Source organism: Pseudomonas kurunegalensis, from assembly GCF_030291635.1.
Taxonomy (GTDB): domain Bacteria; phylum Pseudomonadota; class Gammaproteobacteria; order Pseudomonadales; family Pseudomonadaceae; genus Aquipseudomonas; species Aquipseudomonas monteilii.
Map to the genome: position 1 here is coordinate 2,128,092 of NZ_CP127871.1, position 57,671 is coordinate 2,185,762.

The following is a 57,671-nucleotide window of genomic DNA, read 5'->3' on the forward strand; positions in this document are numbered from 1 at the left end:
GCATCGTCAGCCTCAGCGACCTGGTTGGCCCGGCCATGCAGCGCGGCCGTTTCAGCTGGCGCGGGCTGTTTGGCCGCAAGGCGGTGCGCATGGAGCAGGTGATGAGCCGGCGGGTGGTGAGTGTCAGCAGCCAGCACCCGTTGGAGCGCCTGCTGCCGCTGTTGTGCGAACAAGGCTTGCACTGCCTGCCGGTGCTCGACGCCGACCAGCTGGTGGGGGTGATTACCCAGACTGACCTTATTGCCGGCCTCAAGCGCCAGTTGCTCAGCAACGCCGAGGCTTCAGATAACCGGGTCCCAGCGCTGTGACCAGTCGCTGGCGCCGGCAGCCACCAGTCGGCGCAAGATGGCGAAGGCCTGTTGAAGGGCTTCGCTGTCGCGTTCGCGTGGATACACCAGGAAGGTTGGGTAAGTGAACTCCGGCGCCTGTGGTACCCGCTCGAACACACCGCTGTCCAGGTACGCCTGCACCACCCGCGTGCGAAAGTAACCGCTGCCACCTTGGTCGAGAATGAACTGCAACGCCAACGGGCCGAGGTTGAAGCTTAACGCCGGGCGCGCGCAATCGGGCAGGGCGGCATCGTGCCGGCGGCGGAAGGCCTCGCCCCAGTCGATGTAGATATACGGTTCGGGTTGGTCGACGCGGCGCACGCGGATCAGTTTCTCTTCCATCAACTGTTCCACCTGCAAGCCCGGCCCGTAGGTCGGCTGGTACACCAGTGCAGCGTCCAGCAGGCCCATCTCGACCTTGCGCAGCAGCGACTCGCCGTCGCTCACTTCGCTGCGTATGGCGTGGCTGGGCAGTTCACGGTGCAGGGCAGTGACCCAGTCGAGCAACATCGGGTTACCCAGGCTGACTTCTGCCCCCACATGCAGCACTTGCTGGCAGCCTTCAGGCAGCGGCAGGTCGCGCCGCGCTGCTTCCCAGGTTTGCACCAGCTGGTTGGCATAACTGACAAAGGCCTCGCCGTCGCTGGTCAGGCTGGCACCGTTGCGGCTGCGCACGAACAGCTGGCAGCCCAATTGCTGCTCCAGGCGCTGCACCCGGGCGGTAATGGCTGTCTGTGACACGAACAGGCGTTCGGCGGCGGCGACCAGGCTGCCGCAACGCACGATTTCCAGAAAGGTTCGGGCCTGTTCGATATCCATGGGCTGCTCGGTGGCTGAAGGGTGGCCTATTCTAGAGGCTTTGCACCGTTATGGGGCGCTTTTGCGTTGTCTGCAAATTTGCAGGTCGGTTGTGACTTTAGTCCCATGGCGGCGCTGTTGTAGCGGTCCATACTCAAGGTTCGCCCTTCAATAACAACAAGTACCGGGTTCCTTTCGCTATGAGCTATCAGCACAGCTACGCCCATTCCATTTCCGACCCTGCCGCATTCTGGGCGGAACAGGCCGCGCACCTGGCCTGGCACCGCAAGCCTGCCCTTACCCTGCAAGGCAACGCCGACGGTACCCACCGCTGGTTCGCCGATGGCCGCCTGAACAGTTGCTACCTGGCCCTCGATCACCAGATCGACCTGGGCCGTGGCGAGCAGCTGGCACTGATTTACGACTCGCCGGTGACGGGCGTGCAGCAGGCCTACACCTACAACCAGTTGCGCGACGAAGTGGCGCGCCTGGCCGGCTTGCTGCGCCAGTTGGGGGTAAACAAGGGCGATGGTGTGATCATCTACATGCCCATGGTGCCGCAGGCGGCCATGGCCATGCTGGCCTGCGCGCGCATTGGTGCGGTGCACTCGGTGGTGTTCGGTGGCTTTGCCGCCAACGAGCTGGCGCTGCGCATCGATGACGCCCGGCCGACGCTGTTGCTCACGGCATCCTGCGGGCTGGAGTTCGACCGGGTGATTGCCTACAAGCCGCTGGTCGACCGTGCCCTGCAACTGGCCCGGCACCAGCCGCGCAATGTGCTGGTGCTGCAACGGCCGCAGGCGCAAGCTGAACTGCAACCAGGCCGCGACCTGGACTGGCAGGCGGCCTTGGCCGGCGCCACGCCGGTCGCCCCGGTCGAACTGGATGCCGGTGACCCGCTGTACATCATGTACACCTCGGGCACCACCGGCAAACCTAAGGGTATCGTCCGGGAAAACGGCGGTAATGCTGTGGCGCTGTGTTATGCCATGCGCCATATCTATGGCATGCAGGCCGGCGATGTGTGGTGGGGCATTTCCGACGTGGGCTGGGTGGTCGGCCACTCGCTGATCGTCTACGGGCCGTTGATGAGCGGCTGCACCACGGTGTTCTATGAAGGCAAGCCAATTCGCACCCCGGACGCCTCGGCCTACTGGCGGGTGGTGGAGCAATACAAAGTCAATGCGCTGTTCTGTGCGCCCACCGCCATGCGTGCCATCCGCAAGGAAGACCCGGAGGGCGAGCTGATCCGCAAACATGACCTCAGCTCGCTGCGCCAGCTGTTCCTGGCGGGTGAGAAGCTCGACTCAAGCACCCATGAATGGCTGGAGCGGGTCAGTGGCAAACCGGTGCACGACCATTGGTGGCAGACCGAAACCGGCTGGCCGGTCACTGCGCCCTGCGTCGGGCTGGAAGGCAGCGCGGCCAAGCCGGGCTCAAGCAACCGGGCGGTACCGGGCTACCATGTGCGTGTCGTGGATGACGAAGGCCACTTGCTGGGGCCTAATCACCAAGGCTCGATTGTCATTGCGCTGCCGTTGCCGCCCGGATGCAGCCAGACGCTATGGGGCGACCACGAGCGTTACGTGCAGGCCTACCTGCGCACCTATCCGGGTTACTACCACACAGGCGATGGCGGCTACCTGGACGATGATGGCTTTGTCTACATCATGGGGCGCACGGATGACGTGATCAACGTGTCCGGGCACCGCCTGTCCACCGGCGAAATGGAAGACCTGGTGGCCTGTCACCCGGCGGTGGCCGAGTGCGCGGTGATTGGTGTGCACGACGAGATCAAGGGGCAGGTGCCGCTGGCGCTCGTTGTGCTCAAGGACGGCGAGGGCATCAGCGAGGCGCAGTTGCTGGTGGACCTGGTGGGCAGCGTACGCGAGGCAATCGGCCCGCTGGCCTGTTTCAACCGGGTTCGGCTGGTGAAGCGTTTGCCTAAAACGCGGTCGGGGAAGATCTTGCGGGCGGTGCTGCGCAAGATTGCCGACGGGCAGGACTATGTGCCGCCGTCGACCCTGGATGACCCGGCGGTGCTGGGGGAGATCGAGGGGGTGCTGGCGGATTTGCCCAGGGCGGGTTGATGCGCTGACTCTTCTGGCCTCTTCGCGGGGTTACCCGCGAAAAGGCCGTTTCAGGCAATGTAGACCTAAAGGGCTACCTGATGCAGTTGCCCCAACCGGCTGCGGGTACGCATCAGGTCGGCAAGCGGCCCGCCGAGGCTCTCTTCCAGCGGTCGCTTGCCAATCACCGTCACTTGGCGGTCCTGGTCATACAGCACATCCACCAGGTTGACGAAGCGCTGCTGGGCTGCCAGCGAACACTCCGCCAGGTCATCCAGCCCATCAATGATCCACTCATCGTACTGCTGCGCCAGCACCAGGTAGTCGATCACCGCCGTGGCCTTTTCGCACAAGTCGTCAAACCCGAGCACCACCCGCCGGCCGTCGATGGCCAGTGCGCGTAGTGGGCGCTTGTTCACTTCCAGTATCACTGGCTGTTCTTCCGGCACATTCAGCGCCTGGCGCTGCGCGGCATCGCCTGGCCATACATAATGGCCCTGGGTGAAACGCTGGTGCTCGCGGTTGGCCGGCAGGCTGCGAAAATCCGTATCGCCGCCTACCTCCAGCACTTCCATGGCGCTGTTGATCAGGCGGATCACGGGCAGGAAACGCTCGTGGTACAGCGGGTTGGGCAGCAAGCCTTCAGGGGCGTAGTTGGAGGTCACCAGCAGGAACATGCCACGGGCGAACAAGGCGTTAAACAACCGGGTGAGCAGCATGGCATCGCCAATGTCATGCACATGGAACTCATCGAAGCACAGCACCCGGCAATCGCCCACCAGCTCATCGAGTGTGGCACCCAGTGCATCGTCCAATGCCCGGTGGCGGTGCATGCCCTGGTGCAGGCGGGCAAAGAAGTCATGAAAGTGCAGGCGCAGTTTGGCTTCTACCGGCACCGCCTGAAAAAAGCCATCGAGCAGCCAGCTTTTGCCGCGTCCCACCGAGCCGTACAGGTAAAGGCTGCGTGGCTGCCCTTGTTCGAGCTGTGCCAGTTGTGTGGCCATGCACTGGATCACCCGTCGCTGGCCATCACTCAGCTGGTAACCCCGGCTGCGGGCTTTGTCCTCGAACCAGTCGAGCAGTTCACTGTGGTTGGCTTCGGCGCCACGCAGGCGTTGGCCAAGCTGGCGAAGTGGGGCGGGGATCCAGGCAGACAAATGCACAGCTCCTTGGGCGATGGCGGGGCAGCGTGCAGCTTGCCCGAGGGCGGCCATTTTGACTAATACAGAAAGTGGCCGGCAATGATCGCTTCATGCGATAGGTCTGGCATCAGCGCGGGTGAAAATGACTAACCCGCTGTTTTCTGGCAATTTTTTTTCATCAGGGGCTTCACAGATCAAAACTTTGTTGTTAAAGTGCCGCGCATTCCAAGACAACAACCCAGTTGTCACTCAGTTGGAATTGTCAGAGCAGCAAACGCTGCATCCGATACAGGGGCGTCGCCAAGCGGTAAGGCAGCAGGTTTTGATCCTGCCATGCGTTGGTTCGAATCCAGCCGCCCCTGCCATTTTTCAGATTCAAACGTATATCACCCGGTGCTTCGAAAGATGAGCGCTGGGTTTTGTCGTTTTTGTCGTTTTTGTCGTTTTGCGCGCTGTCTGTAGAGCGGCCTTGTGCCGCTCTCAACTAACCTGCAATCCCCAGCATTTCATTCAGCACCCTGGCCAGCTCATCCGCCTGCACGGGCTTCTGGATCACCACGCTGCCCGGTAACTCCAGGCCCTGCAACTCCGCATAACCGGTAAGAAACACCACCGGCAGGTGCGGGTAGCGGTCACGGGCCGCCAGCGCCAACTGCGCGCCGTTGAACTCGGGCATGGCGAAATCGGTAAGCAGCAGGTCGATTTCCCCATCCAGCAGGGCCAGGGCCTGTTCGCCGCTGTGCGCCTGGCGCACCTGGTAGCCGTACTGGCGCAACACGTCGCCCAGCATGTCGCGCACCAGGTGGTCATCATCCACCAGCAGCACCGTACGGTTGCGGCCACTGTCGCTGACCGACTGCCTGAGCAGCGGTACGGCCGGTTCGCTCATGGCCTGCTCCTTGACCGCCGGCAGATACACCGCCACCTGCGTGCCACGGCCAGGTACGGTGTCGATGCGCACACCGCCCCCGGACTGTTTGGCAAAGCCGAACACCTGGGCCAGGCCAAGGCCGGAGCCCTTGCCGATGTCCTTGGTGGTAAAGAACGGCTCGAACACCTTGGCCAGCACGTCTTCGCTCATGCCACAGCCGGTATCGCGGATGCTCAGCATCACATATTCCCCAGGCTCCGGGTCTTCGGGGCGCTGCGGGCGGGTATCGATGCGGGTGTTGTGCGTTGTCAGGGTCAGCTGGCCGCCATCGGGCATGGCATCGCGGGCATTGATCGCCAGGTTGAGGATGATCATTTCGGTCTGGGTAGGGTCGGTCAGGGCCTGCCACAGGGCCGGGTCCAGGTCCAGGCGTACCGAGACGTTACCGCCCAAGGTGCGGCTTAACAGTTCTTCCAGGCCGGCCAGGGTGCGATTGAGGTTCAGCGGCACGGGTTCCAGGCGCTGACGGCGGGAAAACGCCAGCAGCTGTGAAGTCAGCTTGGCGCCACGCTCGCCGGCTTCGCGGATGTGCGTGAGGCGCGTGCGGGCTTTGTCCAGGTTGGCCTTGGCCAGGTCGCGCTCGAGAAAGCTGGCGCCGGTGAGGATGACCGTCAGCAGGTTGTTGAAGTCGTGGGCCACGCCTGCGGTCAGCTGGCCGACCGCTTCCAGCCGTTGCATCTGTTGCAGCGCCGCCTCGATGCGTTCGCGCTCGTTGATTTGCTCGCGCAGGCGCGTGTTGGCTTCTGCCAGGCCAAGGGCGGCTTCGCGCTCGCTGGTAATGTCGCGCGCCACCACGTACAGCAAGGTGTCTTCGGGCACCACCACCCACGACAGCCAGCGCTGCTGCCCACCGGCATGCAGGATGCGCCCGACGAAGCGGGCACTGGTGCGGCCGTGGGCGAGGGCGGCCAGTTCGGTAAGCAACAGTTCCTGATCGTGCTCGGGCAGCAGGTGCAGCAAGGAGGACTGGCTCAGGCGCTCGCGGGAGAAGCCCAGGCTGGCTTCCCAGGCGGGGTTGAGTGCGACTGGGGTCAGGTCCTTGTTGAGCACGGCCAGCAGGTCCTGCGACAGCTCCCAGGCGCGGTCGCGTTCACGGGTGCGGCGTTCCACCCGCTCGCCCAGCATCTCGTTGAGCTGGCGCAGCGCCTGGGTGGCCAGGCGCTGGGTGTGGATGTCCTGCAGTACGCCGGAAAAACGCACGCATTGGTCGTTGACGAACTGGCACTGGCCGCTGCTAAGCAACCAGCGTGGCTCCAGCCCGTTGGGTTGGGCAATACGGAACTCGACCCGGTAGTGGCCGCCGCTTTCCGGGCGCATGGCGTGCTCCACCGCCTCGCGCACCAGTGGCAGGTCGTCGGGGTAGATGCCGGCGTAGAACACGTCAAGGCTCATTTCGGTGCTGGTGGGCAGGCCGAACAACGTCTTGCAGCGGTCGTCCCACAGCAGCAGGCCTTCTTGCGGGCGCAGGTCCCAGGTGCCCATGCCGGCAGCGTCGATGGCGATGCGGGCACGGGCTTCGACATCTGCCAGTGCCTCTTCGGCGCGGCGCCGGCGCTGGCGTTCCTGCACCTCGGTCAGCGCCCGGCGCACGGCCTTGGGCAGCAGCGGCAAGTTCTTTTTCAGCACGTAGTCGGTGGCGCCGAGGCGGATCATTTCCACCGCGTGCTCTTCGCCATAGATGCCGGACAGGAAAATGAACGGTATGTCTGGCGCCAGGCGTTGGGCGATGGCCAGCACCTCGGTGCCGGACGAGCCTGGCAGCACGCAGTCGCACAGGATCAGGTCATAGCGGGCCTCACGCAGGGCGTGTTCGACACCCGCATGGTCGAACACCAGCCGGTGCTGCACATTCAGCCCGCTGCGCTCCAGGCGCATCAGGGTCAGCTCGGCGTCCATCGAGCTGTCTTCGACCATCAGTATTTTCAACGGCGTTTGCTGCATCGTTGCGGCGGCCTCAGTTGCTACCGCGACGGTTCAGCCGCAGTGAGCCGGGTGGCGGTTCGTTGAGCACTGCCCAGAATACCCCGAGGTCGGAGATGGCGGCGACGAATTCCTTGAACTCCACCGGTTTGACCACATACGCGTTCACCCCCAACTCGTAGGCGCGTAGCAGGTCGGGCTCCTCCCGCGAGGAGGTCAGCATGACGGTGGGGATGCTGCGCAGTTCGGGTGTGGCACGTACTGCCTTGAGCACTTCCAGGCCATCGACCTTGGGCAGTTTCAGGTCCAGTAACAGCACGGCAGGGTTGCCGTCGTCGCGATCGGCATAGGCATTGCGGCGCAGCAGGTAGTCCAGGGCATCGGCGCCGTCGCGCAGCACGATGACTTCGTTGGCCAACTGGCTGCGCTCCAGGGCCAGCAGCGTCAGCTCCAGGTCCCTTGGGTTGTCTTCGACCAGCAGGATGGGTTTGAGCATGGTGATAGTGGTGCCTCAGGTGGATGCGGGGTGGTGCGGCAGGGTGAAGTGGAAGCTGGCCCCCTGGTCGATCTGGCCAGTGGCCCAGACCCGGCCGTCATGGCGCTCGATGATACGGCGTACGCTGGCCAGGCCAATCCCGGTGCCTTCGAAGTCCTCCATGCGGTGCAGGCGCTGGAACACACCGAACAGCTTGTTGGCGTAGGCCATGTCGAAGCCTACGCCATTATCGACGATGCAGATTTCGGTTTCGTCAGGGTGCTGTACCGCGTGGATGCCTATGTGCGCGGGGTTACGGCCACGCGTGTACTTGATGGCATTGGCGATCAGGTTGTGCAAGGCCATGTTGATGAATGCCGGGTCGCCGATCACCTTGGGCAGTGCAGCGATGTCCCAAACGATTGCGCGGCCTTCGTAATCCGGCGCCAGCTCGCTGCGAATCGCATCGACCAGTGTGTTGAGGTCGACGTCGGACAGGCGCAAGGCCGAGCGGCCCATTTGCGAGAAGTTGAGCAGGTTGTCCACCAGGCTGCCGGCGAAGTGCGCCGCTTCTCCGATATGCTGAAGGTAGCGCTTGCCGCGTTCGCTCAGGCCCTGGCCTTCGATTTCGCCGAGAAGCTCCGTGTAGCCGGCGATGTGCCGCAAGGGGGCGCGCAGGTCGTGGGACACACTGTATGAAAATGCTTCAAGCTCCTTGTTCGAACGGCGCAACTCGCCTGCCAGTTGCGCCAGCTCTTCGGCCTTGCGCAACACAATGCCCAGCACGGCGCTGCGCAACTCCATCACGCCCTCGATCACCAGCGGGTCCCAGGGCTCGCAGTAGCCGCGCAGTTCTTCCTGCCAGCGTTCAAAACTGTGTCGCGGGTCGAGGTTGCCCTGCGGCCCGGCCTGCTTGGTCGGCTGGCCAGCCCAGTTCACCGTGCGCACCTGCTCGGGGCGGAACCAAAGCAGGTAGTGCGAGTGAATCTGCGAGATGGCCACCGCCAGCACACCGCCCGCATGGGCGGCCAGTTCGGGCAGGTCGGTGATGTCACGGCGCAGGTTGTCACTGTGGAACACCGTGTCTGCACCGCGCTGACCAAGCCAGTGCACCAGCGCGGTCACCTGGGCTTCGGGCGGGGTCTTGCCGATCAGGTCGCAGCGTTCGGCCGAGATCACGGCGGCACCCTGGGCACCGGCAAAGGCCAGCAGCACATGGGGCAGGTCGCGCAGGCCGTCGCTGACGCTGTCATGGTCGGCCATGGACGAGATCATGCGCACAATGTGTTGGCGCAGCGCCAGCAGCTTGCGTGTGCTGGCATGCGCCTCGCGGGACTCGATCTGCAGCGACAGCACGCTGGCCAGCAGCTCGCTGGCCGTGCGGGTACGCAGGTCTACTGCACGCGGCTGCTGATGGTGGCAGGACACCAGCCCCCACAGCTCACCGTCAACCACGATCGACAACGACATCGAGGCCAGCGTGCCCATGTTGCGCATGTATTGCAGGTGTACCGGTGACACGCTGCGCAGCGCGGCGAAGCTCATGTCCAGTGCCTTGCCGGTACGCGGGTTGGTGGCCGGCTGCAGGGGCGAGGGTTGGTAGTTGGCGTCTTCGATCACGCGGATGCGGTTCACCCGGTACAGCTCGCGCGCCTGGCGCGGGATGTCGGCAGCCGGGAAGCATAGGCCCAGGTAACGGGGGTAGCCCGGGTCGGCCACCTCGGCCAGCACCTGGCCGTTGCCATCGGCATCGAAACGGTACGCCTTGACCCGGCCAAAACCGGTGATGCGCTTGAGTTGCAGCACTGTTTGCTGCAGCAGGTCTTCAAGGCTGCTGGCCAGCTGAAGGCTGCCAACGAAGCTGCGCACCAGTGGGTAGTAGTCGCCTTGCCCGGCCAGGTCCGGCGGCAGGCGTGGGGGTTCGAGCTCGGCCACCAGCACGTCGTCGTGACAGTGCACCAGCAGGTGCAACGGGGTGCTGAACGGCGCGCCCTGGCGCAAGCGCACGTCGCCAATGTGAAAAGGGAAGACTTCATCGTCGGGTAACCGCGCGAGCTGCGCGCGCAGGTCAAAACCGTCGCTGACCAGGTGGGTGAAGTGGCAACCGATCAGCTCCCGGGCCGGCAAGCCCAGCCAGTGCTCGACATTTTCACTGGCCTGTAGCACGCACAGGTCGGTGGCATCCAGCACCAGCAAGAAACCGTGGGGCTGGATGCTGCTCGGCACGTGGATCGGTTCCCGGGCACAGCGTTCCATGGCTTCTGCCAGCGTGTTGTCTGCAGTCATCAATGAAAACGCTCCTGTCTTGTCCGTCCATGTATGGCACAGGATGAGGTTGTTTCACCCTATCAGAATATAGGCAGTTTTACCGGCCTCTGGCCATTGGAGGCACTGGGTAGCGAGGGGTTCTACGCGGGGCCGGTTTTTTTTGACGGGGCGGTATCGCTTTATCGCTAATACAAAAAAATGGCTTGATGCCACCACGGTCGCGCTGCCTCGCTGCTACGCTCAGATCAGGCAGTTTCAATAAGGATAATAAGGTGACGGAGCGCTTGGTGGCCGCGCTGTTGGGCCTGTTGTTCAGTGGCAGTACCGTGGCTGCGGACTTTCTCGTGGAAGTGCGGGTGCTGGTGCAGCGCGGCTGCATGCTGGTGACCCAGGCACGCGATGCGGGAGCTCAGGCGCTGGGGCGGATCGACCTGGGTGCGACGGCGCGCCTGGACGGCCCAGGCGCGCCTTTGAGCGGGGTTCTGCTGAGCCAGCGCCCGCCGCGCCTGGAGTGCAACCCGGGCACCCCTTATCAAGTGCGCGTCGACGGCGGCCAGCATGGCGGCGTTGGCGAGCTGCGTTACCTGGCCAGCGACGACCGAACGGCCCGGCCCATACCTTATCGCTTGTACCGCGATGCTGCCTGGCGCGACCCCTTGGAGGTTGGCGTGGCCCAGTCGGCGCGGGTGCCAGGCAGTGGCTCGGTCGAGCTGCCGCTGTATGCGCGTGTCGACAAACTGGCCTGGGTGCCGAATGCAGGGCTGTACGCCGACCTGCTCAAAGTCACGGTCACCTGGTAGGGATATCACCATGCACAAGGACGCGATGCCATGAAGCGCACTTCGATCCTGTTGCTCACCCTGGGGCCACTGCTGGTACCCGGTAGCACGGCGCATGGCAGCACCACCGGCTTCATCCAGGCGCGGCTGGTCATCAGCGCGGCCTGCCAGATCAGCAGCAACGAAACGCAACCGGCCGTGCTGGGCAACCCGGGTGTACTGGACTTTGGCGAGCGCGGCCCGAACTGGGACCAGCCGCTGCGTAGCCGGGTTGACGAAGCGAGCGGCGAGGGCAGCCTGCAGATCAGCTGCACGCCCGAGGTGCGGGCCTTCAACGTGCGGATCAATGGTGGCCTGAATGGCGATGATGGTATTCGCCGCCTGAGCAACGGCCGTGAACTGATCCCTTATCAACTGGCGGTCGACCCGGGCGGCAATAGCCGCTACGTCATCGGCCAGGCACGCGCCTTCACCATCAACAGCGCCCGGCAGATCCCGATTCCCATCTACGGTGTGGTAGTGGCGCAACCCCGCGCGCTGCCGGCCGGGCTGTACCGCGACACCCTGAGAGTGACCCTGGACTGGTAACTACGCAAGGAGACTCCGATGCGAACGAACCTTTCATGCTGCATGCTTGCAGGCCTCGGCCTGGCGCTGGCCTCTCCGGCACAGGCCGCCACGGTGACCGGGAGCATTACCTCGACGTTGACCCTGATTGCCGCATGCCAGGTCAATGGCGGTACGGCGACATCAGGGTTGAATTTCGGTGCGCTGAACTTCGGCACCGTGGATGCCCTGTTCACCAGCGCCAATGCTCAGGTGCAAAGAAGTGGCGGCGGTGCCATGAGCATTCTGTGTTCGGCGGGTGCGATCCCTGTGATCAAGGTGCGCGCTGGCCTGCATGATGGCCAGTCGAGCGGGGGGACGCGGGCGCTTGCCGATGGCGCTGGCAATTTCGTGCCCTACGACCTCTATACCGACTCCGGCGCTTCGAACTTGCTGGCGATCGACGGCACCATCACGTTGCCAACCAGCACTGGCGCGGCCCAGACGGTCAATCTTTACGGCAGGGCGGTGGGCAAGGCCGGTTTGCCACCCGGGACCTACACCGACACGATTTCGGTTGAGCTGTCGTTCTGAACCATGCGCCGCTGGTTGGCGTGGGGCCTGACCGCTACCGGCCTGTTGCTGGCCACCCCGCTGAGTGCGGTGACCACCAGCACCTTCACGGTGACGGCTCAAATCGTTGCCGGCTGCCTGGTGATGGGCGGCGTCACCCACTACGGGGCGCTGGACTACGGCACGCAGTCAGCGTTGTCCACCAGCACACTCAGCACTTCGCTGGGCGGCAGTACGGTGACGTTCCAGTGCACGCCAGGCGTGGCCATGAGCATGAGCCTTGACGGGGGGCAGAACAGTGCCAGCGGCACACGCAACCTCAAGCGTGCGAGCGGGACACAAGTGCTGGCCTACCAGTTGTACCGGGACGCGGCCTTCAGCCAGAGCCTGGGGATCGGCCAGAGCGTGGCCGTGAGCTATTCCGACCCGACGGCGATCAAGCTGCCGGTGTACGGGCGGGTCCAGCTGACCGGCACCCTGCCGGCAGGGACCTACACCGATGTGGTGCAAGTGACGGTGACCTGGTAGACGCCAGCACCAGCAACGACAAGTGTCTAAGGAGAGCTGCATGCGGGAAGGCGCGAAGTGGGCGCATGGATTGATCGGATTGTTGTGGCTGGCAAGCTTGCCGGCAGGGGCGGCGACGTCGGTGCTGATCTGGCCGATCGACCCGGTGCTGGAGGCCGACCAGAAGGCCGGTGCCCTGTGGCTGGAAAACCGTGGCACTGCGCCGGCCAACTTGCAGGTGCGCGTGTTCGCGTGGCGCCAGGGTGATTACCAGGAACAGTTCCAGGCGCAGCGCGAAATCATTGGCAGCCCGCCGGTGGCCAACATTGCGCCGGGGCAAAAGCAGCTGATCCGCCTGACCCGCACCGGCCCCTCGCCAGCCGGCCAGGAGCAGGCCTACCGCATCATCATCGACGAAATCCCGCCCGCCCTCCCTGTCGAAAAGGCCGAGCCCGGCGCAACAGCGGCCATCCGCCTGCAGATGCGTTACTCGGTGCCTTTGTTCGTCTACGGCGAGGGGCTGTGGGGCAAGGCCGACCCCGAGGGCAAGCGTAATGTCGAGGGTGTGGGCAAGCCGCAGCTCAGCTGGCGCCCGGTGACCGTGCAGGGCAAACCCTACGTTGAGCTGCGCAACACAGGCCCGGTGCACGCGCGCCTGACCGATGTGGTGGTGCAGCAAGGCAGCCAGAGCAAACCGTTGGCCGAGGGCTTGCTGGGCTATGTGCTGCCGGGTGCCAGCATGCGTTGGCCGGCACCCGTGGCGCCCGGCAGCACCAGCGTGCTCAAGGGGCGGGTCAACGGCCAAGGCTCGGCGGACGCCATCCGCCAAGGCCAATGAGCCAGCAACTGAATGCAGTGCAGGGGCCAGGGAGGACCCGGCAATGGTTGGAAACCGTGTGTGAAGTGGCTGACGGCGATGACGCGCCGCTGGTGCCTGGGACTGGCCGTGGTCAGCCCTGGCCTGGCGCTGGCCGACGACCTGCCCCCGCCGCCCACGGAGATGTCCGCCATCGCCGATGCCACGCTGTACCTCGACCTGCTGGTGAACCAGATGCCCAGGGCTGAACTGGTGCCGGTACAGCAGCGGGCCGGGCAGTTGTACCTGGACAGCGAGGTATTGCGCGCGGCGGGCATCTCGCTGCCGGGCAACCCGCAGGGCGAAGTGGCCCTGGAGCGCATCGTGGGGTTGCATACCGACTACGACAGCCAGAATCAACGCCTGCTGCTGCAGGTGCCGCCGGCCTGGCTGCCAGACCAGCAGCTGGGCGACCCCAACCTGTACCCGGCCAGCGATGCCCGCAGCAGTTTCGGCGCCTTGTTCAACTATGACCTGTACCTGAATGATACCGACGACGGCGGCACCTACCTGGCCGCCTGGAACGAGCTGCGCCTGTTCGACAGCTGGGGCACCTTTTCCAGCACCGGGCAGTGGCGCCAGTCGTTCAATGGCGTACAGGCGGACGCCACGCGGCAAGGCTTCATGCGCTACGACACCACCTGGCGCTTCACCGATGAGCAGCGCCTGCTGACGTACGAGGCGGGTGATTTCGTGACCGACGCCTTGCCCTGGAGCAGTTCGGTACGGGTGGGCGGCTTGCAGTTGTCACGTGACTTTGGTGCGCGCCCCGACCTGGTCACTTACCCGTTGCCAGCGTTCGCAGGGGAGGCGGCAGTACCAACGTCGCTGGACCTGTTCATCAACGGCTACAAATCCAGCACTACCGAGCTACAGCCAGGCCCCTACACCTTGACCAACGTGCCCTTCATCAATGGCGCGGGGGAGGCGGTGGTCGTCACTACCGATGCGCTGGGCCGGCAGGTGTCGACCACCTTGCCGTTCTACGTGACCAGTAGCCTGCTGCAGAAAGGCCTGTCGGATTATTCGGTGGCTGCGGGCAGTTTGCGACGTGATTACGCCGTACGCGATTTTGCCTACGGCCCAGGCGTTGCTTCGGCCAGCCTGCGTTACGGCGTCAGTGACAGCTTCACCCTGGAAACCCACGCCGAAACCGCTGAGTCGCTGGCACTGGCTGGCCTGGGCGGCAACATGCGGCTGGGCAACTTCGGCGTGCTTAACGCCGCGTTGGCGCAAAGCCGGTTTGACGGTGACAAGGGCCATCAGGTCGCCTTGGGGTATCAGTACAACAGCCAGCGCATCGGCTTCAGCTACCAGCGCCTGCAACGCCATGGTGACTATGCCGACCTGACCCGGGTCGATGCCCCGGACATGCAACTGAGCAAAAGCAGCGAGCAGGTCACCCTCAGCCTCAACCTGAACGAGTACGGCAGCGTCGGTGCCGGTTACTTCGATGTGCGCGCCGGTGATGGCACGCGTACCCGGTTGATCAACCTGAGTTACAGCAGGCCGCTGTGGGGCAGCAGCAGTGTGTACCTGTCGGCCAACCGCGAGGTGGGCGACAGCCAGTGGGCGGTGCAGGCGCAGTTGGTCATCCCGTTCGACCTGCACGGCACCCTGGCGCTGGGCATGGAGCGCAGCAAGGAAGGCGAGCGCCTGCAACGGGTCAACTACAGCCTCGCGGTGCCGGTCGGTGGCGGTGTTGGTTACAACCTGGGGTATGCCGCAGGCAGCGACCGCGATGCCTACCGCCAGGCCGACGTCACCTGGCGCCTGCAGTCAGTGCAGCTGCAGGCCGGTGTGTATGGCAGCAGCGGCGAAATGACCCGCTGGGCCGACGCCAGTGGCTCGCTGGTGTGGATGGACGCCGGGCTGTTTGCCGCCAACCGCATTGATGACGCCTTTGTGGTGGTCAGCACGGCGGGGTATGCCGATGTACCGGTACGCTACGAAAACCAGGAAGTCGGCCGCACCGATGCCAAGGGGCACCTGCTGGTGCCGTACAGCAGCGGTTACTATCGGGGCAAGTACGAGATCGACCCCATGAACCTGCCGCCGGATGTCCTCGCATCGGATGTGGAACAGCGCGTGGCGGTACGCCGGGGCAGCGGCTACTTGCTGGAGTTCCCCCTCAAGCGGGTGATGGCGGCCAGCGTCGAGCTGGTGGACGCAAACCAGCAGGTACTCAAGTTGGGCAGCCGCGTTACCCACGAGCAGAGTGGCGGCCAGGCGGTGGTGGGCTGGGACGGCCTGGTCTATCTGGAGAACCTGTCGCCGCACAACCGCTTGCAGGTAGAGACCGAAGGGGGCGGGCATTGCCAGGTGGAATTCGACCTGCCTGAAGCGCAAGGCTCGGTTCCCTTGATCGGCCCGTTGGTGTGCCGATGAGCACCTGGTTGCGTGGCGTGGGGGCGAGCGTGCTGTTGATGCAGGCTGGCTCGGCCTGGGCCCTGTGCTCGTCGGTGGCGACGTCACCGGCAGCGTTTGGCAGCCTCAATTCGACGCAGGTTCGTACCACGGTACAAACCTCTTCGTCGACGAACTCGGGGTTGCGGTGTTCAGGCTCATTGCTCAGCCTGCTGAGCACCGGTGACCACTTCTACGCCACGATCACCCCGGCTTCGGGAGGGCTGGTAGGCCCGACCGGCGACGTCATCGCCTACACGCTGTATGCCGATAACAGCACCAACTACCCGATTACACGGAATGTGGCCTACGACTTTGCCCGCAACGGTATCCTCGATGTGTTGGGGCTACTCGGCAGTATCACGCCCAAGACCGTACCAATCTACCTGCGTACCCAAATCGGCAGCAACGTCGCGGCAGGGTTGTATCAAGAGAACCTGACCGTGGCCTGGAGCTGGGACTACTGCTCGGGGATTGGTGTGCTAGGGGGCTGCCTCGGGCGGGACGTCGGTTCAGGCGTACAGACCTTGAACGTGAGCCTGACGGTGACCAACGACTGCCAGATCACCACCCCTGACATCAGCTTCAGCAGTGCCCCGGTGGTGGCAGGGTTCGGTACGGTAAGCCAGAGCGTGAGCGTGTCGTGCACCAAGGGCAGTAACTACACCGTGGGGCTGGATGACGGGCAGAACGTGTCCGGTGGGCGGCGGCGAATGAAATCATCGGCCAACAACTACCTGGCCTACGACATTTTCAAGAGTGCCAGCACGGTGCGCTGGGGCGCTTCGGGGGCGGCACGGCGTTCCAGTACCGATGCAGACGTAAACCCCGGGGCGGGTACCGGTATCGGCAACCAGCTGTTCAACTATAACGCCAAGGTCTACACGGACCAGGCTACGCCGCCAGCGGCGACCTATTCCGACAGTGTGATACTGGATGTGCAGTTCTGAGCCCAGACCTCTGTCGGGCTTACCGGCCTCATCGCCGGCAAGCCAGCTCCCACAGTACTGCACATGGCTCAGGTATAGCGCGGTCGAGGTGGGAGCCGGCTTGCCGGCGATGAGGCCATGATGGTCAACGCAAATCGTCAACCATCTTCGCCAACGTTTCCAGCACCGCCCCGGCCAGTGCCTTCGACCGCGCCCCCGACCACCCGGTAACCGCATCGGGCGCATCGTCATGGTCCTTGAACGGCATCTCCAGGGTCAGTGACAGGCAGTCATACGCCATGCCCACCGCGTTGCAGGCCAGCGTGGTATTGGCCTGGCCCGGCTCGTCACGGGTATAGCCATGCACGGTCTGGAAGTCCCGGGTCAGGCTGCACAAGGTGCTGCGGAACTGCTCCTCCAGCGTTGCCAGGCGTGGCGTGTAGCCCGGGTTGCCCTCGCAGGCGGCGGTGAATACGTGGGGGATCTCTTCATCGCCGTGTACATCGACAAAGGCATCCACCCCGTACTGCTTCATCTGCGCCTGGGCAAAGAACACCTCCGGGGTCAGCTCGACGCTGGCGTCCTGCCAGGCGCGGTTGAGGTCCTTGCCCTTGAAGTTGGTGCGCAGGTGGCCGAGGAAGGCGCCGTCCGGGTTCATGTTGGGGATCAGGTACAGGTCGGCCTTGGCCAGCAACTGCTGGATCACCGCATCGTTGGCCTGCAGGCGATCGATTACCCCTTCCATGAACCATTCGGCCATGTGCTCACCCGGGTGCTGCTGGGCAATCAGCCACAGCTTGCGCTTGCCGGTGGCGCCATCGCCAGCGCGCAGCAGGGGAATGTCGCGGCCCTGTACGCTTCGGCCGCTGGCCAGCAACTCGACCCCTGGCAACTGGCGAGCACGTTCGATCAGCTGGTTGTGACGAGCGCGCGGGTAGGGCTCGAAGTAGGCGAACCAGATCTGCTCCTGCTCTGCTTTCACTTCGAACGACAACGCCGTGCCGTCGAACTGGCTGGGTACGCGGAACCAGGTGTTCTGGTCGTAGCTGGCCACTGCGTTGTAGCCGCTCCAGGCATTTTTGTACGAGGAGCCCGATGCGTTGTCGAGGCTGAAGCGATGGACCTGGCCCGGGGTCAGCCCACTGACCTTGAAGTGGAACCACTGGTAGTGGCCGCTGTGGGTGTCGGGGCGGATGGCCAGGTGCACCTGGGCCGGGTTGCTGGCGTCCAGCACCTGGATATTGCCGGAATCGAAAGCGCAGTCGATCTGCACGGGGGACAGCGTCACGGTCATGGGCCGGGCTCCTTATCGGGCGTTGTTGTAGGGGTACTGTACACGGCTTGGCCCGGTCGACGCCAAAATCGCACCGGCCACGCCCCCGCATTGTGCTGATGCCTTTGCCGGCCTGCAGGTTATTTGAAGAACTGGCTCGGTGTGGTGCCGAACTGGCGCTTGAACATGCTGGCGAAGGCACTGGGGCTGTCATACCCCAGCGCCCCTGCCACATCGATGATCCGCTCGCCCTGTGCGATCCGCTCAAGTGCCTGCATCAGCCGCGCCTGCTGGCGCCACTGGCCAAAGGTCATGCCGGTTTCCTTGCGGAACAGGCGCTGGATGGTCTTTTCATCTACGCCCAGTTGCAAGGCCCAGTCAGCCACGGTGGCGTTGTCATCAGGCCTTTCGTGCAAGGCCGAGCAGATGGCCTTCAAGCGGCTGTCGCTGGGTTGCGACAGCTTCAACGGCAAGGTTGGCAGTACGCAGATTTCGTCGAGGATCAAGCGCATCACCCGGGCTTCACGCGAGTCCTCGGCAAAGGGGGCGGTAAAGCTCACCGAGGCTTTGATCAGTTCGCTGAGCAGCGGCGAGATGCTGATGGCCTTGCTCTGCAGGGGCAGGCCCGCCGCCGCGTCGGTGCGCACGAACACACTGCGCATCTTCACGTCGCCAACACAGCGGATGGCGTGCACCTGGCCGCAGGGCATCCACACACCGCGGCTGGGCGGCACGGTCCAGCATTCGTTACCGGACTCGACGATCATCAAGCCTTTGATGGCGTAGATCAGTTGATGCTTGGCATGCCGGTGGGGTTCGATGAACCAGTCCGTAGGGTAGTCGGTCGCACGGCTCCCGACTTCCCAGGTCCATTCATCGACCTCCACCAGCAATTCGCGCTGTGGCTTTACCATCGTGACCTCGTGTAGATGCAGCCAGGCAGCGCCACTTTAGCAGCAACGGCTCGGCCGGGCCTGCGAGCGGGTGGCCGGCAGCAGCGCGGTGGCCAGCCCGAGCAACGGCAGGAACGCGATGGCCTGGTACACCCACTCGATGCCATGCCGGTCGGCCAGTTCGCCCAGGCCGGCGGCGCCGATGCCGCTGATGCCGAACATCAGCCCGAACATCACCCCGGAGACCATGCCGACCCGCCCTGGCACCGCCTCTTGGGCATACACCACCAGGGCCGCGAAGGCCGAGGACATTACCAGGCCAATGGCCACGGCCAGTACGGCTGTCCAGGCCAGGTTGGCATGGGGCAGGGCCAGGGCGAAGGGGGCGACGCCAAGGAACGAGACCCAGATCACCGCCTTGCGCCCGATGCGGTCACCCACCGGGCCGCCGGCGAAGGTCCCCAGCGCCACGGCTGCGAGGAACACGAACAGGTACAGCTGGCTGTGTTGCACGCTCAGGCCGAAATGCTCGATCAGGTAGAAGGTGAAGTAGTTGGTGAACGAGGCGATGTAAACGAACTTGGCGAACATCAGCACGGCCACCACCGCTACTGCGCGCCACATGGCACCCCGCGACAACCCGGGCGCCTGCTGACCGGCGAAGGTCTTGAGCCTGGCCTGGCCGTGGCGCACGCTCCAGCCTGTTACCCGCAACAGCACCATGACAGCCAGTGCAGCTGCCAGCATGAACCAGGCAATGGCCGGCTGACCGTGCGGAATGACGATGGCGGCGGTGAGCAGCGGGCCGAGGGCCGAGCCGGTATTGCCGCCAACCTGGAAGGTGGACTGCGCGGTGCCGAAGCGCCCGCCAGAGGCCATCCTGGCCACCCGGGAGGCTTCGGGGTGGAAGGTGGCCGAACCCACGCCAACCACCGCGGCGGCCAGCAACAGCATTTCATAGCTGCCGGCAAAGGCGAGCAGGGCGATGCCCACCAGCGTCACCAGCATGCCGGCGGGCAGCAGGAAGGGTTGTGGATGTTTGTCGGTGAACAGGCCGACCCAGGGCTGCAGCAGGGAGGCGGTCACCTGGTAGACCAGGGCGATCCAGCCGATCTGGGCAAAGCTGAGCGCAAAATCGCTTTTCAGCATGGGGTAGATCGATGGCAGCACCGCCTGGATCAGGTCGTTGAGCAGATGGGCGAATGCAGCAGCACCGACGATGCGGACCACAAAGCCCTGAGGCTGGTCGGCAGGCGTGGTGGAGGCTACGGAGGCAGCGGAGGTTGTCATGGGCAAGGGTCTTCTGTGGCAAGGGAGCAAGGCATTGCCGCAGCAGGTTAGCCAGTGCCCGGGTTGCCTGTCTCACGCCGAACAGGCAGCCACTGCCGCGTTTCGGGCATCCGTGCCCGCAAAGCCCTTTTAGCGTTCGTGCCTGGCCATCCAGCGCAGCAATGCCGCAATCGGTATGCTGCGGTGGGCCTCGTGTCGGTAGGGCTTGCCTTCGGCGCTGTAGCGCTCCCGATACCGGCTAAGGACCAGGCTACGGCCATCAGCCGATAGCCGCGCCTCCAGTTCATGCAGCAACAGGGGTTGCCGGGCGGCACCTTCCAGGCGCCGGAACAGCAGCATGGCCGTCTGGGCATCATTCATGGCCGGTTGCCTCCGGGCAATGGGCTTGCCACGTTCCAGGTTTGCCTGCCTTGCCTTCTGCCACCAGGTTGCTGCGCTGCTGGGCGGTGTAGTCGCGCATTGCCAGGTAGTAATCGGGCCAGGTGTGCAGCAGATCGGTCAACGGCAGGGCGGCGGCGCGCCCATCCACGATGTGCCCGGCAGTGGCCACGGTCGTGAGGGTGGCAACCGTATCGCTGTTATCGCCGAACGGGTCCACGGCCATGCTCAATACTTTGCCGGTCGCGTCGCGCACGTTGTGCGTACCCAGCAATGGCAGCTCGACGATGGGGCCATTGGCGATGCCCCAGACCCCGAAGGTCTGGCCAAAGTCTGAACGGTGTTGGCTCAGCCCCATCTTCCCGGACACATCGACCAGGCCCGCCACCCCCAGGGTGGTGTTGAAGATGAAGCGTGAAAGGCTGGTCATGGCCCGTTCGCCGTTGCCCTGCAGCAGGTCGTTGACGAACACCTTGGGCTCGCCGAAGTTGTTGGCAAAGTTGTGCACACCCTGCTGGGCAAAGCCAGGCAGCGCGGTGTAGCCGCGGGCGACGGGGGTCAGCAGGTAGTCATCGACCGTGCGGTTGAAGGCAAACACTGCGCGGTTGGCGGGTTCCGCCGGATCGCTGACCTGATAGGCCACAGGGCCGCAGGCCGAGGTGGTGGGTGCGCGCTGGCTGCAGCCTCCGGCTGCGAGCAGCGACAGTGCCAGCGCAGCAGAGCGCGCCGAACGGGAGACGGATGATGAGCGGGACATAGGCACATTCCTGGCAAGAACTGGCGGCGATGCTGCCCGGCTTTTCTTGCCTGGTAATGTCTGGATTGTCTCGGCCCGGACACTTTGTTACCGGGTTGAAATATATGACGGCCGCAGGGTGATGGCCTTAAAGTACCGCTTGGTTACCTTGTTCGTGGTGCTTTTTCGTGAGCCATTTGCTGATCGTCGACGATGATGTCGAGGTGCTCGACCTGTTACAGAAGTTTCTTCGCCAGCATGGCTACGAGGTAGACGTCGCCTGCGATGGCAAAGCGCTCTGGCAGGCGATCGAGCGGCGCGTGCCAGACCTGGTCATCCTCGACGTGATGCTGCCCGGTGACAGTGGCCTGGTGCTGTGCCAGCGCCTGTTGGCCGAACACAAGGTGGCCGTGATCATGCTGACCGCCATGGGCGAGCTGAGCGACCGTGTGGTGGGCCTGGAGCTGGGGGCAGACGACTACCTGACCAAGCCGTTCGCTGCCCGTGAACTGCTGGCGCGGGTCAGGGCCGTGTTGCGCAGGGCCGGTGAGGGGGCTGCTGGCGCTGTTGGCGCCACGAGCCACCCCTCGGTGCTTGAGTTCGCCGGCTGGCAGCTGGACGTGGTGCGGCGCGAGTTGCGCTCGCCGGATAACATCATGATCCCGTTGTCCAACGGTGAATTCGAGCTGTTGCTGGTGTTTGCCGAGCATCCGCGCCGGGTGCTTAGCCGCCAGCAGTTGCTGGACCTGGCCCGTGGCGAAGCCTACGACGCCTACGACCGCAGCGTTGATGTACAGGTAAGCAGGTTGCGCCGCAAGCTTGAAGCCGACAATGGCAGTGAGCCGTTGATTCGCACCCTGCGTAATGCCGGCTACCTGTTCACGCCCACGGTCGCCAGGCGATGAAGCTGTTCACCCGGCTGCGACAGGCCCTGCCGCAGCCAAGAATCACCATTGCCCGCTGGATTGCGCTGACCACGTTGACGGCGATGCTGTTCCTGTTGCTGCTCAAGGGGCTGTTCAGCCTGCTGCTGAGTGTGTGGGCGCAACCACCGCTGCTGGAAAGCGGGGTGATCGAGAAAGTGGCAGCGGTGACCCGCATCCTCGATGCGGCGCCTGTGTCGCAACGCAGCAACATCGCGGGCGCGGCAGGTGACGGCACCTATTCGGTACGCTGGTTGCAACGCCATGACGAAGCCGGTGTACCCAGGCTGGTCGATGCCGAATTCCGCCAGGGCACGCCTATCCTGCGTGCCTTGCTCAAGCGCCCGGATGCCAGGGTCGAGGCATTCGAGCCTTCCGACATGCCGGAATACGCCCCTGAGCGCGGTTATGCCCTGATGATCGAGCTGAGCGACACGTCCTGGGTGCTGTTTCGCGCCACCAGCCGCAGCTGGGGCCTGGATGAACTGCCGCGTAACCTGATCATCCTCGCCTTGATGCTGGCTTCCAGCCTTGCTGTCGCGCTGTTGGCCACACGCTACCTGGCCAAGCCCCTGGAGCGCTTTGCCGAAGGTGCGCGGCGCTTTGGCAAGGACTTCAACGCTCCTCCCATTCCGGTGGTAGGCCCGCACGACCTGCGCCAGGCCATCCTGGCCTTCAATGCCACCCAGGCCCAGCTCAAGCATTACCTGAACGACCGCACGCAGATGCTCGCGGCCATCTCCCACGACCTGCGCGCACCACTGACGCGCATGCGCTTGCGCGCCGAGTTCATCGACGATGCCCAGCTGCAGGCCAAGTTGTTTCAGGACGTCGACGAGATGCAGGCGATGGTCGATGCCGCGCTGGCGTTTTTCCGTGATGACGCGCGGCTTGAACCTACCACCGTGTTCGACCTGGGCGAGCTGCTGCTGACCGTGGTGGACGACTTCAAGGATGCGGGCGTGGAGGTTGGCCTCAGCGGGCCGCGCCGCTGTGTTTACACCGGGCGGCCCGTGGGCATCAAGCGGGTACTGGTCAACCTGATCGACAATGCCGCGAAGTACGGTTGCGAACCAACGGTGGTGTTGGCGGTAACCGCCAGGCAGATAGAAATTACCGTGCAGGATCGCGGGCCGGGCATCGCGCCGGACCTGCAGGAGCAGGTATTCGTGCCGTTTTACCGCATTGAAGGCTCACGTAACCGCGACACGGGCGGTGTGGGGCTGGGCCTGCCCGCAGCACGGGCCATCGTGCTGGAGCAAGGTGGCAGCCTGACATTGAGCAACCGCCTCGAAGGCGGTTTGCAAGCCAAGGTCACGCTGCCACTGGGTTGATCAGAGCCCCAGCTCGCTGAGCCCGGGGTGGTCATCCGGGCGCCGGCCCAGCGGCCAGTGGAACTTGCGCTCGGCTTCGCTGATGGGGTGTTCGTTGATACTCGAATGACGGTTCTGCATCAGTCCGTCGTCGGCAAACTCCCAGTTCTCGTTGCCGTAGGCGCGGAACCACTGGCCGCTGTCGTCGTGGTATTCGTAGGCGTAGCGCACGGCAATGCGGTTGCCGGTGAAGGCCCACAGTTCCTTGATCAGGCGGTACTCCAGTTCGTGGTGCCATTTGCGGGTCAGAAACGCTTCGACTTCGGCACGGCCACGGGGGAACTCGACGCGGTTGCGCCACACCGTGTCCGGGGTGTAGGCGAGTGCAACCTTGGCCGGGTCACGGCCGTTCCAGCCATCTTCGGCCAGCCGGACTTTCTCGATGGCGCTTTCGCGGGTGAAGGGTGGAAGGGGTGGGCGGGACATCGGTGTACTCCTCGGGTCGTTTGGCTTGTAGCAGGTTAGCTGCCGCTGCCAGGACAGAGAATGGATGTGCCGGGCACTTCATAATTGCGGGGCGTGAAATAGTACTGAGGTGTCGTGCCCAGGTGTGGCCCTTGTGTAACCCCTGCACAAGGGCGTACCCCTGTCAGTCCCAGGCCGGCGCCAGGCCGTCTGGGCTGACTTCGCGGCCATTGCGTTCGAGCGTGGCGATGCGCGCCATGTCGTCTGCGTCCAGCTTCAGGTCACGGGCAAGCAGGTTGCTGGCCAGGTTTTCACGCTTGGTCGACGACGGGATGACCGCATAGCCCAACTGCAAGGCCCAGGCCAGGGCCACCTGGGCGACGGTAGCCTTGTGCTTCGCGGCAATCTCGGCCAGTACCGGGTCCTTCAGCACCTTGCCGTAGGCCAGGGTCATGTACGAGGTGACGGTGATGCCCTGTTCCTTCAGGAACGCGGTCAGCTTGCCGTTTTGCAGGTAAGGGCTGAGTTCGATCTGGTTGGTAGCGATTTCGCCTTTGCCGACGACTTCGATGGCCTGGCGAGTCAGCTCGATGTTGAAATTGGACACACCGATCTGGCGTGTCAGGCCCAGCCGCTTCGCTTCGGCCAGTGCGGTCATGTATTCGCGCAGTTCCACCCCGTTGCCCGGCGCTGGCCAGTGGATCAGCAGCAGGTCGACATAGTCGGTACGCAGTTTGCTCAGGCTGTCGCGCAGGCTGGGGATGAGCTTGTCGGCGGCGTAGTTGTCCACCCAGATCTTGGTGGTGATGAACAGCTCGCTGCGCGGCACGCCGCTTTCGGCGATCGCCTGGCCAACGTCAGCTTCGTTCTTGTAGATTTGCGCGGTGTCGATCACCCGGTAGCCCAGCGCCAGGGCCGACTTGACCGAATCGATGACGGCCTGGCCGGTGAGGCGGAAGGTGCCGAGGCCGAAAGAGGGAATGCTCATGGATCTGCTCCTGGTGGTGGGAAATAGCATTGAGCCCGGTCGCTCAACGTCGATCTCATTGGGTATAGGTGCAGTGTGCGGGTTTCGGTGCGCTTGATTAAGGCGGAGCAGGGCCAAGGTCATTTGATTCACAGTCAAGAATCGGCAACTGAGTTGTGACTGTGTCAGTGGGATCTCATAAAACAAAACGGCCCGCCAGAGTGGCGGGCCGTCAGGCATTGCGGATGACGATCAGCGGCGGCGGAACAGCGGCAGCGGCTCGTCGGTGGCGGCCTGGTAGGTCACCGAAAAGTCCTTCAGGCTTTGCAGTGCGTCTTCCGGGTCCTTGTCGGCACGGATGGCGAAGGCATCGAAACCGCAACGGGCCATGAAGAACAGCTGGTCGCGCAGCACGTCGCCAATGGCGCGCAGCTCGCCCTTGAACTTGTAGCGGTCACGCAGCAGGCGCGCATTGGAGTAGTTGCGCCCGTCGGTGAAGGCCGGGAAGTTCAGCGCGATGACCTGGAAGTGCTGCACGTCTTCGCCGATTTCTTCGGCTTCTTCGTCGCTGTCCAGCCAGATGCCCAGGCCGCCGTCGCGGGCCTTGAGCACATGGGCATGGTCACGCCACAGTTGCAGCGGGACGATGTAGTCGTCGCAGTTGGTCAGCTCGTCAAAGGACGTTTCCTTTGGCAGCAGGTGCCAGGTTTCGTCGACGATCTGGTTGTTCTTAATGATTCGCTGCATAGACGCGTTCCTTGAAGGGGTCGATGCCGATACGCTGGTAGGTGTCGATGAAACGCTCTTCCTCGGTGCGTTGCTCGACGTACACGGCGATCAGCTTCTCGATCACATCGGCCATGGCCTCCTGGGCGAAGGACGGGCCGAGGATCTTGCCCAGGCTCGCGCCACGCGCGGCGTTGCCGCCCAGCGACACCTGGTAGAACTCCTCACCCTTCTTGTCCACGCCGAGGATGCCGATGTGGCCCACGTGGTGGTGGCCGCAGGCGTTCATGCAGCCAGAGATGTTCAGGTCGATTTCACCGATGTCGAACAGGTAGTCCAGGTCGTCGAAACGGCGCTGGATGGATTCGGCGATCGGGATCGACTTGGCGTTGGCCAGCGAGCAGTAGTCACCGCCCGGGCAGCAGATGATGTCGGTCAGCAGGCCGATGTTCGGCGTTGCGAAGCCACCTTCGCGCAGTTCCAGCCACAGCGCGTGCAGCTGGCGCTGCTCGACGTCGGCGAGGATGATGTTCTGCTCGTGCGAGGTACGCAGGAAGCCGAAGCTGTAGCGCTCGGCCAGGTCGGCCACGGCGTCCAGCTGCTTGTCGGTCAGGTCGCCCGGGGCAACGCCGGTAGGCTTGAGCGACAAGGTCACGGCCACGTAACCCGGGCGTTTGTGGGCGCGGGTGTTGCGCGAACGCCAGCGGGCGAAGCCTGGGTATTCGGCGTCCTGGGCGGCGTAGTCGACGTTGTCGAGGGCCAGGTAGTCCGGGTCGACGAAGTGGCGCGACACGCGCTGTACTTCATCTTCGGTCAGGGTGGTGCTGCCGCCACGCAGGTGGACCATTTCGGCCTCGACCTTCTCGGCGAACACTTCCGGGGTCAGGGCCTTGACCAGGATCTTGATCCGCGCCTTGTACTTGTTGTCACGGCGACCGTAACGGTTGTACACGCGCAGGATGGCGTCCAGGTAGCTGATCAGGTCTTGCCACGGCAGGAATTCGTTGATGAACGAGCCCACCACCGGGGTACGGCCCAGGCCACCGCCGACCAGCACACGGAAGCCCAGCTCGCCGGCAGCATTGCGCACCGGCTCCAGGCCGATGTCGTGCACTTCGATGGCGGCGCGGTCTTCTTGCGAGCCGTTGATGGCGATCTTGAACTTGCGCGGCAGGTAAGCGAATTCCGGGTGGAAGGTGGTCCACTGACGGACGATCTCGCACCATGGGCGCGGGTCGATGATTTCGTCTGCGGCCACACCGGCGAACTGGTCGGTGGTGGTGTTGCGCAGGCAGTTGCCGCTGGTCTGGATCGCGTGCATCTGCACGGTGGCCAGCTCGGCGAGGATGTCCGGGATGTCTTCCAGCGCCGGCCAGTTGTACTGCACGTTCTGGCGGGTGGAAATGTGGGCATAGCCCTTGTCGTAGTCGCGAGCGATCTTGGCCAGGGTGCGGACCTGGGTGGCGTTCAGCTGGCCGTACGGCACGGCGACACGCAGCATCGGCGCGAAACGTTGGATGTAAAGGCCGTTCTGCAGGCGCAGAGGGCGGAATTCTTCTTCGCTCAGCTCACCGGCCAGGTAGCGGCGGGTCTGATCACGGAACTGCTTGACGCGGTCCTCGATGATCCGCTGATCGTACTCGTCGTATACGTACATAAAAGTCCTGTCTCAGGCATGCAGCTATTCGCGCGCACGGCCGCGCACTCCGGTACGGAGCCGGGGAACGATATCAGGTTGCGGTTATGCGCTAAAGTGATGTTTTAGCATATGAAAAGAACCAAATGGACTATGTGAGACTGACTGCCATTTGTGCCTTGGGTGGGGCAGGGCGTTTATAATCCGGCGTTTGCTTCGCAGAGATGTGACCCCATGCTCAAGGCCCTGTGCCAAAGCTTGTGTCTGGCCCTGCCGCTGGCGGCAAGTGCGCAGCCATCGGTGGTTTTCCTCAACCCCGGGCTCTCCACCGAGACGTTCTGGACCAGCTACACCCGCTTCATGCAGGCCGCCGCGGATGAGCTGGGCATGACCCTCAGGGTGGAATACAGCGAGCGCCGCGCCGACCTGGCCCTGACCCAGGCCCGGGCGATCCTGAGTGGGGCGCAGCGGCCGGATTACCTGGTGCTGGTCAACGAGCAGTACGTCGCGCCCGAAGTGCTGCGCCTGTCGCGTGGCACGGGGGTGAAGCTGCTGTTGGTCAACAACGGCCTGACGGCCAGCCAGGTTCGCAGCATTCAGGCCCAGCCCGACAAGTATGCCGAGCCGCTGGGCACCTTGATGAGCAACGACGAGCAGGCGGGCTTCCAGATGTTGCACCAGATGGTCGCGCAACTGCCGCACGACGTCGGCGCGGTAGACCTCGTGGCTTTTGCCGGGGTCAAGACCACCCCGGCCTCGCAGCTGCGCGAGGAGGGCATGCGCCGTGCGCTGGCCGACTTCCCTCAGGTGCGCCTGCGCCAGGTGGTGTATGGCGGCTGGAGCCGCCAGCGCGCCTACGAGCAGGCGCAGCAGTTGCTGGAGCGCTACCCGGCCACGCGCCTGGTGTGGTCGGCCAATGACGAGATGGCCTTTGGCGCCATGCAGGCGTTCGAAGCAGCCGGGCGCAAGCCGGGGCGCGATGTGCTGTTCAGCGCGGTCAACAGTTCGCCCGAGGCCTTGCGCGCGCGGATCGACGGGCGCCTGAGTGTGTTGATGGGCGGGCACTTTACCCTTGGGGGCTGGGCCATGGTGATGCTGCACGATGACGCGCTGGGGCTGAAGCTGAACCGCGATGGCCTGCGCGAGCACAGCGTGCCGGTGCTGCAGCCGATCGACCGGGCCAAAGCGCAACGTTGGCTGAAACTGCTGGAGCGGGCTGACTACGGCGTCGATTTTCAGCGTTACAGTGCTCAGGGGCGCCCGACCGACTACCAATACCCGTTTCTGACGTCGCCCATGGACTATTGAGCGAAGTGAAGTTTTGCGGGCGCGGGCATAGTTAAGTACCACTGCCGGCCACTGGCGCTTTGATCTGATGGCAGCTTCCAATCCAAGGAGCCTGTCATGTCGGATTTGTCTGTCGCCAGCAATGCAGCCACGGCTGAGGTAGAGCCAGGCATCACCTTGTACCCCTCTGGTCACGAACCCATTCTGCTGACCGCGGAGGAACGCAATGCGGCTGACCTGGTGGCCAAGGCACTGGCTGTAACAAAGACGTTCTACGGGACGTTGAACAAAACGCAGCGCGCCAGGCTGGACGCTTTGTATGGCACGCCCCGGGTGGGTGCCGATGCACTGATGAAGATCGTTCAGGGTGTCAAGGCGCAGGTCAGTGCCCGCCTCACGGCGTGCTGTGGGCATGAAGTGCAGGTGGATGCTGTGCGCATTCACACCGCCCGACCGGAAAAACCTGCGGTCAGCGAACCGCTCTGGGCCTGGCTCTCCCGTGGCACCCCTGTCCAGCTTGCGCAACCCCGCCTGACCAGGGATGCGAACGATTTTGTCGACAACAGTTGGCTCACGCTCAATGGCGCTGTGTTCGGCAAACAGGATGGCAGCCAGGTAACGGTCGATGAGATCGTCAGCATCGGGCGTGAACTGGACATCGGTGAGTCGATCGCCACCCGGTGTGATGCCTGGCTGGCACAGGAGCAGGTCGCCTCGACGATCAGGCGTGAGTCGAATGCCAACTTCGAGATTTCACTGCTCAATGCCTTGAAGGTGGGGGACATCACGGCGGCGCAGCACCTGCAACTGCAAGCGAGTGGCAGCCTCGCCCTGCCGGGAGTTTTGAGTTATGGCTTGCCTGCAGTGGGCCAGGCCCTGCACAAGGGCAACTTCATGCTGAGGGTGGAAGGGCATGAGCTGCCCGTGTTCGCATTGAACACCGCCAGCGGCACGTACATTTATGCGGGTACATCGCCCGAGGGGCGGCTTTTCGTAGCAGATGCTGCGCAAGGGTTAACGGCGATGCAGGTATTTGCCCGTGCGTTCCGAGGCGACCTCTGGGCTACACGGCGCGGGTGCTCGGGGTGGTCATGGTCGCTGCTCACGCCCTCGGCACGGCAGGCAGTCAGCGGCAGAATGCCTCAGCCACTGCCGCACCGGGACAACTACCCTGTAACCGCCTACTGGGCTCACGGTGCCGGCGTTTATGCCAGCAAGGCAGACTATGAGCGCGGAGCGAGTGGCGTACGCTTCACTGCGCCGTTTCCGCTGTCGCAAACCCCGGTGACCGGCAAATTGGCAAGTGCCTACGCGGCCTTGTTGGCAGGGCAGGTCAAGGACCACTTCACGCCCAATCAGGGCAGCAGCCTGGACCATGCCCTGCGCATCGGTGCCGAGGCGCTTGCCTTCATCCTGGATGTCATCTTGATTGCGGTCCCCGGCGAGGTGAAGTTCCCCGGCCGCGCCTTGCTGTTCAAGGCCATGCTGGCCAAACAACTGGCGGTTGACCTGCCACAGAGCCTGGTGCAATCGAAATGGGACGAGGCGGCAGAAACGCTGGTGGACTTTTTCGAGACAGTGCTGGAAATGCAGCTTCTCCGGAAGGCTGGCCGGCTGGTCAGATCGAGGCTCGATGAGCTGAATCGAACGCTGTTGCCTGAGCGCACGCATCCCTCTTTCGAGGCAGGTGGCGTCAGTGTGCCGCCCATTACCGCGTCACAGGCTGTGCGCAGCATGCTGCCGCCGGTGTTTCAGGCCCTGGATGACAAGGTAATGAGCACGTTGCTGAGCCACGCGGGCGTTGGCGAAAAGGCGTTGAATGCCATGTGGCGGGGTAAAGCACCGATGGACATGGCGCTTGCGGCCGCCGCCAGCGAGGTGATGAGCCGTGAGCTGGCAGGGCAAACGGCATTGCTGTTGGCAAGCCCGCGCTATACGCAACTCCCCGAAACCGTGGAGTGGCCGGTTGTGGCATGGCTTGCACATAGCCTGAGCATTCGTATCAGCGTCGAAGATGCTGATGGCCGACCGCTCAGGGTATTCGAGCCTGAGCGCCCGGCCTTGGGCGGTGAGGGCGCAGTCCGTCGTGAGGTCGTGCTGACCCGTCATGACCGTTGGCAGTACGGTACTGGCCAGGAGAACGGCAATGGCGAAACGGGCAATTCGCTGTTTTTCTATGTGCAGGCACCCAACGGGGCTGAACAGCTTGCGGACAAGCGTGGCGAGCGGGCCCTGCGTTTGAAGGAGGAGGCGGCAGCGCAGTTCACGCAACCGCAGCAGGCCTACCAGCTGCAACGTGCCATCCACCATGACACCCGAACGCGTGCCGGTGTGCCCGAGGGTGAAGGCACCTTGTTGGCGGTGGCCGTAGACGGCAGCCGTCACCTTCCCGAAGGGCGACTGCAAGGCAGTGACGCGCGGAGCGTCAGCGCACACAGTGAGCGCTGTGTTGCGCAAGCGGGAAGCCCGGCAAACCTGGCCAAGGCCAGGTATCAGGCAGACCTGGCCGCACTGACGGGGGCACCGGGGCCTGCAGGGCCGCAATCGTTGAGCCACGGCGCGCAGTCGCTGTACCTGGGCGCGTTGCTGCGCCTGTTCGCTGAGCGGGGGCTAGAGGGGCAAGTCGCGGTGAGGCTGGTGGACGCTGGCCGGACCGTTGCCGGCTGGGGGCACGACCAGGCTTTACAGGTACTGGTGCTGCAGCGCCAGGGCAAAGAGGGTGCCTATGTGTACCGAGGTGAGCTCGCCGACGGGGATACCGTGGCGCCCGCCAGGCATAGCCCGATGCCGGTGAGCGATGTGTTGCTGCGGGTCATGGATGACGGCGTGCGTGAACGCCTTGGGGTCAACATTGGCGATGCGCAGGCACTGAACCGGGCCGTGATGGAAAAAGTGCTTGCCGGCGCAGCGGGTGCTACCTCCCAAGGGAGCCTCAAAGGCGTGGATGCGCACCGCGATCCAGAGGTGGCCGCCTGCCGGCAGGCAGTGACGTTGAGCGCACTGCCAGGGGTAGACGGGCTGGTTCTGGAGGGTGGCAGGGCTTGGCTGCCATGGGGGGCTGGAGCGCTTGAGGTGCAACAGGAGGGCCCGTCGTGGCGGGTGCAGGGGCCGGGTGCGATGCAGGGGCCGTTACTGCACCGTAGCTACGGTGAGTGGCGCCGTCTGCAGGAGCCCCTGGCGGCTGTCGGGCAGTTGGTTGACGGCCCGGTTCAAGGCGCTGCGCTGGTGGCCAGGCTGGCAGCGATGCACGCGCGCGACCCGTTGGCGCGCATCTACCATGATGGGGTCGACAACGCTGCCGGCACCGGAGGTGGCGCCAGCTACATCGCTTTGCGTGGGCTGAACATCACGTTTTACCGGATCAAACCCGCAGCGCCTGGGGCGTTGGAGGTCGAGGTGGTCCGGCCTGCCGGCACCGGCGGCGGTGTATGGCTGCATCGGTTGCCATCGGGTATATGGCAACCTGCACGCACCCTGCCAGGTGGCATGGACAATGGTGATGAAGCACCGTGGCGGCCCTGGAGCAGGCCCGGTGCGCAGGAGGTGCCCCGTACACTGGGTTTGCTGGGCACTGCGCATGAACGTACGTTCAGCCTCGCGGGAGGTACCCATAAGTCAACCAACCGGTTCTATCCGTTCATCAGGCCTTTCAATCGGCGTGCAGAGTTTGACAGGCGCCTTGCCAGTGCTTCAGGCGAGGTGCAGGGACGCGCTGACAGCACCAACATCGCGGCCAAAGTCGACCTGTTCCACCACCAGTGGCAGTTGCCGGTGGATATCACCGCGTTACGCTACTTTCGCATGCCCGGGGAAATTACCTCGGAGGCCAAGCAGATCAATGGCGCGCTGATCGCTGACCTGGTGATGGCGCAGCAGGCAGGGCAGCCGCTGATTACGCGGGTGCTGGAGCCGATGTCAGGCTCAGGCTTTTACGGCAACTTCGTCAGGGCTGCCGGATTTCGCGGGGAACTGAGGGTCAACGATATCAGCCCGCTGGTTAGCCTGACGCAAGCGGAAATCGCTCGGCAGCCAGACAGGGTGAAGTACCATGTCAATGCAATCAAGCAGGCATTGGTGGCGCTTTGGCAGGCCGATAACGCGGACTTCGCCTTCGACCCGCATACATTGAAAATCCAGTTTCCCAATGGGGACGCGTCCCGTGAATTCGTCAACTCCCCGCGGGTGAAGCGCTTTCGGGACGATGTGCGGCACTACTTCTACTCAACGGTGGAAACCCAGTACAAGCTGATTGACGGGAACATCGTGATCGCCCCCGACTCATCGTTCCTGGCAGACCCTGTACATGGGGAGGGGGAGGCCAGGGCTTATATTGCCGCCGCGTTCTACATCATGCAGAACAACTCTATCCGGCACCGTGCGCCTGTGCAGATCAACGAGATGGGCCGCCTTGATCTGCCGATGGCCATTGTCGTCAGGGAGGGCAACAGTGGCACTGTGTTGTTGCTATCCAATGGGCTGTCTAACCTCGATGGCCTCAATTACCTGAGCTACCTCAACACGGGTGAGCGCGGGCAAACACACTTTTCCCGAGCCGACGGCTGGGAAATGCTTCGGGTGGTTGACGGTGAAAGCAACCTGGGGGATTTGGCCATTCTCAGTGGGCACTTCAGCGATGTTTACCTGGATGAGGTGCAATTCGTGAAGCACGTCGAGGACCATGTCATGCCCTTTGTCCGCAATCGGGGGCGGGTCATCATGACCAACGCTTATTCCCCTTACAAGGAGCGCGCTTTCCTCGAACTGGGGTTGCGGGTATTCGTTCTGGAGAACAGGGCCAATGGTTTTCTGCTGGTGATGAATGATGCAGTGGCCAGGGATGCGGGCCTTGCCAATGCTTGAACGGCCTGGGTTGGCGTTAGGCGCGTCACCCGTCGCCAGGCAAAAGACCCTGCTTGAGGAAAGGGCATTGCTCGTCTTAACTGCTGGTGGTGAAGTGCATTCCCATAACCACTACAAGAGGCAATGCAATGGGAAACTCAACCAAGGTCCGCAAAGCTGACAGCAGCGTCGATGCCTGGGCGATCCTCTGCCTGATCGTGTTGGTGGTGGTCACTGCCGTGTATTGGGTCAGCCACCAGTAGACCTGTTTTCAAGACCGTGAAGCCGTCAGAGCGCCTGCGGGAGGGAATCCCGCAGGCGTTTTCATTTCTAGCGGGCGGTAAGGTGCAGGGCCAGTTGCACCAGGCCGATCAAGACGGCAATGAACACCAAGGTGAACAGCGTCCCCAGTGCGATGAAATGGCTGGCTTTGCCGTGAGTAAAGTCGCGGGCGCGGTTCTTGCCGCTTTGCACGCCGAAAGCGGCGGCGAGGATGCTGTGCAGCATCTGCCAGAAGGTAGGCGGTTTGCCCTGGCTGGAATCGTCCATGGTGGCTCCTGAGAAATCAGAGGCAATCAGGGACAGTGTAGGTGGCTATTGGGGCTGCTGTGCAGCCCATCGCGACACAAGGCCGCTCCTACAAGGGATTGCATTCTCCTGTAGGAGCGGCCTTGTGTCGCGATGGGCCGCAAAGCGGCCCCAAGGGTCTTAGCTGTCGTACCCGAGGTTAGGCGCCAACCAGCGCTCGCTCACGCTCACATCCTGGCCTTTACGCGCGCTGTAGTTTTCGATCTGGTCCTTGTCCACCTTGCCCACGGCAAAGTATTGCGCCTGCGGGTGGGCAAAGTACCAGCCGCTGACCGCCGCCGCCGGGAACATCGCGAAGTGCTCGGTCAGGAACACGCCGCTCGGCCCGGTTTCGCCAATGGCGGTGCCATCGAGCAGGCGGAACAGGGTTTCCTTCTCGGTGTGGTCGGGGCAGGCCGGGTAGCCCGGGGCCGGGCGAATGCCGCTGTACTGCTCCTTGATCAGCGCTTCGTTGTCCAGCTGCTCGTCGCGGGCATAGCCCCAGTGCTCTTTACGCACCTGCTCGTGCAGCCACTCGGCGCAGGCTTCGGCCAGGCGGTCGGCCAGGGCCTTGACCATGATCGAGCTGTAGTCGTCGCCTTTGTCCTGGTAAGCCTTGGCCACTTCCTCGGCACCGATGCCGGCCGTGGTGATGAACCCGCCCACGTAGTCGGTGACGCCGCTGGCTTTTGGCGCGACGAAGTCGGCCAACGACCAGTTGGGCTTGCCGTCCGGCTTGATGGTTTGCTGGCGCAGGTGGTGCAGGGTGGCCAACGGCTGGCCGTCCTCGCCGTACACCTCGATGTCGTCATCGGCCACCTGGTTGGCTGGCCAGAAGCCGAACACCGCGCGGGCGCTGATCAGCTTCTCGTCGATCAGCTTGTCGAGCATCTCGCGGGCATCCTTGTACAGCGCCGTGGCCGCCTCGCCGACCACTTCGTCGGTGAGGATGCGCGGGAACTTGCCGGCCAGGTCCCAGGAGATGAAGAACGGGGTCCAGTCGATGTATTCGGCCAGGGTGCGCAGGTCGATGTCTTCCAGCACCTTGACGCCGGTGAAGGAGGGCACTGCTGGCTGGTAGCCGGCCCAGTCGTATTGCGGCTTGGCGGCGATGGCCTGGCTGTAGCTCAGGCGCTCGGTGCGGGCGCTGCGATTGGCGGTGCGCTCACGCACTTCCACGTATTCCGCGCGAGTCTTCTCGACGAAGCCCGGCTTGAGTTCCTTGGACAGCAGTTGGGTCGCCACGCCCACCGCGCGCGAGGCGTCGGTGACATAGACCACGGCATCGTTGCTGTACTTGGGCTCGATCTTGACCGCAGTGTGCGCCTTGGAGGTGGTGGCACCACCGATCATCAGCGGCAGTTCGAAGCCCTGGCGCTGCATTTCGCGGGCAACGTGGACCATCTCGTCCAGCGACGGGGTAATCAGGCCGGACAAACCGATGATGTCGCACTTCTGTTCGCGGGCGGTTTGCAGGATTTTTTCGGCCGGCACCATCACGCCGAGGTCGACGATGTCGTAGCCGTTACAGCCCAGTACCACGCCGACGATATTCTTGCCGATGTCGTGCACGTCGCCTTTGACCGTGGCCATCAGGATCTTGCCCTTGGCTTCCGGCTTGTCGCCTTTCTCGGCCTCGATGAACGGGATCAGGTGCGCCACGGCCTGCTTCATCACGCGGGCCGACTTGACCACCTGGGGCAGGAACATCTTGCCCGCGCCGAACAGGTCGCCGACCACGTTCATGCCGTTCATCAGCGGGCCTTCGATCACTTCGATCGGGCGTGCGCACTGCTGGCGGCATTCCTCGGTGTCTTCGACGATGAACGCGGTGATGCCCTTGACCAGCGCGTGCTCCAGGCGTTTTTCCACCGGCAGCGAGCGCCATTCTTCGTTTTCCACTTCCTTGGTGGCGCCGCCGCCCCGGTAGTCGTCAGCGATCGCCAGCAGGGCGTCGGTGCCGTGCGGGGTGCGGTTGAGTACCACGTCCTCGACTTTTTCGCGCAGTGCCGCCGGGATCTCGTCGTAGATTTCCAGCTGCCCGGCGTTGACGATACCCATGGTCAGGCCGTTCTGGATCGCGTGGTACAGGAACACCGAGTGGATCGCCTCACGCACCGGGTTGTTGCCACGGAACGAGAACGACACGTTGGACACACCGCCCGAACTCAGCGCGTGGGGCAGGTGATCGCGGATGTAGGCACAGGCCTCGATGAAATCGACGGCGTAGTTGTTGTGCTCTTCGATACCGGTGGCGACGGCGAAGATGTTCGGGTCGAAGATGATGTCTTCCGGCGGGAAGCCCACTTCGTTGACCAGAATGTCATAGCTGCGCTGGCAGATTTCCTTCTTGCGCGCGGCGGTGTCGGCCTGGCCGACCTCGTCGAAGGCCATCACCACCACGGCAGCGCCATAGCGCTTGCACAGGCGGGCGTGGTGCTTGAACTGCTCAACGCCTTCCTTCATGGAAATGGAGTTGACGATGCCCTTGCCCTGGATGCACTTGAGGCCCGCTTCGATCACGTCCCACTTGGACGAGTCGATCATGATCGGCACGCGGGAAATGTCCGGCTCACCGGCGATCAGGTTGAGGAAGCGGACCATGGCGGCCTGGGAGTCGAGCATCCCTTCGTCCATGTTGATGTCGATCACCTGGGCGCCGGCCTCGACCTGCTGCAGGGCGACTTCAAGCGCTTCGGTGTAGTTTTCTTCACGGATCAGCCGGGCGAACTTGGCGGAGCCGGTGATGTTGGTGCGCTCGCCGACGTTGACGAACAGCGACTGGCGGTCGATGGTGAACGGCTCCAGGCCCGACAGGCGGCAGGCCTTGGCGATTTCCGGGATCTCACGCGGCTTGTACTTGGCCACGGCTTCGGCAATGGCCTGGATATGGCCTGGGGTGGTACCGCAGCAGCCGCCGATGATGTTCAGGAAGCCGCTGGCGGCGAATTCCTCGACCACCGCAGCCATTTCCGCCGGGGTCTCGTCGTATTCACCGAAGGCGTTCGGCAGGCCGGCGTTGGGGTGGGCGGACACATGGGTGTCGGCTTTGGTCGCCAGCTCTTCCAGGTACGGGCGCAGGTCCTTGGCGCCGAGGGCGCAGTTCAGGCCCACGGAAATCGGCTTGGCGTGGCGCACCGAGTTCCAGAACGCTTCGGTGGTCTGGCCGGACAGGGTACGGCCGGAGGCGTCGGTGATGGTGCCGGAGATCATGATCGGCAGTTCGACGTTGTCGTCCTCGAACACTTGCTGCACGGCGAAGATCGCCGCCTTGGCGTTGAGGGTGTCGAAGATGGTTTCGATCAGGATCAGGTCGGCGCCGCCCTCGATCAGGCCGCGGGTGGCCTCGATGTAGTTTTCGACCAGCTCATCGAAGGTAACGTTGCGGTAGCCGGGGTCGTTGACGTCCGGGGAAATCGAGCAGGTGCGGCTGGTAGGGCCGAGCACGCCGGCGACAAAGCGTGGCTTGTCGGGGGTTTCCAGGGTCTTGGCGTCGGCCACCTGGCGGGCGATGCGCGCGCCTTCGACGTTCAGTTCGTAGACCAGCGACTCCATGCCGTAGTCGGCCTGGGAAATCTGCGTGGCGTTGAAGGTGTTGGTTTCGAGAATATCGGCGCCGGCATCCAGGTAGGCTTTCTCGATGGCGGCGATCACGTCCGGGCGGCTGAGCAGCAACAGGTCGTTGTTACCTTTGACATCGCTTGGCCAATCGGCGAAACGCGTGCCACGATAGTCGTGTTCCTCGAGACGGTAGCTTTGGATCATAGTACCCATGCCGCCGTCGAGGATCAGGATGCGCTCTTTGAGTGCGTTCTGGAGTGCTTGGAGACGAGCGCTGCGGTCGGACATAGGAACTACCTGGTCGGGCAAATATCAGAAGGTGCGGAATCATAACAAAGCTGCGCGGTTTTTACGCACATCGCCCATTTGCATGAAAACTGCTCATGTTGTTGGCGCGATTACCAGCACCCAAGGACGACCAGGCACAATCGTGATGGCTTTCAAGAACCAGGACTTTTCGCACATGGTGCATCGTATCCTTGCCGGCGCCTTCGCCCTGCTCATCAGCGGCGCGGTGTTCGGGCAAGCCCCCCAGTCGAGCCCGGCTATTTCCTACACCCGGGACATTCAACCGATCTTCACCGAGAAGTGCGTGGCCTGCCACGCCTGCAACGACGCGGCCTGCCAGCTTAAGCTGGAAAGCCCCGAAGGCGCGGTGCGCGGGGCCAGCAAGGTCCCGGTTTACGAGGGCGATCGCAGCAAGGCGGTGCCCACCACGCGGCTGTTCTACGACGCCCACAGCGAAGAGCAATGGCGCAAGAAAGGGTTCTACTCGGTGCTCGACAACCAGGGCAGCCAGGCCGCGCTGATGGCGCGCATGCTGGAGCTGGGGCACAAGACCCCGCTCACGCCCAACGCCAAGCTGCCCGAGGACATCGTCCTGGGCCTGAGCCGCAACAACATGTGCCCGTTGCCCCATGAGTTCGACGCCTATGCTGGCGCCCACCCCAAGGAAGGCATGCCACTGGCGGTGACCGGGCTGACCGACAAGGAATACGACACCATGCGCCGCTGGCTGGCGGCCGGTGCGCCGGTGGAATACCAGCCGATCAAGCCGAGCGAAACCGAAGCCAGGCAGATCGCTGATTGGGAAGAACTGCTCAACCGCCCGGGTTCCACCGAGGCGCTGGTCGGCCGCTGGCTGTACGAGCACCTGTTCCTGGCGCACATCTACTTCGTTGGCGGCGAGCAGGGCCACTTCTTCCAGTGGGTGCGTTCACGCACGCCGAGCGGCCAGCCGGCCGACATCATTGCCACACGCCGCCCCAACGACCCGCCGGGCACCGACTTCTACTATCGGTTGATCCCGGTGCAGGGTGTGATCGTGCACAAGACGCACATCACCTACCCGATGGGGCCGCAGAAACTCAAACGGGTGAAGCAGCTGTTCTATGCCGGCGACTGGCACGCCACCGCACTGCCGGGTTACGGCCCGCGTCACCGGGCGAACCCGTTCGAAACCTTCGAGGCGATCCCGGCAGTGGCGCGTTACCAGTTCATGCTGGATAACGCCGAATACTTCGTGCGCACCTTCATTCGTGGCCCGGTATGCCGTGGGCAGATCGCCACCGATGTGATTCGCGACAACTTCTGGGCACTGTTCCAGGAGCCGGCCTTCGACCGCTACATTACCGATGCCGAGTACCGTGGCGAGGCCACGCCATTGCTGGCCATGCCGGGGCAGATCGATGACGTGGGCAGTGTGCTGAGCTTGTGGCACGCCTACCGCGACAAGCGCAACGAGTATGAAAAACTGCGCCGCGACGCCTATGCCGACATGCCGGCACCGGGCTGGTCGACCTTGTGGGCCGGAAACGACAATGCGCTGCTGAGCATCTTCCGGCACTTTGACAGCGCCTCGGTGAGCAAGGGCCTGATCGGTGACGTGCCGCAGACCGTGTGGCTGTTCGACTACCCGCTGCTTGAGCGCACCTATTACCAGTTGGCGGTCAACTTCGACGTGTTTGGTAATGTCTCGCACCAGTTGCAGACACGCTTGTACTTCGACCTCATCCGCAACGGCGCCGAGGTCAACTTCCTGCGCCTGATGCCGGCTGACCAGCGCAAGGCGATCCTCGGCGACTGGTACCAGAACAGCGGCAAGGTGAAGATGTGGATGGATTATGAAGACATCGACACCGATACCCCGAGCGCCATCAAGCTCGACGCGCGCGATCCCAAGCGCGACTTCGGCCTGAAGCTGTTGCAGCGCACCGGCAGCCTGAATGCCACGCCCGACCCGATCAACCGCTGCCAGGGCGCGTTCTGCTCACGGCCGCAGATGAGCGAAGAGTTCCGCAATGCCGAGCAGTCGCTCAGCCGCCTGGTGTCGCGCCCGGCTGCGGGGCTGAAGGTGATCAACCAGTTGCCCGAGGCAACCATGCTGCGTATCGAAGGGCAGGGCGGCCAGCGCCAGGTGTACAGCCTGCTGCGCAACCGTGCGCACAGCAACGTGGCGTTCCTGTTGGGTGAGGCATACCGCTATCAGCCGGGGCTGGATACCTTGACGTTGGCCCCCGGTGTGCTCAGCAGCTACCCGAACTTCATCTTCAACATCCCGACCAAGGATGTGGCGGAGTTCGTCGAGGACATGGAGTATGCGAAAGATGACCCGGCGAAGTTCGAGCGCATCGTCATGCGCTGGGGCGTGCGCCGTAGTCACCCTGAGTTCTGGCGCTACTTCCATGACTTGAACAGCTTCATCAAGGAGACCCAGCCGGTGGAGGCGGGGGTGCTGGACATGAACCGCTACGAGAACCTCTGATCGGGTAAGCTGACCTTTCCGGGTACCCTGCGGTCGGACAGGTTGGGTGGTCTGGGAGCTGTCATAGGCTCCCAAGGCCTCAACGCACCGGCAAGCGCAGGGTACTTCATGCTGTATTCGCTTCAGGCACTGCGGGCGTTCGCCGCCTGGGTGGTGGTCTGCCACCATTTCATGCAGATCTTCTTCGACTTCCACGCCACCGGCCCCATTGGCCAACTGCTTACCGACCGTGGCGCCGTAGGCGTCGACATCTTCTTCGTCATCAGCGGGCTGGTCATCTACCTGTCGACCCGCGACAAAACCATCGAACCGCGCCAGTTCCTGCTCAATCGGGTGCTGCGTATTGTGCCGGCCTACTGGTTCTACACAGCGTTGATGGCCCTGTTGCTGCTGGCGTTTAGCCAATGGATGCCACATCAGGTGTTCGCCTGGCACCATCTGTTCTTGTCGATGCTGTTCATCCCGGCAGAAAACCCCGGAGGCTATGGCCTGTACCCGACCCTGAACGTGGGCTGGACGCTGAACTTCGAGATGTTCTTCTACCTGCTGTTCGGCCTGGCCTTCCTGGTGCGCCAGCGTCATCACCTGTTGCTGGTTACCGCGGCCTTGTTGCTGGCCAGCGAGGTGCTGGGCCGGCTGGGTGTGCTGAGCCGCTTCTACAACAACGACATCATCTACGAGTTCTTGCTCGGCATCGGCCTGGGCGTGCTGTATCGCCGTGGGCTGATCCGCCAAGGGCGGTGGTTGCCGCTGGGCGTGCTGGTTGTGGCGGGCCTGGCCATCTATCACCTGGATGCGTCCCAGCGCCTGCTGCATTGGGGCCTGCCGAGCGCCATGATCGTGATGGCCTTCATCGCGCTGGAACCGCTTTTTCAAGGCAACCGGCTGCTCAAGGCCTTGGGGGACTGCTCGTACTCGGTGTACCTGGTCCATGTGCTGGTGCTGTACGCCGGCTGGTTCGCCAGCCAGCGCCTGCAGTTGAACCCGTACCTGGTGTTTGCCCTGTGCGTGCCGTCCATTGGACTAATGTCGTGGTTCAGTTACCAGTGGCTGGAGCGCGGCCTGTACCGGCGCATGCAGGTCTGGCTGGCGGCGCCACGGGGGGCGGCCCCTGAATATGCGCTTTCCCGAGTCAAATACTAGGACTTTGTTCAATGAGCGGGTTGGCGTACACTTGGCGGCAAGTCTGTGAGGAACCTACATGAGCGCTATAACCATTACCGACGCCGCCCATGACTACCTGGCCGATCTGCTCTCCAAGCAGAATACGCCTGGCATCGGCATTCGCATTTTCATCACCCAGCCGGGCACCCAGTACGCAGAGACGTGCATTGCCTACTGCAAGCCGGGCGAAGAGAAGCCTGACGACACCGCCGTGGGTCTGAAGAGCTTCACCGCTTACCTGGATGCGGTCAGCGTGCCGTTCCTGGAAGACGCACTGGTTGACTACGCCACCGACCGCATGGGTGGCCAGCTGACCATCAAGGCGCCTAACGCCAAGGTGCCGATGGTCAACGAAGACAGCCCGATCAACGAGCGCATCAACTACTACCTGCAGACCGAGATCAACCCGGGTCTGGCCAGCCACGGCGGCCAGGTCAGCCTGGTGGACGTGGTTGACGACGGCATCGCCGTGCTGCAGTTCGGTGGTGGTTGCCAAGGCTGCGGCCAGGCCGATGTCACCTTGAAGGAAGGTATCGAGCGCACCCTGCTCGAGCGTGTTCCGGAGTTGAAGGGCGTGCGTGACGTGACCGACCACAGCCAGAAAGAGAACGCCTACTACTAAGCCAAGGGCGGCTCTCTAGCAACAAAGTGTTACTGTTTCAACCCCTGCGACAACAGGCCGCAGCCCGTATTCAAAGGGTTGCAGGCCTTCCCCGCCTTGGTCGGGTAGAACCCCTTGGGGTGTCATGCCAGAATGCCCCGGTTTTTCAGCCGGCCCGTCCCGAGGGCCGGCACCTTCCCTGTAAAGGATGGTTTCATGAATGATCTATATACCCGGCGCGCAGTTGTCGCCGGGATGGGCGTTCTCGGGCTTGGCCTGCTGGCAGGCTGCAGCCCGGCCCGGGGGCTCGAGTTCAAGTACGGCAAGAACATGAGCAACGAAATCCTCGGGCGCAAGTTCAGCCTCAAAGACCCGCAAGGTAACGTGCGCACCCTGTCGAGCTTCTACGGCAGCATGCCGATGGTCTTCTTCGGCTTCACCCAGTGCCCGGCCGTTTGCCCGACCACCCTGGCGCGTGCGGCGCAAATCCGCAAGCTGCTGAGGGGCCGTGACCGTGACCTGTTCCAGGTGGTGTTCATCACGCTGGACCCGGAGCGCGACACCCCCGAGGTGCTTGATGCCTACGTCAAGGCCTTCGACCCGACGTTCACCGCGCTCACCGGCACCCCCGAGGAAATTGCCGCAGTGGCCAAGGAATTCAAGGTGTTCTACGAAAAGGTCCCGGCCGGTGACACCTATACCATTTCTCACTCGTCCACCAGCTACGTCTACGATACGCGTGGCACCCTGCGCCTGAGCCTGGGCCATTCCCTGAACGCCAAGGAATGTGCCGAAGACCTGGTCACCCTGATGGAGATCTGCTGAATGTCGATGCAACCGATCAAACGCGGCCTGGCTGCCCTGGCACTGATGGGCCTGGCCCTGCCAGCCCTGGCCCAGACCACCGTGAGTGAGGCCTGGGTGCGTGCCAGCGTGCCGCACCAGCAGTCCACCGGTGCGTTCATGACCCTCACCGCCAGCAGCGACAGCAAGCTGGTGAGCGTGGCTTCGCCTGCGGCCAAGACCGTGCAGGTGCACGAGATGACCATGAACGGTGACGTGATGGGCATGCGTGAGGTGAAGTCTGTCGAGCTGCCGGCTGGCAAGGCTGTAACCCTCGACCCGAATGGCCTGCATGTGATGCTGATGGGCCTGAACAATCAGGTGAAGGAAGGCGAGAAAGTGCCACTGACCCTGACCATCGAAGATGCCAAGGGCAGCAAGGAAACCGTGGACGTGCAGGCTGAAGTGCGTGCGCTCAACGCCGAGGCCGGCGGTGGGCATGACCACATGCACATGAAGCACTGACCGATCAAAGGGCCGCGTTTAGCGGCCCTTTTCTTTTCCGCCGTACCCTTCAGCTACGAAAGCGCGGCAGCGGCCTGTCGAGGGTCAGCGAGGTCAGCGTCTTGCGGACCTGGGCTTCGTCAGCCTCCAGCGCCTTGAGGCTTGCGCGGATCTTGCCGGCGGCGGGCACATCGCCCTGCCGGTCGATCCAGTCGGCAATCTCCTTGCAGGCACTGCTCAGGCAGGCCTGGCGCTGGTTCATCAGCGACAGAAGGGTGGTGAGCTCTCTTTCGGACATGGCAGGATCCTCCAATTCAGCCTTGTCAGTGTAGCAGTGGCTGGCCGGCTTGCCTGAGGCCGGGTGACGCAGTTCAAACTGGAAAGCAAGCGCTGCGATACGCCCCCGGCGTCACCCCATACGCCTGCTTGAACTGCCGGCTCAAATGGCTCTGGTCAGCAAACCCCAGGTCAAACGCCACTTCCGAAGCGACCAGGCCGCTCTTCAGCATTTCCCGGGCGCGGGCCAGGCGGCGTTGTTTCAACCAGGCATGCGGCGGCAGGCCGGTGGCCTGGCGGAATACCCGGGCGAAGTGGAACGGTGACAGGTTGACTGCGGCGGCCAGCGCTTCGAGCGAGGGTGGGTCGGCCAATTGGCTTTCCAGCAGTTCGCGGGCGCGGGCCACGGCCAAGGGGTCGTGGCCGGGGGCTGAAGGTTCGGCGCATTGCCCGTGACGCTGCACCAGGGCCAGCACCGCCTGGCGCCAGGCGGTCTGTTGCTGCAGGGCGCTGGCGCCGGCTTCGGACAGCTGATGCAACTGGCTGAACGCGATGGCCAGGGCAGGGTCCTGGATGACGCTGTCCTTGAAACCGGGCATGCCGTGACGGCCCAGTTCCAGCTCGTCGAGCACGCCGGTTACCCGCTCGTGCTCGGGGTAGAAACCGCGATAACGCCAGCCCGCTTCATGGGCTGTGGCACCGGTATGCAGCTCGTCAGGGTTGATCAGCACCATGCTGCCAACCGGCGCCAAGTGCTCGCTGCCTCGGTGCCAGAAGCGCTGGGCCCCGGATTCGATCACGGTGAACACATAGCCTTCGTGCACATGCGGGGCGAAACGCTGCTGGAAATAACGCGCGTGCAGCATCTCGACGTCGCCCAGTGCCGGCGCCTGCCAGAGGTGTGTCTGCTCGCGCAGGGGCGTGCTCATGCCAGCCAGCTGCGCAGGAAGAAGAAGATCAACATGCTCACCAGCATGCTCAGCAATACGCTGCGGGTCAACAGCACCAGGGCGATGGCCACCAGTGAGCCCAGCAGGTAGGGGTTGAGCAGGCTCAGGTTGAGCTGGTGATCGGGCATGAAAATGATCGGGCCGCAGATCGCGGTGAGCATGCCCGGCACGGCAAAGCCAAGGAACTGCCTGGCGTTGGAGCTCAGACGCAAGGGCAGGCGCGGTTCCAAGAACGCATAGCGGTTGAGGAACACGATGGCGCCCATGGCAAAGATCAGGATCCAGGTCATGCTCGGGCTCCGGCAAATTTCTGGCAGATGAACCCGGCGCTCATGCCCAGCAGGCCTGCGGCCACCAGGGCGGTTTCCCAGTGCCAGTGGCTGAACAATACCGAGCAGAACAACGACACCGCTACGCACACCACCGTGGGCAGGTTGCGCACCAGCGGTGCGATCAGGGCGACGAAGGTGGCGACGATGGAGAAGTCCAGGCCGAACTGGTCCAGGTGCGGAATGTTCTGGCCCAGCAGGATGCCGGCCAAGGTAAACAGGTTCCAGGCCACATAGAAGGTCAGGCCTACCCCCAGGGCGTACCAGCGGTTGAACTGCTGCTGGTCGTACTGGCTGGTCAGGGCGAAGAATTCGTCGGTCAGCAGAAAGCCCAAGCCCAGCCGCCAGCGCAGCGGCTGGCTGGACAGTACCGGGCGCATCGACAGGCCGTACAGCAGGTGCTGCGAGGTCAGCAGCAGGGTGGTGAGCAGGATCGACGCCAGGTTGGCGCCGCCTTTGAGCATGCCGATGGCCACCAGTTGCGCGGCGCCGGCGAAGACGATGGCCGACAGCCCTTGCCCTTCCCAGGCAGTGAGGTTGGCTTCGATGGCCATGGAACCGGCCAGCAGCCCCCAGGGGGCGACGGCCAGGGACAAGGGGAGAATGGCGATGGCGCCGTGGAGAAAGGCTTGGCGGGCGATGTGGGGCATGATGGCTGCAATGCTTTACGTGGTAGGCCAGCATGCCAGAAGGGGTAGGGGCATGGCTTGAACGATCTTGCTGGTCTATCGCCTGCCGAGCGCAGTCCCTTGTAGGAGCGGCCTTGTGTCGCGATCGGGGCGCGCAGCGGCCCCAAGATCTGAGCTTCGCAGCCGACCTTGCCAGGGGCGCTATGCGCCCCGATCGCGACACAAGGCCGCTCCTACACCGGGATCGCGTTAGCTCGATGGATTATGGATGGCGGCTCAGATGCTGCTGCGCCGTCACACAGCCATTGATGTCCACGGCCTTCTGCAGCAGGGTCAGGCGGTGCTGCGGGTCGAGGTCGCCGAGCAGGCGGTACACTTCGGCCTGGTAGTCACGCTGGCGCCCCCACAGCATGTCCAGGCCTTGTGGCCGGCTGCGGTTGCAGGCCAGGCGGGTGGCCGGTTGCGGGTAGTAGGGGGCGTACACGGTGGCCATGCTGGGGATGGCTTCCAGCGCTGCGCGGTACTCGTTGCTGACGTTGTAGGGCCGGCACCAGGTGGCGATGGCCGGCGCGGGGGCGGCGAAACCCTGCTGGAGGCTGGCCACGAGTAACGGGCAGGCGGCATCCGGAATTTGCGCGACGGGCAGGTACGTCATGTAGTACAGCGCCAGGCGGTACTGCGCGACCGGGTGGCCCAGCTCGACCGATTTTTTCAGCAGGGCTACCGCCGTCGGCAAGGTGTGGGCCAGGGCCTGGCCCTGACGGCTGAGCTCGGGGTCGCCGCCAACGGCTGTGCGCAATGTATTGGCGTCGTCGCCCTGGTTGTCGGCCTGCTCCAGCAACGGCAAGGCCTGGCGGTAGAGCAGGTCGGCATGAGGGTCGATGCGCACCTCCAGCGCGTGCGCAGCCAGCGGCATCAGGGCGATCAACAGCGGGGGCAGGCGTCGCATGCGGCTCACAGGCAAGCCCCATGGGCGGCCAGGCAAGGATGGACGGCTTCGATGTTCATGGCGGTCAAGCGTGCGCCTCGGGCAAATCGGAACGACGACGTATTCTAGCCACCCAAGCGGGCGGCCGGAAGACCACCCGGCAACTGTCAGACGAGCTTGATCGGCGTGACCTTGCGCAGGGCGTGTTTTTCCTGGGCCAGACCGAGTTTGGCGGTGATCACCTTGGCCAGGGCATTGTTGCCCAGATCGTTCAGGTGCAGGCGGTCGATGAACAGGTCGGCGCCGAACACAGGTGAGCTGTTGAGCATGCAGTTCATGTCGTAGCAAGGCACAGGGTCGGCCTGGCTCTTGATGCGGCGGAAAAACGCCGAATGCAACTGGCTGTCGAATGCACCTTCCAGCAGCCGGTCGAAGTTCGCCGGTTTTTGCTGCAGTGCGGTCAGCATGGCCTGTTCGCCGGCAGGCAGGGTATCCCGGCACCAAGGCAGCAACGGCTGCAGAATGAAGGTGAGGGTGGCGTGGCTGTCTGCCAGCAGCCGGTCCCATTGGCGCAGGGTACGGCCAATGTTATCGGCAGCACGGGCCAGGCGTTTTTCCGGGGGCGACAGCGGCCAGCTGACCGGGGCGGCGACCACAGGGGTGGCCAGCGCCTGGCGGATACGCCGCCACAGCGACTGCCGACGGGGTGGTGCGGCGGGCTGCATGCCTTCGCTGAAACTGTTGAGAAAGTCCTGGTAGGCCTTGGCGTGCTGCGGGCCGTTGAGGTTGGCGAGGACCTCACTGAGGGCTTCGTGGGCCAGGCTGTTGAGGCCGCTGAGCACCACCACGTGGCCGAGCTGGCCAAGGCGGTGCTGGTGGGTCAGGAACATCAGCAGCTCCTGGCTGGCGTTGAGCCCGCAGCCGGCCAGGCTCAGCCAGACTTCGCCGGTGAGCATCGACAGGTGCGAGGCCACCGTGTGCTCGTCGGAGCTGGCGCCGATACCCAGGGCCGTGGAGCCGCCAACCAGCAGGTTGATACGCGAAGCACCACCGCGCTCGGCTGCGGAAAAGCGCTTGCCGGCGTAATGGCTGTAGCGCAGGCCGAGCGCATCGGTATTGATGGTGCCAGAGCGGTAGCCACTTTCGTGCACATGCACGGTGAGCGGGGCACGCCGGCTGCCCAGCAGCAGAAAGCGTTGGTAGTCCTGCTGCAACGGCGAAGGAGATGCGCTCATGTCAGTCGCGGCCATGGTCGCTCCTTCGGTTGCGCCGAGTGGTGCGCTTCACGTTCAGGCCGCCAGTTCCTTGAGGTTGTACAGCAGGCCGCCGGCGGCGATCAGTAGCAGGGCCACACCGGAAGCCAGGCTTATCATGCGGTTGCTCCGCTGCGAGGCGATCTTGCCGATGGCGAAGATGTACAGGCTGAGCACGGCAAAATCGATGGCCACCCACAGCAGCGACAGGACCACCATGCTTTTGCCGAACGATTCGGTGATCTGGATGAACTGCGGGAAGAAGGCGATGAAGAAAATGATGTCCTTCGGGTTGGAAATACCCACCATGAACCCTTGCAGCAGCCCGCCACGCCCGGTCTTGGGGGCTTCGCTCGCCGTTTCCGGCGCAGGCGCCTTCAGGGCTTCCCTCAACGTGCCCACCGCGATGTAGCCGATGAACAGGCAGCCCAGCAGGCTCATGGTGCTGAGCCAGGCCTTGTCGATGGCGGCGCTGGTGAGAATGATCCAGGCCGCTGCACCGATCAGCACCAGTGACGCCCAGTTGGTGCCGACGGCGGTAAACATGGCCTTGCGCGAACCGGAGGCGGCCGCAGTGTTGACGATCAGTGCCACCACCGGGCCGGGGGTAGCGATCAGCAGCAGGACAGTGAGGGCATAGGTGGCAGTAAGTGCGGTATTCACGGTCAGTTCTCGATCAGTATGTCGGTTGCCGCCGGGTGTGCGGCATGGGCGTGGAATGGGCAGCGCGACGGGTTGAGCGACCCCGCCTCCTGAAGTTGGTACTGCTTCCACTCGTAGTTGTCGGCATCGCCGAAGAAACCGAGGGTGTCAGGTACGACACCGTCGTTGTAGTGGTGCACGCGCTCGCGAATGCGCTCGCGGATTTTCTTGCCGCTCTCGGTATTGGCGTTGGCCACTTCGTCGAAGTTTTCCCGGGGGTTGATGACGAAGGTGATGTGCTGGCCCAGGTTGCGGCTTTTCATTTGCTGGTGGCCGGGGAAATTCATGTTGATGAACAGGGGCATGCCGGCATAGCAGAACGACCAGGCGGTGTCGTCGGGGTCGGTGGGAATGCCTTGCGGCCACGGGTGTGGGTCGCGCGCATGTACGCCACGCAACACTTTCCAGGCCAGCGCCTGTTGTTCGGCCAGGGTGCTGCCCGCTGCCGTTTCGAGAAACACCACCAGAGGGCTGCCGATGCGCTGTTTGGGTTTGATGGGTGTGACGGTGCGTACGTAGTCGGCCAGCCCTTGGGCGATGTCATCGGCCAGCTGCTCGGCGCGGGCGAAAAGAATATGGCAGGTTTCACCGTTGACCGCCTTGCGGCCGAACAGGCAGGGGAAGTCGGGGTTGGCGAGAATACTGCGAAAATGCTCTATGGTCTTGTAAGTCCAGTGCTGCGTGTTCCAGACATGTTCATCGGCTAGCTCTAGCGCATCCAGGCGATAGCAATTTCCATATCCCGTAAACATGATTTCCCCAGGCGTAAATTTAATGAACGTTCAAGCCACATGCAGGCAGGATCTTGGTTATGTTTATTATTTACCTGCATTTTCCGAGACGCTCCTGACGTTGTAAAACGCGTGGAACTATGACCTACTATTAGTCTTACTCATGCTCGGGACGTCGCCATGTCGGAACGGATTCAGGCCTTGCACGCCCTGCGTGCCTTCGAGGTGGCCTCTCGCTATGGCTCCTTTACCCGCGCTGCGGAAGAGCTCGCCTTGACCCAGGGCGCGGTCAGCCATCACATCAAGACCCTGGAGGCCATGTTCGGCTGCGACCTGTTCGAACGCCGTGGCCCCAAGCTCAGCCTGACCGAGCACGGCCGCCTGCTGGCGCAAGAGCTGAAAGTGGGCTTCAAGATCATCGAAAATGCCTGCGCGTTGTTGCGCCAGGACCGCTATGGCCTGCGCCTGAAGGCCCCGTCCACGCTCACTGTGCGCTGGCTGCTGCGGGCACTGGATGCTTTCAAGAAGCACGAGGACAACTGCAGCGTGCAGTTGTCCAGCGTGTGGATGGACATCGACAGCGTGGACTTCTATTCCGAGCCCTACGACTGCGCCATTCTGCTGGCCAACGGGCGTTTCCCCGCCGATATCGAGAGCTTCAAGCTGTTCGATGAATGGTTGATCCCGGTGTGCCACCCGGATTACATGGCGCAAGCGCAACCGGCCCTGGCCGACCTGACCCAGTGCGAATTCCTGCACCCGTCCCCGGACCGCCGTGACTGGCGGCGCTGGCTGGCGCGCATGGATGCGCTGGATATCAGCATCGATCAGGGGCAAGTGTTCGATACCCTCGACCAGGGTATTTCGGCCGCCCAGCAAGGCCTGGGTATTTCGGTGGTCGACCTGGTGCTGGCCAGCGCCGACCTGGCGGCCGGGCGCCTGGTCACACCGTTCAAGCACGCCGTGGCCACCGGCGACGGCTACTACATGACCTGGCTCAAGGCCAGCCCCAAGGCGCGGCAAATGCACAAGCTGCGTGACTTCCTGCTCGGCCAGGTGCCACCGCTGGCCTACAAGGACATCAACTACCTGTACGGTTGAACACCCGCTCGAGCATGAAGTCGATGAACACTCGCAACTTCGGCGGCATCTGCCGCCCGGACGGCCACAGCAGGTAGAAGCTGCCGCGTCGCTCCATGAAGTCGTCGAGCACGCTCACCAGTGAGCCATTGCCCAGCTCACGGCCCACGGTGAAGTCCGGCAGGCAAGTGATGCCGCGGTGGTTCACAGCGAAGCAGACGCGTGTCTCGACGTGGTTGCACACCATCGAGATGGGGATGTCATAGGCGTGTTCGGGGTGCTCCTGGCGCAGCGGCCAGGTTTCCAGCTTGCCGTTGCTGGGAAAGCGGTAATGCAGGCAGGTGTGCGCCGCCAGGTCGCGCGGGTGCACGGGCGTGCCGCGTTCGCGCAGGTAGCCGGGCGAAGCGACCAGGCGGTGCTGGAAATACCCCAGGAACTTGGCATTGAGCCGTGAATCCACCGGCTGCCCACCGCGCATCACCACATCGAAACCTTCGCCGATGATATCCACCATGCGGTCGGAAAAGTCCAGGTCCAGCTCCACTTGCGGGTACAGCGCCATGAACTCGGCCAGCGCCGGCATCACCAGCCCGGTGACCTGCGGCATGCTCACCCGCAGGCGCCCGCGAGGGGTTTCGCTGGCTTGCGACAGTTCCTGCTCGGTGGCCTCGATTTCGGCGAGGATGCGCCGGCTGCGCTCAAGGAACAGCGTGCCCTCGGCGGTGAGGGTGATGCTGCGGGTGCTGCGGTGGAACAGGCGTACGCCCAGGCGGCTTTCCAGGCGTGCTACGCGCTTGCCCACAGCCGAGGCACTGATCCCCAAAGACTGGCCAGCGGCGACGAAGCTGCGGGTTTCGGCCACCCGATTGAAGACCACGAAACCGCTGAGGCTATCCATGCTGCGTTCCTGATTGCGGACGTGGATGTCCGGGGTGAACGGCATTGTAACCGTCTTTTTCCGTAATGGCCTTGCCTTGCAGACTGTTCGCCTCGTTTCCTACTCAAGGCTTCTGCAATGTCCCAGACATCCTCCGCACCGTTGCTGTCCGCCAGCAGCGAACGCCTGCCGCTCAGCGGGCTGCTGGCGCTGGCCATGACCGGCTTCATCGCCATCCTCAGCGAAACGCTGCCGGCCGGTTTGCTCGACCAGATCGCCGACGGCATGCACATCAGCCAGGCCATGGCCGGGCAATGGGTCACGGCGTATGCCTTGGGCTCATTACTCACCGCCATCCCGCTGGTAACCCTGACCCAGGGCTGGTATCGGCGCCGGGCGCTGTTGCTGGCCATCGTCGGTTTTGTGTTGTTCAACGGGCTGACGGCCCTGTCGGACTCCAACAGCCTGACCCTGATACTGCGCTTTTTCACCGGCGCGGCCGCCGGGCTGGCCTGGGGGCTGATAGCCGGCCACGCCCGGCGCATGGTACCGGTGGCGCAGCAGGGGCGGGCCATGGCACTGGCCATGCTCGGCCAGCCGATTGCCCTGTCGCTCGGCTTGCCGATCGCGACCTGGCTGGGTGCGGGGTTGGGCTGGCGTGCAACGTTCATGGTGGTCACCCTGGTGGCGTTGCTGCTGGTGGTGTGGGTGGTGCGTTCTGTGCCGGACTACCCAGGGCAGTCCGCCGGCAAGCGCCCGGCCGCCATGCAGGTGCTGCGCACGCCGGGGGTGTTGCTTGTGCTGCTGGTGATCCTCAGCTGGATCCTTGGCCACAACATTCTCTACACCTATATCGTGCCACTGCTGGCGGCGGCCGGCATGGCAGCGGACATTGGCCCTGTGCTGATGGTGTTCGGCCTGTCGGCCCTGGCCGGGATTGGGCTGGTGGGGCTGCTGGTCGACCGGCATCTGCGCACGCTGGTGCTCTTGAGCCTGGCGGGTTTTGCCCTGGCTACGCTGGCCTTGGGGCAAGCGTCGTCCTGGCTGATGTACCTGAGCATCGCCTTGTGGGGGGTGACCTACGGCGGCGCGCCGACCCTGCTGCAGACGGCCTGTGCAGACGCGGCAGGCGAAGGGGGCGACGTGGCGCAATCGATGCTGGTGACGGTGTGGAACAGCGCCATTGCCCTGGGCGGCATCATTGGCGGGTTGTTACTGGCCGGGGCAGGGGTGGAGGGGTTTGGTGGTGTGGTGCTCGCGCTGATCGGGGTGGCATGGTTGTTGGCCTGGGCCGCGCGCAGAAGCGGCTTCGTTGCGGGGGCACGCTAGCGTAGAATCATCCTTTTCGGCAGAGGTTGACGCAGTGGAGTTGCAGCAGGGCTTTGTCCTGACCCGGCATTGGCATGACACGCCAGAAGGCACCTGCGTGGAACTCTGGCTGGCCACCGATCAGGGGCCACGGCTGCTGCGTTTGGCACCCCAGGTCTCGGTGGCGTTCATCCCGCAAGCGCAAGCGGCGCACGCGCAGGTGCTGCTGGCGAACGAACCTGGCGCGGAACTTCGGCCCTTGCAGCTAAAGGATTTCGACCAGCGCCCGGTCATGGGCCTTTACTGCCGGCAGCACCGGCAACTGATGCAGCTGGAGCAACGCCTGCGCACGGCAGGCATCGAGGTGTTCGAAGCGGATATCCGCCCACCCGAACGCTACCTGATGGAGCGCTTCGTCACCGCGCCGGTGCAGTTCACCGGGCAACCCGATGACCAGGGCGTGATCTGCGATGCCCAGCTCAAGCCCCTGCCGGGCTATCGCCCACCGCTGCGCCTGGTGTCGCTGGATATCGAAACCAGTGAGCGTGGCGAGCTATACAGCATTGCCCTGGAAGGCTGCGGCCAGCGTCAGGTGTACATGCTTGGCCCGGCCAACGGCGACCCTGAGGGCCTGGACTTCGACCTGCACTATTGCGATGACCGTGCCGGGTTGCTCGCGTGCCTCAACCAGTGGATGGCGGAGCACGACCCGGATGCAATCATTGGCTGGAACCTGATCCAGTTCGACCTGCGCCTGTTGCATGAGCACGCCAAGCTGCTGCAGGTGCCGCTGGCACTGGGCCGCAGCGGCGCCCCCATGACCTTGCGCAGCCACGCCAGTGGCGGCCACGTATTCGCCGACGCGCCGGGGCGGCTGTTGATCGACGGCATTGAAGCGCTGCGCTCGGCAACCTGGAGCTTTGCGTCGTTCAGCCTGGAAAATGTCGCGCAGACCTTGCTCGGTGAAGGCAAGGCCATCGACACACCGTACCAGCGCATGGACGAGATCAACCGCCGTTTCGCCGAAGACAAACCCGCCCTGGCACGCTACAACCTCAAGGATTGCGAGCTGGTCACGCGCATCTTCGCCCATACCCGCCTGCTCGAGTTCCTGCTGGAGCGCGCTTCTGTCACCGGGTTGGCGGTAGACCGCAGTGGGGGTTCGGTGGCCGCCTTCTGCCACCTGTATATCCCGCAGATGCACCGCCTGGGCTTCGTCGCCCCCAGCCTGGGCAGCCGCCCTGACGAAGCCAGCCCCGGTGGTTTCGTGATGGATTCGCGCCCAGGCCTTTACGACTCGGTGCTGGTGCTGGACTACAAGAGCCTCTACCCGTCGATCATTCGGACCTTCCTGATCGACCCGGTAGGGCTGGTCGAGGGCCTGCGCTTGCCCGACGATGAGCACTCGGTAGAAGGCTTCCGGGGTGGGCGTTTCTCGCGCAGCCAGCATTGCTTGCCGGCTATTGTCGAGCGCGTCTGGCAAGGGCGGGAGGCGGCCAAACGTGAAGGCAACGCACCGCTGTCGCAGGCGCTGAAGATCATCATGAATGCCTTTTACGGTGTGCTGGGCTCTAGCGGTTGCCGTTTCTTCGACCCGCGCCTGGCCTCGTCGATCACCATGCGCGGTCACCAGATCATGCGCCAGACCCGGGCGTTGATCGAGGCCAAGGGCTACGAGGTCATCTATGGCGATACCGACTCCACCTTCGTCTGGCTCAAGGGCGCCCATGGTGAAGCGGCTGCGGCGCAGATCGGCCGAGAACTGGTCGCCCACGTCAATCAGTGGTGGCGCGAGCACCTGCGCCAGCAGATGAACCTGGAAAGCGCACTGGAATTGCAGTTCGAAGTGCATTACCGGCGTTTTCTGATGCCGACCATCCGTGGGACCGACGAGGGTAGCAAGAAGCGTTATGCCGGGATGGTGCAGCGCGCCGACGGCAGCGAGGATGTGGTGTACAAGGGCCTGGAGTCGGTGCGCACCGATTGGTCACCACTGGCGCAGCAGTTTCAGCAGGAACTGTACGGGCGGATCTTTCGTGGCCAGCCGTATCGCGACTATGTGCGCCACTACGTGCAGCAGACCTTGGCGGGCGAGCTCGACAACCTGCTGGTGTACCGCAAGCGCCTGCGTCGGCCGTTGGCCGATTACCAGCGCAATGTGCCACCCCATGTACGTGCTGCGCGCCAGGCCGATGAATACAACAGCCGGCTTGGTCGCCCTCGCCAGTACCAGCGCGGTGGCTGGATCAGTTACCTCATCACTACCAGCGGCCCCGAGCCGATGGAAAACCTGCAATCGCCGATCGACTACGAACACTACCTCAGCCGGCAGTTACAGCCGGTAGCCGATGCCATTCTGCCGTTCGTTGGCGATGACTTCGCCACGTTGACCGGGCGGCAGTTGTTGCTGTTCTGAGCACGGGCATTACCTATCTAGCGCCTGGTCGTATTCATGCCGCCTAGTCTGGCCTCTTTTCTTCACGAGGCCTAACGCATGGACACCACAACGTCATCCGGCACACCGTCTGCCAGTGATGCCTTCCAGGATGCGATCATCAGCAGGCAGCTGCCGCACTGGTTGCGCCAGGTCCCTGCCGATCAGCTGCCCGCGGTGGGTGAGGCGCTGGCCAAGAGCCTTGAGTGCCGCGAGCGCGTCAACACATTGCTTGAGCGCATTGAAGGCATCGACAGCTTTGTCGCATCGGGCCTGGAAAAAGCGCTCGACGAACAGTACGGTCTGGCCCTCAACACCCGTTCGCTGAAGTTTCTGCAGGGGCGGCGGGAGCCTGTGATCAACGGCCAGCCGGTTGGTGCTCACCTGACCGAGGTGGTGTATGAGGTAGAACCGTTACTCGAGGTGGTGATGCGCAACTTCACCGCTGAGCAGGCCCAGGCCGGTGGCCAACCCCGCGGTAACCGTTTGCTTGTGCCGCGCAAGGTGACCAGCACTCCGCCCACGGCCATCGAACTGGCTGCACTGTGCCGCGCGCTGGACCTGGGTGAAGCGTATCAACGCCATCTGGATTCCGTCTTGCAGCCAACCGGTGAAGTCAAGGCTGTGGAACGCCTGCTGACCGATGCCTGCCGATTCGCCATGCTGGTGGACGCCTACAAGGCCCGGCAGGACGGTGTGCTGGATGACAGCGAACTGAAGTTGCTGGTGGCCATGTGCAAAGAGGGCAAGTTACTGCGCCTGGCGGGCGACCTGGTGGTGGCCAGGCAACTGCACTTGCTGGGGTGCAGCATCGAGCAGGCCGTTGTGCTGGAGGTGATCGATCAGGGGCCGCTGCTGCACACGACCTGCCGTGTGTTGCTGTACCTGCCCGGTGACCCGGTTGCGCCCTGGAGCGTGTTCGACAGTGTCGACGAACTGAACCGTGAGCTTGGGCGCCGGTTGCGCAACAAGGCGTATCAGCGCTTTTTCAGTCGTTATGTGCGGCGCCGTGACAGCCAGGCGTTCTTTACCCAGGTGATGGAGAATTTCGACGATCTGGCTGATTGGGCGTTCCGTGATCTTGAACCGCGCTTGCACGCTTACCCACAGCCTTTGTTCAACAGCCTGGCACAAGCACGCCTACGCCAGATCAAGGACGATGCAGCGATGATCGCCGTGCCGGTGGCCCGGCTTGACCGCGAAGTTCAGCGCAAGCACGACCAGCGCCTGGTGGCTGAAGGATGGGCGCTGCTCAATGTGGCCAGTTTCTTCGTGCCGGGTATTGGCCTGGTGCTGCTGGGAGTGACTGCCTGGGCGTTGCTGGGTGAGGTTTACCATGGCTTTGAAGCCTGGCAAGCAGGGGACAGGCGGGAAGCACTCGACCATTTGACCCAGGTTGCCACCGACGTTGCGTTGATCGCGGCCACTGCTGCGGGCGTGGCCGTGGCGAGACGGGCCTGGCTGCGTTCAACAGTGGTCGATGCCTTGTTGCCTGCCCGGCTGGAGGACGGCACCACCAAGCTCTGGCAACCCGACCTGACGCCCTATCTGAGCGAGGTGCCGATGGCGACCGCGAGCCAGGATGCCATCGGTATCTGGCGGCTGGAAGGGCAGGCCTGGGTCGCAATGGACGGGCATCACTACCGCGTGCGGTCGCAGGCCGGCGAGGGGCAATGGCAGTTACGGCCTGTCGGGGGGCACGGCCCGATGTTGCGCCACAATGGTGCGGGCGCGTGGCGGTTGTGGAGTGAGCAGCCGGCGCAATGGCGCGATACCTACCGTATGTTCCGGCGCCTGGGCGAGCCTTTCAGCGCACTGGATAACGAGCAGATCGACCAGGTCATGCTGTTTCATGGGCTTGATGGCGATGATTTGCGCGGCTTGCATGTGCATGCCCAGGCACCAGCCCCTGGCCTGCTCGACAGTGTGCAACGGGTCCGGCTTGACCAGCGCATCCGCGACATGATCGGGCACTTACGCAGTGGTGAGGCCGTACAGGATGTCACCGTGCTCGACCATGCCAAGCATCTGCCGGGTGCGCAAGGTTTGCCTGATCAGGCGTTGGCTGAACTGGCATGGACGCAGCGCCGGGTACTGCTGCAACAGCTGTACGAATCCCTGCAGCCCAGTGACTGCCCAGGCAGTGCCGCACTGCGCCGGGTTTTCCCCGGGTTGCATGTCCGCAGCGCGCGCGCATTGGTGCAGGCCGCCAGCGGCGAGAATCGCAGGCGCCTGCTGGCCAGTGGCAGGGTGGCGCTGAGGCTGGCCGAAGCGGCTCGTAGTGATCTTTTGGACATGCGTCGAACACGGGTACTGGAAGCCTTGTACCTGGACACGCCGCAGACTGCCGACCTGGCAAGGGTGGTGCTGGGCATGTTGCAGCACCTGCCTGGCGCCGGGCAAGGCGTGCGCTGGCGGTTGTACGAAGGTTACCTGGGTGGCCCGATGTTGGCGGCTACCGAGCAGGGGCTGCAAGCGTTCGACCTGGTGCACCTCAATGGCTCGTTCCAGCTGTTGGATGAGCGAGGCTCGCCGCAGGGGCAGGCCGGTGAATTGTTCGATGTCATGTCGGCAGCCTATACCGAGGCCCAACGGGCGGCGATGGGTGTTGGTGAACCGTTCGCGCACAACGTCAGGGTGACCGTGGGGCGCGAAGCCGTGCGCCGTCGCGATGAAGTGGGGCGCTTGCTCAGCCCGGTACGCCCGGGGGCTGTTCGGCTGCCCTTGCGCCTGGCCGATGGTCGCCTGGGCTACCCGCTGGGCGGTGGCGGCGTGGCTGGGTTCTCGCCCAGGGGCCGTGCACTGAAGGCAACATTGCGAGATTTGTTCCCCTGGTTGACTGATGCACAGGTCGAGACATTTGCCGACGAGGTGCGGCGCTCAGGCCGTCAGCTGGAGCAGAGGTTGGCGCAATTGCACGATGAGTTCGCCGCCCTCGGTCATACGCTTGATGGATGGGTTGCACAGGAACAGGGC

The 57,671-nt window shown here is 63.7% G+C and carries 47 protein-coding genes and 1 tRNA gene (2 of these 48 cut by a window edge); 23 read left to right on the forward strand and 25 right to left on the reverse strand.

Features of this window, described 5'->3' with window-relative positions; all coding sequences use genetic code 11:
- Nucleotides 1–308, forward strand: partial view of an HPP family protein gene (locus QQ992_RS09610; protein WP_286113188.1) — the final stretch only. 847 nt of this gene lie to the left of the window's left edge; the window shows 308 of its 1,155 coding nt (coding positions 848–1,155); the start codon falls outside the window, past its left edge; the stop codon is at nt 306–308.
- On the opposite strand, the gene QQ992_RS09615 is transcribed toward QQ992_RS09610, so the two are convergent.
- Nucleotides 282–1,148 (reverse strand): LysR family transcriptional regulator, encoded by an 867-nt coding sequence (locus QQ992_RS09615; protein ID WP_025754393.1) that lies wholly within the window; start codon nt 1,146–1,148, stop codon nt 282–284. The genes QQ992_RS09610 and QQ992_RS09615 overlap by 27 nt on opposite strands.
- 179 nt (nt 1,149–1,327) lie before the next feature.
- On the opposite strand from QQ992_RS09615, the gene QQ992_RS09620 reads away from it, so the two are divergent.
- A complete protein-coding gene (locus QQ992_RS09620; protein WP_286113189.1) occupies nt 1,328–3,217 on the forward strand; it encodes a propionyl-CoA synthetase in 1,890 nt (629 codons plus the stop codon).
- A 65-nt stretch (nt 3,218–3,282) separates the two neighbouring features.
- Here the strand turns inward: QQ992_RS09620 and zapE are convergent, their stop codons facing one another.
- On the reverse strand, nt 3,283–4,353 hold the full coding sequence (zapE, locus tag QQ992_RS09625; RefSeq protein ID WP_286113190.1) for a cell division protein ZapE: 1,071 nt from the start codon (nt 4,351–4,353) through the stop codon (nt 3,283–3,285).
- A gap of 275 nt (nt 4,354–4,628) precedes the next feature.
- On the opposite strand from zapE, the gene QQ992_RS09630 reads away from it, so the two are divergent.
- Nucleotides 4,629–4,703: transfer RNA gene (locus QQ992_RS09630), tRNA-Gln, on the forward strand.
- Nucleotides 4,704–4,822: 119 nt separating this feature from the next.
- Here the strand turns inward: QQ992_RS09630 and QQ992_RS09635 are convergent.
- From QQ992_RS09635 to QQ992_RS09645, 3 genes are read right to left on the reverse strand one after another with little or no spacing between them, the layout of a single operon-like run.
- Nucleotides 4,823–7,210: a hybrid sensor histidine kinase/response regulator gene (locus tag QQ992_RS09635; RefSeq protein ID WP_286113191.1), complete on the reverse strand. Its 2,388-nt coding sequence runs from the start codon at nt 7,208–7,210 to the stop codon at nt 4,823–4,825.
- A 13-nt stretch (nt 7,211–7,223) separates the two neighbouring features.
- On the reverse strand, nt 7,224–7,685 hold the full coding sequence (locus tag QQ992_RS09640) for a response regulator (protein ID WP_104835155.1): 462 nt from the start codon (nt 7,683–7,685) through the stop codon (nt 7,224–7,226).
- A gap of 15 nt (nt 7,686–7,700) precedes the next feature.
- Nucleotides 7,701–9,950 carry an ATP-binding protein gene (locus QQ992_RS09645; RefSeq protein WP_286113192.1) on the reverse strand — a complete coding sequence of 750 codons (2,250 nt, stop codon included), beginning with the start codon at nt 9,948–9,950 and terminating at the stop codon, nt 7,701–7,703.
- 254 nt (nt 9,951–10,204) lie between these two features.
- On the opposite strand from QQ992_RS09645, the gene QQ992_RS09650 reads away from it, so the two are divergent.
- The 7 genes from QQ992_RS09650 to QQ992_RS09680 all read left to right on the forward strand — a co-directional run bounded on the left by QQ992_RS09650 (nt 10,205) and on the right by QQ992_RS09680 (nt 16,549).
- A complete protein-coding gene (locus QQ992_RS09650) occupies nt 10,205–10,732 on the forward strand; it encodes a Csu type fimbrial protein (RefSeq protein ID WP_286113193.1) in 528 nt (175 codons plus the stop codon).
- A 30-nt stretch (nt 10,733–10,762) separates the two neighbouring features.
- Nucleotides 10,763–11,299, forward strand: a complete 537-nt coding sequence (locus tag QQ992_RS09655) for a Csu type fimbrial protein (RefSeq protein ID WP_060498276.1) — start codon at nt 10,763–10,765, stop codon at nt 11,297–11,299.
- An 18-nt stretch (nt 11,300–11,317) separates the two neighbouring features.
- A complete protein-coding gene (locus QQ992_RS09660; protein WP_060498275.1) occupies nt 11,318–11,851 on the forward strand; it encodes a Csu type fimbrial protein in 534 nt (177 codons plus the stop codon).
- 3 nt (nt 11,852–11,854) lie between these two features.
- On the forward strand, nt 11,855–12,358 hold the full coding sequence (locus tag QQ992_RS09665) for a Csu type fimbrial protein (RefSeq protein ID WP_286113194.1): 504 nt from the start codon (nt 11,855–11,857) through the stop codon (nt 12,356–12,358).
- Between the two features lie 40 nt (nt 12,359–12,398).
- Entirely contained in the window at nt 12,399–13,175 is a 777-nt protein-coding gene (locus QQ992_RS09670) for a fimbrial biogenesis chaperone (RefSeq protein ID WP_110741508.1), read from the forward strand.
- A 108-nt stretch (nt 13,176–13,283) separates the two neighbouring features.
- A complete protein-coding gene (locus tag QQ992_RS09675) occupies nt 13,284–15,581 on the forward strand; it encodes a fimbria/pilus outer membrane usher protein (protein WP_433963116.1) in 2,298 nt (765 codons plus the stop codon).
- Nucleotides 15,578–16,549, forward strand: a complete 972-nt coding sequence (locus QQ992_RS09680) for a Csu type fimbrial protein (RefSeq protein ID WP_286113195.1) — start codon at nt 15,578–15,580, stop codon at nt 16,547–16,549. Before QQ992_RS09675 ends, QQ992_RS09680 begins: the two co-directional genes overlap by 4 nt.
- A gap of 124 nt (nt 16,550–16,673) precedes the next feature.
- Here the strand turns inward: QQ992_RS09680 and QQ992_RS09685 are convergent, their stop codons facing one another.
- The 5 genes from QQ992_RS09685 to QQ992_RS09705 all read right to left on the reverse strand — a co-directional run bounded on the left by QQ992_RS09685 (nt 16,674) and on the right by QQ992_RS09705 (nt 21,119).
- Nucleotides 16,674–17,822 (reverse strand): M14 family metallopeptidase, encoded by a 1,149-nt coding sequence (locus QQ992_RS09685; RefSeq protein ID WP_286113196.1) that lies wholly within the window; start codon nt 17,820–17,822, stop codon nt 16,674–16,676.
- Nucleotides 17,823–17,941: 119 nt separating this feature from the next.
- Nucleotides 17,942–18,715, reverse strand: a complete 774-nt coding sequence (locus tag QQ992_RS09690) for an AraC family transcriptional regulator (protein ID WP_019099694.1) — start codon at nt 18,713–18,715, stop codon at nt 17,942–17,944.
- A gap of 36 nt (nt 18,716–18,751) precedes the next feature.
- Nucleotides 18,752–19,984 carry an MFS transporter gene (locus QQ992_RS09695; RefSeq protein WP_105947958.1) on the reverse strand — a complete coding sequence of 411 codons (1,233 nt, stop codon included), beginning with the start codon at nt 19,982–19,984 and terminating at the stop codon, nt 18,752–18,754.
- Between the two features lie 129 nt (nt 19,985–20,113).
- Nucleotides 20,114–20,344, reverse strand: coding sequence for a hypothetical protein (locus QQ992_RS09700; RefSeq protein ID WP_286113197.1), 231 nt, complete (start codon nt 20,342–20,344; stop codon nt 20,114–20,116).
- Nucleotides 20,337–21,119, reverse strand: a complete 783-nt coding sequence (locus QQ992_RS09705; protein WP_286113198.1) for an MlaA family lipoprotein — start codon at nt 21,117–21,119, stop codon at nt 20,337–20,339. The genes QQ992_RS09700 and QQ992_RS09705 overlap by 8 nt, the downstream gene beginning before the upstream one ends.
- Nucleotides 21,120–21,286: 167 nt before the next feature.
- Here QQ992_RS09705 and QQ992_RS09710 point away from each other — a divergent pair, with 167 nt between their 5' ends.
- The gene (locus QQ992_RS09710; RefSeq protein WP_286113199.1) at nt 21,287–22,003 is read left to right on the forward strand and encodes a response regulator; all 717 of its coding nucleotides are present in this window, start codon (nt 21,287–21,289) and stop codon (nt 22,001–22,003) included.
- The gene (locus tag QQ992_RS09715; protein ID WP_286113200.1) at nt 22,000–23,355 is read left to right on the forward strand and encodes an ATP-binding protein; all 1,356 of its coding nucleotides are present in this window, start codon (nt 22,000–22,002) and stop codon (nt 23,353–23,355) included. The genes QQ992_RS09710 and QQ992_RS09715 overlap by 4 nt, the downstream gene beginning before the upstream one ends.
- On the opposite strand, the gene QQ992_RS09720 is transcribed toward QQ992_RS09715, so the two are convergent.
- The 4 genes from QQ992_RS09720 to QQ992_RS09735 all read right to left on the reverse strand — a co-directional run bounded on the left by QQ992_RS09720 (nt 23,356) and on the right by QQ992_RS09735 (nt 27,149).
- A complete protein-coding gene (locus tag QQ992_RS09720) occupies nt 23,356–23,820 on the reverse strand; it encodes a nuclear transport factor 2 family protein (RefSeq protein ID WP_019099690.1) in 465 nt (154 codons plus the stop codon).
- A 163-nt stretch (nt 23,821–23,983) separates the two neighbouring features.
- Nucleotides 23,984–24,787 carry a 2,5-didehydrogluconate reductase DkgB gene (dkgB, locus tag QQ992_RS09725; protein WP_286113201.1) on the reverse strand — a complete coding sequence of 268 codons (804 nt, stop codon included), beginning with the start codon at nt 24,785–24,787 and terminating at the stop codon, nt 23,984–23,986.
- Nucleotides 24,788–25,018: 231 nt separating this feature from the next.
- Complete coding sequence (locus QQ992_RS09730) at nt 25,019–25,513, reverse strand: DUF934 domain-containing protein (RefSeq protein ID WP_105947964.1); 495 nt, start codon at nt 25,511–25,513, stop codon at nt 25,019–25,021.
- Nucleotides 25,497–27,149 (reverse strand): nitrite/sulfite reductase, encoded by a 1,653-nt coding sequence (locus QQ992_RS09735; RefSeq protein ID WP_110741503.1) that lies wholly within the window; start codon nt 27,147–27,149, stop codon nt 25,497–25,499. The genes QQ992_RS09730 and QQ992_RS09735 overlap by 17 nt, the downstream gene beginning before the upstream one ends.
- 213 nt (nt 27,150–27,362) lie before the next feature.
- Between QQ992_RS09735 and QQ992_RS09740 the strand changes: the two genes are divergently transcribed.
- Together QQ992_RS09740 and QQ992_RS09745 are read left to right on the forward strand one after the other, a co-directional pair.
- Nucleotides 27,363–28,436 carry an ABC transporter substrate-binding protein gene (locus tag QQ992_RS09740; RefSeq protein ID WP_286113202.1) on the forward strand — a complete coding sequence of 358 codons (1,074 nt, stop codon included), beginning with the start codon at nt 27,363–27,365 and terminating at the stop codon, nt 28,434–28,436.
- 96 nt (nt 28,437–28,532) lie between these two features.
- Nucleotides 28,533–33,275, forward strand: coding sequence for a hypothetical protein (locus tag QQ992_RS09745; RefSeq protein WP_286113203.1), 4,743 nt, complete (start codon nt 28,533–28,535; stop codon nt 33,273–33,275).
- A gap of 309 nt (nt 33,276–33,584) precedes the next feature.
- Here QQ992_RS09745 and QQ992_RS09750 read toward each other — a convergent pair whose 3' ends face one another.
- Nucleotides 33,585–33,803 carry a DUF2970 domain-containing protein gene (locus QQ992_RS09750; protein ID WP_012271636.1) on the reverse strand — a complete coding sequence of 73 codons (219 nt, stop codon included), beginning with the start codon at nt 33,801–33,803 and terminating at the stop codon, nt 33,585–33,587.
- A gap of 159 nt (nt 33,804–33,962) precedes the next feature.
- Nucleotides 33,963–37,670, reverse strand: a complete 3,708-nt coding sequence (gene metH / locus QQ992_RS09755) for a methionine synthase (protein ID WP_286113204.1) — start codon at nt 37,668–37,670, stop codon at nt 33,963–33,965.
- A gap of 175 nt (nt 37,671–37,845) precedes the next feature.
- Here metH and QQ992_RS09760 point away from each other — a divergent pair, with 175 nt between their 5' ends.
- From QQ992_RS09760 to QQ992_RS09780, 5 genes are all read left to right on the forward strand, one after another.
- Entirely contained in the window at nt 37,846–40,146 is a 2,301-nt protein-coding gene (locus tag QQ992_RS09760) for a fatty acid cis/trans isomerase (protein ID WP_286113922.1), read from the forward strand.
- A 108-nt stretch (nt 40,147–40,254) separates the two neighbouring features.
- On the forward strand, nt 40,255–41,289 hold the full coding sequence (locus QQ992_RS09765; protein WP_286113205.1) for an acyltransferase family protein: 1,035 nt from the start codon (nt 40,255–40,257) through the stop codon (nt 41,287–41,289).
- Nucleotides 41,290–41,347: 58 nt separating this feature from the next.
- On the forward strand, nt 41,348–41,932 hold the full coding sequence (gene nfuA / locus QQ992_RS09770) for a Fe-S biogenesis protein NfuA (RefSeq protein WP_016714701.1): 585 nt from the start codon (nt 41,348–41,350) through the stop codon (nt 41,930–41,932).
- A 195-nt stretch (nt 41,933–42,127) separates the two neighbouring features.
- A complete protein-coding gene (locus QQ992_RS09775) occupies nt 42,128–42,736 on the forward strand; it encodes an SCO family protein (RefSeq protein ID WP_016714700.1) in 609 nt (202 codons plus the stop codon).
- Entirely contained in the window at nt 42,737–43,219 is a 483-nt protein-coding gene (locus tag QQ992_RS09780; protein ID WP_286113206.1) for a copper chaperone PCu(A)C, read from the forward strand.
- Between the two features lie 49 nt (nt 43,220–43,268).
- Here QQ992_RS09780 and QQ992_RS09785 read toward each other — a convergent pair whose 3' ends face one another.
- The 8 genes from QQ992_RS09785 to QQ992_RS09820 all read right to left on the reverse strand — a co-directional run bounded on the left by QQ992_RS09785 (nt 43,269) and on the right by QQ992_RS09820 (nt 49,017).
- Complete coding sequence (locus QQ992_RS09785) at nt 43,269–43,496, reverse strand: hypothetical protein (protein WP_003250422.1); 228 nt, start codon at nt 43,494–43,496, stop codon at nt 43,269–43,271.
- A 73-nt stretch (nt 43,497–43,569) separates the two neighbouring features.
- Nucleotides 43,570–44,403 carry an AraC family transcriptional regulator gene (locus tag QQ992_RS09790; RefSeq protein ID WP_286113207.1) on the reverse strand — a complete coding sequence of 278 codons (834 nt, stop codon included), beginning with the start codon at nt 44,401–44,403 and terminating at the stop codon, nt 43,570–43,572.
- Entirely contained in the window at nt 44,400–44,714 is a 315-nt protein-coding gene (locus QQ992_RS09795) for an AzlD domain-containing protein (RefSeq protein WP_016714697.1), read from the reverse strand. Before QQ992_RS09795 ends, QQ992_RS09790 begins: the two co-directional genes overlap by 4 nt.
- Complete coding sequence (locus tag QQ992_RS09800) at nt 44,711–45,403, reverse strand: AzlC family ABC transporter permease (protein WP_286113208.1); 693 nt, start codon at nt 45,401–45,403, stop codon at nt 44,711–44,713. The genes QQ992_RS09795 and QQ992_RS09800 overlap by 4 nt, the downstream gene beginning before the upstream one ends.
- 241 nt (nt 45,404–45,644) lie before the next feature.
- On the reverse strand, nt 45,645–46,340 hold the full coding sequence (locus QQ992_RS09805) for an SEL1-like repeat protein (RefSeq protein WP_286113209.1): 696 nt from the start codon (nt 46,338–46,340) through the stop codon (nt 45,645–45,647).
- 137 nt (nt 46,341–46,477) lie between these two features.
- The gene (locus tag QQ992_RS09810) at nt 46,478–47,560 is read right to left on the reverse strand and encodes a hypothetical protein (RefSeq protein ID WP_286113210.1); all 1,083 of its coding nucleotides are present in this window, start codon (nt 47,558–47,560) and stop codon (nt 46,478–46,480) included.
- A 39-nt stretch (nt 47,561–47,599) separates the two neighbouring features.
- A complete protein-coding gene (locus tag QQ992_RS09815) occupies nt 47,600–48,226 on the reverse strand; it encodes a LysE family translocator (protein ID WP_286113211.1) in 627 nt (208 codons plus the stop codon).
- Between the two features lie 2 nt (nt 48,227–48,228).
- Nucleotides 48,229–49,017: a YqcI/YcgG family protein gene (locus QQ992_RS09820; protein WP_105947976.1), complete on the reverse strand. Its 789-nt coding sequence runs from the start codon at nt 49,015–49,017 to the stop codon at nt 48,229–48,231.
- A gap of 159 nt (nt 49,018–49,176) precedes the next feature.
- Here QQ992_RS09820 and QQ992_RS09825 point away from each other — a divergent pair, with 159 nt between their 5' ends.
- On the forward strand, nt 49,177–50,097 hold the full coding sequence (locus tag QQ992_RS09825; protein ID WP_025754379.1) for a LysR substrate-binding domain-containing protein: 921 nt from the start codon (nt 49,177–49,179) through the stop codon (nt 50,095–50,097).
- On the opposite strand, the gene QQ992_RS09830 is transcribed toward QQ992_RS09825, so the two are convergent.
- The gene (locus QQ992_RS09830; protein ID WP_105948030.1) at nt 50,078–50,974 is read right to left on the reverse strand and encodes a LysR family transcriptional regulator; all 897 of its coding nucleotides are present in this window, start codon (nt 50,972–50,974) and stop codon (nt 50,078–50,080) included. The genes QQ992_RS09825 and QQ992_RS09830 overlap by 20 nt on opposite strands.
- 117 nt (nt 50,975–51,091) lie before the next feature.
- Here QQ992_RS09830 and QQ992_RS09835 point away from each other — a divergent pair, with 117 nt between their 5' ends.
- The 3 genes from QQ992_RS09835 to QQ992_RS09845 form a co-directional block, all read left to right on the forward strand.
- Entirely contained in the window at nt 51,092–52,282 is a 1,191-nt protein-coding gene (locus QQ992_RS09835) for an MFS transporter (RefSeq protein WP_286113212.1), read from the forward strand.
- 34 nt (nt 52,283–52,316) lie between these two features.
- Entirely contained in the window at nt 52,317–54,677 is a 2,361-nt protein-coding gene (locus QQ992_RS09840) for a DNA polymerase II (RefSeq protein WP_286113213.1), read from the forward strand.
- Between the two features lie 78 nt (nt 54,678–54,755).
- Nucleotides 54,756–57,671: the 5' portion of an NEL-type E3 ubiquitin ligase domain-containing protein gene (locus QQ992_RS09845; RefSeq protein ID WP_286113214.1), read on the forward strand. It continues 1,581 nt past the right edge of the window; 2,916 of the gene's 4,497 nt are visible here — the first part of the coding sequence; the start codon lies at nt 54,756–54,758; the stop codon falls past the right edge of the window.

What these genes read in the sequence shown, in the direction of transcription:
- QQ992_RS09670 (WP_110741508.1), top strand. Translation starts at nt 12,399, where the DNA reads ATGCGGGAAGGCGCGAAGTGGGCGCATGGATTGATCGGATTGTTGTGG.
- QQ992_RS09620 (WP_286113189.1), top strand. Translation starts at nt 1,328, where the DNA reads ATGAGCTATCAGCACAGCTACGCCCATTCCATTTCCGACCCTGCCGCA.
- QQ992_RS09685 (WP_286113196.1), bottom strand. Translation starts at nt 17,822, where the DNA reads ATGACCGTGACGCTGTCCCCCGTGCAGATCGACTGCGCTTTCGATTCC.
- QQ992_RS09705 (WP_286113198.1), bottom strand. Translation starts at nt 21,119, where the DNA reads ATGTCCCGCTCATCATCCGTCTCCCGTTCGGCGCGCTCTGCTGCGCTG.
- QQ992_RS09735 (WP_110741503.1), bottom strand. Translation starts at nt 27,149, where the DNA reads ATGTACGTATACGACGAGTACGATCAGCGGATCATCGAGGACCGCGTC.
- QQ992_RS09790 (WP_286113207.1), bottom strand. Translation starts at nt 44,403, where the DNA reads ATGAGCACGCCCCTGCGCGAGCAGACACACCTCTGGCAGGCGCCGGCA.
- QQ992_RS09810 (WP_286113210.1), bottom strand. Translation starts at nt 47,560, where the DNA reads ATGGCCGCGACTGACATGAGCGCATCTCCTTCGCCGTTGCAGCAGGAC.
- QQ992_RS09665 (WP_286113194.1), top strand. Translation starts at nt 11,855, where the DNA reads ATGCGCCGCTGGTTGGCGTGGGGCCTGACCGCTACCGGCCTGTTGCTG.
- QQ992_RS09680 (WP_286113195.1), top strand. Translation starts at nt 15,578, where the DNA reads ATGAGCACCTGGTTGCGTGGCGTGGGGGCGAGCGTGCTGTTGATGCAG.
- QQ992_RS09775 (WP_016714700.1), top strand. Translation starts at nt 42,128, where the DNA reads ATGAATGATCTATATACCCGGCGCGCAGTTGTCGCCGGGATGGGCGTT.
- QQ992_RS09825 (WP_025754379.1), top strand. Translation starts at nt 49,177, where the DNA reads ATGTCGGAACGGATTCAGGCCTTGCACGCCCTGCGTGCCTTCGAGGTG.
- QQ992_RS09635 (WP_286113191.1), bottom strand. Translation starts at nt 7,210, where the DNA reads ATGCAGCAAACGCCGTTGAAAATACTGATGGTCGAAGACAGCTCGATG.
- QQ992_RS09780 (WP_286113206.1), top strand. Translation starts at nt 42,737, where the DNA reads ATGTCGATGCAACCGATCAAACGCGGCCTGGCTGCCCTGGCACTGATG.
- QQ992_RS09820 (WP_105947976.1), bottom strand. Translation starts at nt 49,017, where the DNA reads ATGTTTACGGGATATGGAAATTGCTATCGCCTGGATGCGCTAGAGCTA.
- QQ992_RS09740 (WP_286113202.1), top strand. Translation starts at nt 27,363, where the DNA reads ATGCTCAAGGCCCTGTGCCAAAGCTTGTGTCTGGCCCTGCCGCTGGCG.
- metH (WP_286113204.1), bottom strand. Translation starts at nt 37,670, where the DNA reads ATGTCCGACCGCAGCGCTCGTCTCCAAGCACTCCAGAACGCACTCAAA.
- QQ992_RS09640 (WP_104835155.1), bottom strand. Translation starts at nt 7,685, where the DNA reads ATGCTCAAACCCATCCTGCTGGTCGAAGACAACCCAAGGGACCTGGAG.
- QQ992_RS09690 (WP_019099694.1), bottom strand. Translation starts at nt 18,715, where the DNA reads ATGGTAAAGCCACAGCGCGAATTGCTGGTGGAGGTCGATGAATGGACC.
- QQ992_RS09800 (WP_286113208.1), bottom strand. Translation starts at nt 45,403, where the DNA reads ATGCCCCACATCGCCCGCCAAGCCTTTCTCCACGGCGCCATCGCCATT.
- dkgB (WP_286113201.1), bottom strand. Translation starts at nt 24,787, where the DNA reads ATGAGCATTCCCTCTTTCGGCCTCGGCACCTTCCGCCTCACCGGCCAG.
- QQ992_RS09695 (WP_105947958.1), bottom strand. Translation starts at nt 19,984, where the DNA reads ATGACAACCTCCGCTGCCTCCGTAGCCTCCACCACGCCTGCCGACCAG.
- QQ992_RS09655 (WP_060498276.1), top strand. Translation starts at nt 10,763, where the DNA reads ATGAAGCGCACTTCGATCCTGTTGCTCACCCTGGGGCCACTGCTGGTA.
- QQ992_RS09750 (WP_012271636.1), bottom strand. Translation starts at nt 33,803, where the DNA reads ATGGACGATTCCAGCCAGGGCAAACCGCCTACCTTCTGGCAGATGCTG.
- QQ992_RS09745 (WP_286113203.1), top strand. Translation starts at nt 28,533, where the DNA reads ATGTCGGATTTGTCTGTCGCCAGCAATGCAGCCACGGCTGAGGTAGAG.
- nfuA (WP_016714701.1), top strand. Translation starts at nt 41,348, where the DNA reads ATGAGCGCTATAACCATTACCGACGCCGCCCATGACTACCTGGCCGAT.
- QQ992_RS09830 (WP_105948030.1), bottom strand. Translation starts at nt 50,974, where the DNA reads ATGGATAGCCTCAGCGGTTTCGTGGTCTTCAATCGGGTGGCCGAAACC.
- QQ992_RS09645 (WP_286113192.1), bottom strand. Translation starts at nt 9,950, where the DNA reads ATGACTGCAGACAACACGCTGGCAGAAGCCATGGAACGCTGTGCCCGG.
- QQ992_RS09835 (WP_286113212.1), top strand. Translation starts at nt 51,092, where the DNA reads ATGTCCCAGACATCCTCCGCACCGTTGCTGTCCGCCAGCAGCGAACGC.
- QQ992_RS09720 (WP_019099690.1), bottom strand. Translation starts at nt 23,820, where the DNA reads ATGTCCCGCCCACCCCTTCCACCCTTCACCCGCGAAAGCGCCATCGAG.
- QQ992_RS09785 (WP_003250422.1), bottom strand. Translation starts at nt 43,496, where the DNA reads ATGTCCGAAAGAGAGCTCACCACCCTTCTGTCGCTGATGAACCAGCGC.
- QQ992_RS09700 (WP_286113197.1), bottom strand. Translation starts at nt 20,344, where the DNA reads ATGAATGATGCCCAGACGGCCATGCTGCTGTTCCGGCGCCTGGAAGGT.
- QQ992_RS09765 (WP_286113205.1), top strand. Translation starts at nt 40,255, where the DNA reads ATGCTGTATTCGCTTCAGGCACTGCGGGCGTTCGCCGCCTGGGTGGTG.
- QQ992_RS09715 (WP_286113200.1), top strand. Translation starts at nt 22,000, where the DNA reads ATGAAGCTGTTCACCCGGCTGCGACAGGCCCTGCCGCAGCCAAGAATC.
- QQ992_RS09615 (WP_025754393.1), bottom strand. Translation starts at nt 1,148, where the DNA reads ATGGATATCGAACAGGCCCGAACCTTTCTGGAAATCGTGCGTTGCGGC.
- QQ992_RS09795 (WP_016714697.1), bottom strand. Translation starts at nt 44,714, where the DNA reads ATGACCTGGATCCTGATCTTTGCCATGGGCGCCATCGTGTTCCTCAAC.
- QQ992_RS09730 (WP_105947964.1), bottom strand. Translation starts at nt 25,513, where the DNA reads ATGCAGCGAATCATTAAGAACAACCAGATCGTCGACGAAACCTGGCAC.
- QQ992_RS09760 (WP_286113922.1), top strand. Translation starts at nt 37,846, where the DNA reads ATGGTGCATCGTATCCTTGCCGGCGCCTTCGCCCTGCTCATCAGCGGC.
- QQ992_RS09660 (WP_060498275.1), top strand. Translation starts at nt 11,318, where the DNA reads ATGCGAACGAACCTTTCATGCTGCATGCTTGCAGGCCTCGGCCTGGCG.